The sequence below is a fragment of the Clostridium sp. HBUAS56017 genome, from assembly GCF_007115085.1.
GTDB classification, from domain to species: Bacteria; Bacillota; Clostridia; order Clostridiales; family Clostridiaceae; genus Clostridium; species Clostridium cibarium.
Genome location: NZ_SULK01000028.1, coordinates 1 through 43,585, shown reverse-complemented (window position 1 = coordinate 43,585; position 43,585 = coordinate 1). Strand labels below are relative to the sequence as shown.

Sequence of the window (43,585 nt, the reverse complement as noted above, 5' to 3'; positions counted from 1 at the left end):
CTTCTTGATAATCAGCATCATCAATAGAATAGCAAGTTTTAGCTACACCGCTAAGTGTATCAGTTGCAGTTAAGCTTACTGTTACATCATCTTTAGACCAGTTAGTAGGTGCATTAGAAGTAGTAACAGGAGCAGATTTATCAATCTTTACATAAGCAGTATTAGCAGTTTCGGTATTTCCAGTAGCATCAACAGAATAGAAGGAAATCTTGTGAGTACCTTCATTAGCTACTGTAAAAGTAGTACCTTCTTGATAACCAGCATCATCAACAGAATAGAAGGTTTTAGCTACACCACTGATATCATCAGTTGCAGTTAAGTTAACTGTTACGTCATCTTTAGACCAGTTAGTAGGTGCATTAGAAGTTGTAACTGGTGCTTTTTCATCAATAATAATTCTTGCCAAAAGCGTGCTTGATGGACTAGATTCACCAAAAGAGTTACTACAAGAAGTAACATAATATAAGTGATCCCCAGCAGGAAGATTATTGAAAGTATAAGATAAATTATTTAAGTTTTTAACTAGTAAAACTGGCTTATTATCTATAAGCTCATAAATATTGTAGCCATTAGCGAAAGTAACAAAATCCCAACAAATAAAAGCTGTTGTCTTGTCTTTAACTTTTATGGTTGCTAAAGGTGCCTGCATAATAGGATATATAATACTATCTGCTAATGTATTAGATGGATCAGATTCACCAAAGCGAGTATTGTATGCAGTAACCTGAAAATTATGAGTACCTTCTGATAAATTGAAAGCTTTGTAGCTTAGAGCATTTCCCTTAAATAGTAGTTGTTTTGTATCATTTACTATTTCATAAACACGATACTCATTAGCCCAAGCAACTGAATTCCAAGTTAAAGTAATGTTATTAATGTTGGAAATTGTTCTGCTTAGTGTTGGGGCTTGTACTACTGGCCAAGTTAATGAGAAATCTAGTGTACTTCCAATTGGTGATTCACCAAAACGGCTACTATATGAGTAAACTTCATAGCTATAATCTCCAGCAGGCATATTGACGAAAGTTGTTCCAGTACCAGGTAGTGTTTGTTTTAAAACTTTTTCTCCGTTTACAATTTGATAAACCTTGTAGCTGGTTGCATATGGTACAGGTAGCCAATTTAATCTAATATCATTTCCGTTTGCGATATTGTAGTTTAATTTGGCTGGTGCTTGCATTGTTGGCCAAGTTAATGTAAATGAAGTTTGGCTTCCATCTTCTGATTCACCATAGGAGCTGTTAAATGAGTGAACTTCATAGTTGTAATCTCCAGCGGCCATATTAGTGAAAGTTACGCTAGTACCAGGTAGTGTTTGTTTTAAAACTTTTTTGCCATCTATAATTTGATAAACCTTGTAGTCAGTTACATATGGCACACCTGTCCATCTTAATGTAATGTCATTTCCATTTGTTATAGTGGAAGTTAAATTTCCAGGTGCTTTCATTAGCGAATTGTCTAAAGTAAATGAAATTTGGCCTCCGTCTTGTGATTCACCAAAACGGGTGCTATAAGAGTGAACTTCATAGCTATAATCTCCAGCAGGCAGATTAAAGCTTGCATTATTAGTATTTGCTGTTTGCTTTAAAACCTTTTCTCCATTTACAATTTGATAAATCTTGTAGTTGGTTGCATATAATGTAGGAGCCCATTTTAGCGTAATAGTAGATGTATTTGTTAAAGTATAAGTAACGCTTTCTGGTGTTTGCATTGTTGGCCAAGTTAAAGAAAGTGTAGTTTTTGGTCCAACTTCTGATTCACCAAGGCGGGTACTAAATGCGCAAACTTCATAAGTATAATCTCCAGCAGGCATATTAGTGAAAGTTACACTAGTACCAGCTACTGTTTGTTTTAAAACTTTTTCACCATCTATAATTTGATAAACTTTATAGTTATTTGCATATTGTACAGATGCCCATCTTAATGTAATGTCATTTCCGTTTATTACATTGTAAGTAAGGGTATCTGGTGCTCCCATTTTAGGAAGTGATAGAGAAAAAGTAGATTCAGCTCCTATTGGAGATTCGCCTAATAATGTTGAAACCGAATTAACAATATAGTCATAATCACCACTAGGCATATTTGTAAATGTTGCTGAAGTAGTGTTAACAGTTTGCTTTAAAACTAGTTGTCCATCAACTTTTTGATAAATCTTATAGCTTGTAGCAAATGGAACAGCTGTCCATCTTAATGTTATATCATTAAGGTTTGTTATGTTATAAACTAAATTGGTTGGTGCTTGCATTGTTTGTCCATCCATGGTAACAGTGATTGTACTTCCATCTGGAGATTCACCAAAACGTGCGGAATAAGAGTGAATTTCAAATTTGTATTCACCAGGTGCCATGTTTGTATAAGAAACTGTTGTACTATTTACTGTACTTTTTAAAACTTTTTGTCCATTAGTTATCTGATAAATTTTGTAACCTGTAGCATTTTCAGAAGGACTCCAAGTTAGACTAAGGCTAGTAGCATTATTAATTTTGTGTGCCAAGTCTGTTGGTGGTTGCATAATTGGTGGAGTTAATGAGAAAGTAATACTAATTCCCTTCTGCGATTCTCCAAGACGAGTGCTAAATGAGTGAACCTCATATACATAATCACCACCAGGCATGTTAGTATAGGTAATAGTAGTTCCTGCAGTTGCACTTCTTAATATTTTTTGTCCATTAACAATCTGATAGACTTTGTAGCTTGTTGCATTGTCTACAGCATCCCATTTTAAAGTGATATCATTTCCGTTTTTTATGTCATAAGATAAATTTGTTGGGTCTTCCATAGCTGGAAGAACTAAGCTTAAGGAAACTTTACTTCCATCTTGTGATTCTCCAAGACGATTGCTAAATGAATGAACCTCATATACATAATCGCCACCAGGCATATTACTAAATGTAGCATTAGTACCTGCAGTTGTACTTTTTAATATTTTTTGCCCATCAATGATCTGATAAATTTTATAGTTTGTTGCATTACTTACTGCATCCCATTTTAAAGTAATATCATTTTCGTTTTTAATTTCATAAGATAAATTTGTTGGTGTTTGCATAGCTGGAAGAACTAAGTTTAAGGAAACTTGGCTTCCATCTTGTGATTCTCCAAAGCGGGAGCTAAATGAGTGAACCTCATATACATAATCACCACCAGGCATATTAGCAAATGCAACATTAGTACCTGTAGTTGTACTTTTTAATAATTTTTGTCCATCAACAACCTGATAAACTTTATAGTTTGTTGCATTAGTTACAGCACTCCAGCTTAAGTTTATATCATTAATATTTGCTAAAGAGTATGTTAATTTTGAAGGTGCTGTCATAGTTGGATGAATTATTTGTACCTGTGTAGAAGTCGAAAGTGAAGATTCGCCATAAAGAGAATTCACTGAAGAAACCGCATAGGTATAAGATCCAGCAGGTGCATTAACAATTGTGTAAGTGGTAGATGCCTTTACTGAAGAAACTAATGTTTTAGTATTATCAGCAGCAATTTGATAAATGTTATAACTATTGGCATACTGTGAGGCAGTCCAATTTAGCACCACGTCATTGACATTTTGTATTTTGTTAGTTAATGTTGCTGGTGCAGCCATAGTTGGATAAGTCACGGTAAAAGAAGTAGGCGCGCAAGGACCAGATTCACCTTGTGCACTCAAGGTGGATACAACATACTTATAGGAACCTTCTTTAAGGTCATTAAACGTGTAAGATGTCGATGTTGTAGTACCTAGAACTGTGAGTTGGCCATCAGTAATTCCATACACCTTATATCCAGTAGCTCCATGTACAGGATCCCATGTAAGTTTAGCATTACTTGGGGTAATTAGCTGAGAAGCTAAGTTACTTGGCGGCAACACATCATTACTAGTTGCTGCAAATGAGCGTACTGGCGGATATGCTAGTACAAATGCTAGTATAAATGCCATCAATAGCGATACAAATCGCTTGCAATTTGGAAAAGAACATTTTTTCATTAAAATCCCACCTTTTTTTGTGAAAATGAAAAAAGAAAACCCTATAATGATTTGCATCTTAAAGTTTTGACTAGTTAAAAGCACAAAATTTCCCCATTTCCACATATAATTTTTGGGATACTGTATGCAAAAAAAAATGTCAATAAAACTATATAATATATATCCTCTTGCAGTATAAGATGTAAGTTTATTAATATTATTGATTAATTTTCATGCAAATGTATCCTATAATAATTTTACCATATATAGTCAAAACTCGCAATATTAATCAAAAAATGTTATAAATTATACTTTTTTGAAGAAAAAATTGGTAGATGTTGAATTAATTCTCTTGAAAGTTTTCATTTCTAAATTCTAATGGAGTTTTTTTAGTTATTTTTTTAAAAGCCATATTGTAATAATTTTGACTACTAAATCCCACAGACATAGCAACTTCAATTATAGGTAAATCTTTAGTTAATAATAATTCTTTACTTCTTTCAATTCTTACTTGATTAAGATACTGAGAGAAGGTTTTCCCAGTTTCTTTTTTGAATAAATTACAAAAATAGCATCTGTTTATATTGAGATATTCAGCAATCACATCTAAGGAAATAGGGTCATAAAATTTTGAATCAACGTATTCTATGGCCTTTTTTATATGTAGGCTATAGTTAACTGTAGTTGAGAACTTTTTTTGCAGTTTTATATATTCGCTATCATTCATTATGTTATAAAACAAAGTAATAAGATGAGCTATACAACTTTTAGGCTTATATAAAATATCTTTAGTGTTCATATTTTTAGATGTGGTATAAGGACCAATAATTATTATGCCTCTATTAAGATTATTAGGGCATATAGAGAAACCTGTAACTATAACGTGAGTATCATAGAAAATATTTACTGAGGAATCAGGTGATTTTTTATATAATTTTTTTGAAAGATTTTCACATATATTAAATTGATCAGCTAAAGACTCAAAATGAATGGTATATCCTTTAGAATATATACTGTTACCATCATTTCTATAAGCTTTAACAGGGACATTAGTACAAAAATAGAATTTATCTAAAGATTCTTTAATACACTTCTCTTCGGAAAAATTGTTAAACATTGTAATATAAATCCTCCCTTATTAAAAAGCCTAAATATATTTAAAAAAAGTAAATATATTTAAGTCAAATATTGAGTTTAATGATAACATAACACAAGAGTGATAATCAATATCAATTACTAAGAATTTAATAGTAAGGGGGAATTTAGTGGAAAATGAAAAAATTTTAAAGAAAAGAGATATAAAGATAAGATATCTAGTAATAAGTTTAATTATTTTATCAATTATATCTATATTTATCGGCTCAAAAGATATAAAGATTATTGACTTATTAAGTTTTGAAAAAGATAAATTAGAAATACTTATTTTAAGTAGAATACCAAGATTAATAAGTATTCTAGCGGCTGGTACAAGTATAGCTGTAAGTGGACTTATAATGCAGCAAATAAGTCGCAATAGTTTTGTATCACCAACTACAGGTGCTACTGAAGATAGTGCGAAATTTGGAATATTAGTATCTATTATATTATTCCCTTCAGCAGGCTATTTTAGCAAAATGATAATATGTTTTATATTTTCGCTAGCTGGTACTTTTTTATTTATGTACATTTTAAGAAAAATTAAATTTAAGAATGATATATTTGTTCCTCTTATTGGAATTATGTTAGGAGCAATAATAGAATCTATAAATACTTTCTTTGCATATAAATTTGATGTGATTCAAAATATAGAATCTTGGGCACAAGGAAATTTTTCTATGATTATAAAGGATCGATATGAACTAGTTTACTTAAGTATTCCCCTTATGATAATAGCTTATTTATTTGCAAATAAGTTTACTATTTCAGGGATGGGAAAAGAATTCTCAAAGAATTTAGGATTAGATTACAATAAAGTGGTAAATACCGGAGTTGTAATAGTTGCGCTTATATCTTCCATAATGATTATTATTGTTGGGAAAATACCATTCTTAGGACTTATAATTCCTAATATTATTAGGATTTATAATGGAGATAATTTAAAAGAGAATTTTGTTTCAACATCTTTATTTGGAGCAGTATTTCTTCTTTTCTGTGATATATTAGGTAGGTTGATTATTTATCCATATGAAATTCCAATAGGCCTTATGGTTGGGGTCATAGGAAGTGGAGTATTCTTATATCTACTTTTCAGGAGGAAGTTAACATGAAAATAAAACGAAATTTAATACTTATGTTCATTTTATCAGTTATACTTATTCTTCTTTTTACATGTGTTGGTATGAACAATAATAATTGGCAATATATTCTTCAAAGAAGAGGAATAATGATTGTGGCAGTTGTAATAACAAGTGCAGCTATAGCTTTTTCAGCTATGATATTTCAAAGCATAACCAATAATAGAATATTGACTCCAAGTGTAATGGGATTAGATTCTTTATATATGCTTGTACAAACTTTTATAGTTTTCATATTATCAAGCAATAAAAATGAGATTTTTGCAAGTAATATAAATTTTATTCTTTCAGTAGGGGTTATGGTTATATTTTCTATATTACTATTTCAGGTAATGCTTAAAAAAGAAAAAGGGAATATTTATTTTCTTTTATTAGTCGGTTTAATATTAGGAACATTATTTCGTAGTGGAGCTTCTTTTATGCAACTGATAATAGATCCAAACGAGTTTTCAGTTCTTCAAGGTAAGATGTTTGCAAGCTTTAATAATGTAAATAGAGATGTATTGTTAATTTCTATAGTAATAATATTACTAGTAATGATTTATATGTATGATTACATTGATATATTAGATGTTTTGTCGCTTGGTAGGGATCATGCTATTAACCTTGGATTATCATATGAAAAGACAGTTAAATCCTTGCTTATAGTAACATCAATTTTAGTATCTGTATCAACAGCTTTAGTTGGGCCAATAACTTTTTTAGGATTATTAGTAGTAAATATAACACATGAGTTTTTAAAAACTTATAGACATAGATATCTAATACCAGCTTCTGTTTTAATTAGCATAATCACTTTGGTTGGTGGTCAATTTGTAATAGAAAGATTATTAAATTTTTCAACACCAGTTTCTGTAGTGATCAATTTAGTTGGAGGTATATATTTTATATCTCTATTATTAAAGGGGAATAAGGCATGATTGAATTAAAGAATATAGTGAAAAAATATAATGGAAAGAATGTTGTTGATAATGTTTCTGTAACTATAAAAGAAGGAAAAGTAACGTCTCTTATAGGTCCTAATGGAGCAGGCAAGAGCACATTGCTTTCAATAATGAGCAGGATAATAAGTAGAGATAGTGGTGAAGTTATAATAGATAAGGCTAAATTAGAGTCGTGGAATAATAAAGATTTAGCAAAAAAAATATCAGTATTAAAGCAATCTAATTCTATCAACATGAGATTAACAATAAAAGAAATAGTTAGCTTTGGAAGGTTCCCTTATTGTCAGGGAAATTTAACAGAGGAAGATTTAGAACATGTTTATAATGCAATAGAATATATGAAACTTACAGATATAAAAGATAAGTACATGGATGAACTTAGTGGAGGACAAAGACAGAGGGCATTTATTGCAATGATAATAGCTCAAAATACAGATTACATATTGTTGGACGAGCCACTAAACAATTTAGATATGAAGCATTCAGTGGAAATAATGAAAATTTTAAGAACTTTAGCAGAAGAGCTTAATAAAACAGTTGTTATTGTAATACATGATATAAATTTTGCATCTTGTTATTCAGATTATATATTAGCTCTTAAAGATGGAAAACTTGTTAAGGCTGGGAGAACGGATGAAATAATAAGAAATGATGTGCTAGAAGAAATATATGATATGAAATTTAATATTCAAGAAATAGAAAACAATAAAATCTGTATTTATTTTAAATAGTAAGGAGAGAAAAATAATGAAAACAAATAAAAAGATAATATCATCCCTATTGGTTATATTAATAGTTATGGTAGGAGGTTTTGCATATACTAAATTTAGTTCAACAAAGGATGAAACTAAGAGTAATGGAGGAGAAAATATAACTATAAATCATAAATTAGGAGAAGTGAGTATAAAGAAAAATCCACAAAAAATCGTTGTGTTTGATTATGGTGTATTAGATTCATTAGATACTATGGGGATTGAGGTACAAGCTGTTCCAAAGAGTAGTTTGCCTAGTTACCTAAGTAAATTTAAAGATGAAAAATATGTAGATGCAGGAACTTTATTTGAACCTAATTTTGAAAAGTTACAAGAATTGAAGCCAGATTTAATAATAATTTCAGGAAGACAAGAAAGTGTGTATGATAAGCTTAAAGAAATAGCACCAACTTTATATGTAAGTATCTCAGATACAGGCTATTTTGAGTCTTTTAAAGCGAATATGGACAATTTAGGTAAAATATTCAGTAAAGAAGATGTTGTAAAAGACCAATTAGATAAAATAGATACTAAAATTAAAGAACTTAATGAAAAAGTTAAAGAAAAGAACTCAAAAGCTCTTATGATAATGGCTAATGAAGGGAATTTAAGTGCATTTGGTGAAAAATCAAGATTTGGGATTATACATAGAGATTTTGGACTTAAACAAGCAGATGAAAATATAGAAGAATCTAATCATGGAATGAATGTATCATTTGAATATTTAGCAGAAAAAAATCCTGACTATTTATTTGTTGTAGATAGATCAGCTGTAACAGGGAAAGGAGTTAGTGCTCAGAAGACTCTAGATAATGACATTATTAAAGGGACTTCTGCTTATAAAAACAATAGGATTATATACCTTGATTCACAAGTATGGTATGTATCTTCTGGAGGATTTACAGGAACTAATACTATGATTGATGAAATCACAAAGGCAATAGAAAAATAAATTCATAATATGTAACGCACAACAATAAAATTCCGATTGTTGTGCGTTTTTTATATACATTTAGTCCTCTATGTAGGGTAAGTAATAAAAAACTTGACTATAAAAGAACGTTCGTTTATTATAGAAATATAACAATAGAGGTGTGTAAATGAGAAGGAAAGATGATGAAAAGAAACAAAGCATAAAAGAAGCTGTTATTAAGTTAATACTTAAAGAAGGGTTTCATGGTACATCTATTTCAAAGATAGCTAAAGAAGCTGGGGTTTCGCCAGCTACGGTATATATATATTATGAAAATAAAGAAGTTATGTTGCAAGATATATATCGTGAATACTCTGAAGATGTTTTTTATTACCTGCTTGATAAACTTAATAATTGTAACAAAGGTGAAAAAATTATTGAGGTACTTGTAAGAGAATATTATTTGTATATCAATGATAATAATGAAATTTTTCACTTTGTTGATCAGTTTGCTAGTTGTCCAGCATTAGCCAATCAATGTTCAGCAAGAAATGGAATAAGTATTCTTAACAACTTGTTTGATGAAATGAAGAAAAGAGGAGTTTTCAAAGATTTTGAAAATGATAACTTGAGAGCAATACTTTTTTATCCTACTAAATCAATTGTGATGAATTCCTGTATCGATAATGATAAAAAGATTGAATTATTAAATGAATTGATTGAAATTATACAAGATGCAATATTAATAAAATAGAGATTAATATAAGAGTAAGCGAGAAATTTTGTAAATAGCAGAAATGTTTCGCTATTTTTTAAAAAACATATAAACGAATGCTCATTTATTTAAATAGCAAAAGAAAGGATGATTAAGACGATGAATATAGAGAAAAAATATAACCAAGGAGTTGTAATTCCTGTATCAGAAGCAGTTCTGCTTCCAGGAATGACTCATATTTTAAGGTTAAATAGATTTAGTGAAAAGGAAATTGAAAATTTATCTAATGATGAAACAGTTAATGTTGCAGTACCTTTAAAACAAAACTTCAATCAGAATAATTTAAAAGAAGAAGATTTTTATCGTATAGGGGTTTCATTTGAAATAAATAAAATTCAAAAAATGGGAAGAGGATATCAAATTGAAATTTTAGCATTAGATAGAGTAGAGATAAAATCTATGAACTTTGAAGAAGCTTTAATTAGTGCAGAATTTGAATTTGCATCTGATATAGTTGATATTACAGAAAAAAATCAGGAAGAAATGGTAAGTTACATTAAAAGGATCACTAGAGAAATTAGTGAGAATTTTAAAGGTTCAGAAGATTTTATAGAAAGTGTGGAAGAACAGCAGGATTTAAATAAAATTATTGGACTTTTAGCACCTTTTATGCCACTTTCAAATGAAGAAAAATATGATTTAATAGAGACTCAATCTTTAAAGGCTAGAGGCTTAAAGTTTATGGATTATCTATTAAAGCAGAAAGAACATATAAAATTACAATTAGAAATGGCACAAAAATTTACTGAAAAAGCTAATAAAAATTATAGAGAATCAGTTTTGAGGGAACAACTAAAAACTATTCAAAATGAGTTAAATGAAGGAAAAGAAGCTAAAAAAGATAAAGATTATTATAAAAAAATTGAAGAAGCTCAAATGCCAGATGAAGCTCGTGAAACAGCTTTAGAGGAACTAGAAAAATTACAAAACCAAAGTCCAAATAGTTCTGAATATAATGTAATACGTAACTATTTAGAGTTATTGATACAGTTGCCTTGGAAAAGGAATGAAGGAAAAACAGTTGATTTAGAAGGCGCAAGAAGTATATTAAACCAGCAACATTATGGTCTTCAAAAAGTAAAGGATAGAATAATTCAACATTTAGCAGTTATGCAACTTAAAAAGGATAAAAAAGGATCTATATTATTGTTAGTAGGACCTCCTGGTGTGGGAAAAACAAGTTTAGGTAAGAGTATTGCAGAAGCTCTTAATAGAAAGTACATAAGATTAAGTCTTGGTGGTGTAAGAGATGAAGCAGAAATAAGAGGACATAGAAGAACCTATGTAGGAGCAATGCCTGGTAGAATTATTCAAAGTATAAAAAAGGCAGGAGTAACAAACCCTGTTATGGTTTTAGATGAAGTAGATAAGCTATCTTCTAGCTATAATGGTGATCCAGCTAGTGCTTTATTAGAAGTATTAGATCCAGAGCAAAATGATACTTTCACTGATCATTATTTAGATTTACCATATGACTTATCGGATGTATTCTTTATAGCAACAGCTAATTCTTTAGATACCATTCCTAGACCGCTATTGGATAGAATGGAAGTAATTCAAATATCTAGTTACACTATGAATGAAAAATTCCATATTGGTAAAAAGTATTTGATTCCAGAGGTTCTTGAAGAACATGGATTGGCCGACACACAACTTGTTATAGAAGATGAAGGACTACGAAGAATTATTAGTGAATATACTTTAGAAGCTGGGGTAAGAGGACTTAAAAAGCAGTTAGCAACACTTGCCAGAGTAGCAGCAGAGAAGATTGTAGCTAATAAGGTTGACCTACCATTTAAAATTACAGCAGAAGAGTTAGATGATATACTTGGAAGAAAGATTTCAAGTCATGATAAAGCTCAAAAGGATAATGCACCAGGAGTTGTAACTGGACTTGCATGGACAGCAGTAGGGGGAGAAATATTATTTATTGAAGCTACTGATATGCCAGGAAATGGACAAGTTATTTTAACTGGACAATTAGGAGATGTTATGAAGGAGTCAGCAAGAATTTCATTGAGTTTATTAAAATCAAGGTTACCAGTAAATGCAATGAATTTTAAGGAAAGAGACTTACATATTCATGTCCCTTCAGGATCAGTTCCTAAGGATGGTCCATCAGCTGGAATAACATTATTTACAGCACTTGCATCTCTTGTTACAGGAATAAAGATAGATTCAAAACTTGCAATGACAGGAGAAATTACATTAAGAGGAGCAGTACTTCCGATAGGAGGACTTAAAGAAAAGTTGATAGCAGCTCAAAGGGCTGGAATAAGAAAAGCTCTAATTCCAAAAGATAATGTAATTGATCTAAAAGATGTTCCTGAGGAGGTAAAAGAACAAATAACTATAATACCTGTAGAAACTGTAGAGGATGTTCTTAAGGAGACTTTGGGTATAACATTACCTAAAATAGAACGTGTATTTAATCCTAAGAATTTTATAGAAGGAACATTTAGTACAAATGAAGCTTAATTTAATAAACATTTAGGAAAGATAGGTTTTTTACAAACCTATTTTTTCTTTTGGGAAAATACGTAAATTTAGATTACATAACTAAAGTTGTATCAAGCCATATTGTAAATGAATATATTATAAGTAAGAAGAAGGACGAGTTTTTCTTAAAATAATATTAATCATAGGGGGAACTCCAGATGAAAGCAAAATCAGTAGTTGACAAGTATAATTTCAATAAATGTGGTATTAGAGATTGTAAAGGGGATTGTAAAAATATAATACCTTTCAACAACCTTCTTAATGTACCAAAGGATTTCTTACCCAAATCTATTGGTGGGGATTGGGATAGCTTGAAAATTTCTATAATGCCATCTTTAAATTGTATAGTAGAACCTTGTATAGAGAAAACCGATATAACATTTAATGATCCATGCAATAAAAAGCATGTTGTAAAAGATTATGAATTAAAATTAAAGAAATTGAGAGTAGTTGGATCTATAAATTATATAATAAGTGCACAATATACGGCATCTCAATTGGGAATATCAGATAGCAATGCTAGTATAAGTGGAATTTATACTATGCGCATAGATAGAATACTTGGATTTGTGTTAGAGCATTTTAATAGTAATTATCATGTTTCAGTTGGCTATAAGGATTTACAATTTGATAGTCCAGAAGAATTTGTATATGGAGAAGATCATGCGCTAAAAATTAAAGGAAACTTTATCATTAATGTAGGGAACATTGTAGAAACTCTACGGAATGGAAGTTTTGAGAATGCTTTTGCAGATTGGAATGTAGTTGTTCCCACAGGAGCATCTGCTGAAACAGTATCTATTTTTGAGCCATCTTCCACACTTATTTATAGACCAATTGATGAATGTTATTTTGCTTTGTTGAAGACAGATGGTCCAGGATCATATACAACAATATCACAAACATTTGCTGCTAAGGCTGGAGATAAAATTGAAGGATGGGCATTTTTTAAGGCAAATGATTATTTACCTTTTAATGATAACAGTAAAGTAAGGATAAAAGCAGGAAATAATGTAATAGCAACACCATTTAATTATAGTGTAAGTGATGTTGGTGATTATGGGCATACACCTTGGACTTATTGGAGTCACACTTTTACAGCAGATGGAACATTTACAATAGAGGCTCAAATTGCAAATGCTTTAGATTCTTCTCTTGATAGCTATATGGGGTTAGATGCAATTAGGCTAATAAGACCAATAATTTAAATTAAAAAATATTTGATGGAAACTAGCACATCATAATAAATTATAAAAGGGAGCTGTCGCAAATCCAAAGTAGTTAAAATTTATTTGCGATAGTTCTTTATATCTTTCATAACAATATAATTCCTTGAATAGGTAGAAAAAATAATATATACTAATAGTAATTGATAATTATTATCAACAATATGAAAATTATAATGTATTAAAAGAATAAATTAAAATAGCAGAAGGTGGATTATTTTTAATAGATTAAAGAGAGGATAAACAAGAGTGAGAGGATTAATTTTAGAAAAAGTAGTATTGGATAGAGAAGTGTTCATTTATTTGCCAGAAGGATATAAAACTAATGATAAAAAGTATCCTGTAATTTATGTTCTTGATGGAGATAAATTTAAAAAGATTTTTAATGAATTAATTGATTATATAGAAGATGAATTTTTAAAGAGATCTTTAGAAGAGCATATAATAGTAGGGATTACGCCTAAGAATAGAGTAAACGAATATACTCCATGGTTCTCAAAAGCATTAGATAAGAGATTTCAGGATTTCAAAGGAAATGGTGGCGAATATCTTGACTTTTTATCAGGTTATTTACAGGTTTATATTGAAAGTGAATTTAGAGTAAACAAAGATAAAAAAGATAGAAAAATTATGGGGTATTCTCTTGGGGCATTAGTCTCATTATATTCAATCTATAAAAATGATGATTATGGTGAAATTGCAAGTATATGTGCTTCTCAATGGTATGAAAATTGGATTAAATTTATTAATGAAGAAAATATGCTAAATAATGATTTCAAACTTATTATGATTGCAGGTAGAAATGAGGGGAAAAATAAAATTACTATACATAAATACTTACCTAAGCTTTCTGAGGAATCTTATGAAATATTTAAAAGAAGAATTGGGATAAAGAATGTAAAAATGGTTTGGGATGAATATGATCATCATGAAAATGTATTAAATAGATATAAAATTGCATTAGAGTTTTTGCTAAGTAAAAAAGTTTTAAATAAATAGTATAGCAAGAAAGTAAATTGTATCAGTACAATTTACTTTTTTTATTTTATATGATATTTTATCAATATTAAGCGGAGAAAGAAGATGGAGGTGTTGTTAATGAATAATAAATTTGTCTATGCGCCAGGGCCTACAAGTGTAAGAGAAAATGTCAGATTAGAAAGAGCTAAGATAACTACTAATCCAGATGTTGATGAAGAATTTGTAGAGTTCTATAAAAATACTTGTGATAAGATAGGTAAAATTATAAAAACGGAAAATCCAGTTTACATACTAAGTGGAGAAGGTATTTTAGGACTAGAAGCAGCATGTGCATCTCTTACAGAAGCAGGTGATAGAGTTCTTGTGATAGATAATGGGATTTATGGAAGAGGGTTTGAAGGCTTTGTAAAAATGTATGGAGGAGAAGGAGTATATTTTTCAGACTTCTACGATAATTCTATAAATGAAAAGAAATTAAGTGAGTTTCTAGAAAAGGATCACAACTTTAAGTATGCCACAATAGTCCATTGCGATACTCCAACAGGCGTATTAAATAATTTATCAAAGATATGCCCTCTATTAAATAAATATGGTATTTTAACTGTTGTTGATTCTGTTTCAGCAATGGCTGGTGAAGAAATAAAAGTTGATGAGTGGAAAATTGATATAGCTTTAGGAGGATCACAGAAAGCATTTTCAGCTCCAACTGGATTAACTATGGTCAGTATTAGTGAAAAGGCTAAAGAAGCAATGAAGAATAGAAAAACTCCTATAGTAGGGTTTTATTGTAATTTAACAATTTGGGAAAATTATTATAAAGATAAATGGTTTCCATATACAATGCCAATAAGCGATATTATGGGACTAAGTAAGGCATTGGATAATATTTTAGATGAGGGTATTGAAAATGTACTTATTAGACATGAAAAAATAGCAAATGCAACAAGAAAAGCTATAAAGGAATATGGTCTTCAGTTATTTTTAAATGGCGGCTATTCTAATACAGTTACTGCTGTTAAAGTGCCAGAAAATATAGGGGCTTTAAAGCTTAAAGATTATATGTTAAAAAAATATAATACTTTAATAATAACATCATTGAAACCATACGATAATGAAATTTTAAGAATAGGACATATGGGAGAAAATGCTCGTCAAGATAAAATAGTTTATGCATTAAATGTCATTGATAATGGATTAAAGGATTTAGGTTTTAATAGTGATAAGGAATTAGTGGGTCTGTTTTATAAATACTTGGATAGATAAGCAAAATTGATTTTATAAAAATAAATAAAGGTGGGGCAGAAAAAATGGAAGAAAGTAAAGGAAAAGTTAGGTTAAGAACGAAGGACATGGTGGAGACAGCACTATTAATAGCATTAGTTTTTGTATCAACTGCATTTATTAATATTAGATTACCCTTTTTATCTAATGGTGGATTAGTTCATTTGGGAACTGTGATGTTATTTATTGCAGCAATAGTCTTTGGAAAAGAAAAAGGTGCTATAGCTGGAGCTGTAGGTATGGCAATTTTTGATTTATCTTCAGGATGGGCACTTTGGGCACCATTTACCTTTGTTGTAAGAGGAGTTATGGGGTATATGCTTGGGTCTATTGCATGGAGTAAAAAAAGAGATGGAAATAGTCTTTGTTTAGATATAGTTGGAATAATTTTATCTGGTGCTTGGATGATTTTTGGATATTATATTACAGAAGGAATTCTTTATGGGAATTGGATAACACCAGTGGCTTCAATGCCTGGAAATTTAACACAAATTATCGTTGGATTGATATTAGCTTTACCTATTTCTAAGATTCTTAAAAGATATGCAAAATATATATAAAAATTCTTAATAAGTTTGAATCACTTGGCAGCAATATTTAAATTGCTTTTATGATATGAGAAAACTGGCAATATGTTATAAACATACTGCCAGTTTTAATTTTTATTAATAATTATAATAAATCATAAAGGGCATATAAATCACTAATGTCTATTTCTCCATCTTCATTAATATCTGCATTCTTTTCTTTTATATTTAATGAAGGATTTAATAAATATTTCTTCAATGCAATACAATCTGACATTGATACTTCACCATCACCATCTACGTCACCTTTAAGTACGGTAGGTGCACCTTCAACGCTCATTATAGCATCAATAATCCCTTGTTGTGTTACAGTAGCATTAGATCTATTAAATAAGCCAAAGCCATATTGTCCATTATATCCGTTATCCCATACAACAGGTACAGCTCCATAATTTTTTGCAGTTGAACATACTTTTTGTGTAAATATAGCACGATAAGTATTGTTAGTGGAATCATCATTTGTTTTATCTACTGAACCAAATTCTCCAATTACAACAGGATATCCCTGTGCTGTGAATTTATCGTGCATAGCTTTAAATTGTGAATTTAAATAATCTTCTTGTCCCCAAGTTGATTTTTTTGTACTGTCTTTAGAAGTTTGTCCCCATTGGGTTGTTTTCCCAGATTGGTCTCCACAGAAATCCCAAGGAGAGTAATAATGGGCTGATATCATTATTCTTTTTTCAGAACTTGGAATTGTATTTGATCTGTAGTTGTCTGTAGGAATAACAAAACCGTAATCGCCAACTGTGTAATCAATATTTGTATTCCAACCTGGAATTAGAAGCCATCTTGCACTGTTATTGCCACCAGTTTGCCTTACTGTATCAACGAATATTTGATTATAAGCGTTTATATTTGAGTAGTATGTTCTGTTTGGTGGAGTGTAAGTACCATCAAATTCTTCATTCATTGATTCAAATATTAAACGTTCATTGTAATTTGAAAATGTATTTGCAATTTGTTCCCATGCTTTTTGGTATTTAGCTTTTATAGTTGCTTGGTCATTTGAATTACATAAAAGCCATGATCCAGAAACTGTAGGATAACCATCACCATGCATATTTATAATTACAAATAAACCTTCGCTATATGCATAATCTACTACTTCTTTGATTCTAGTTAACCAAGAAGAAGCAATAGTGTAATTTGGGGCACTACCTATTTTATTTAAGTATGAAACAGGAATACGAATTGTTCTAAATCCAGCTTCTTTTACTTTTTTGATTAGAGTTTTTGTAATTGTAGGATTTCCCCAAGCTGTTTCGCTAGGGTTACCATTCCCATCTGTGGCTTCAAGTTGATTTCCTAAATTCCAACCTGCACCCATTTCATACACAATTTTTGTAGAGTTTAATTGATTAAAGTCAGATGATAGCGTAGTAGCTGCAGATGCGTTATTTAAACCAGAAATAGCAGTTGTAAATAGAAAAGTTACAGCTAGTATAGATACTTTGAAAAATTTAGATAACTTTGATTTTAACATTATAAAATCATCCTTTCATATTTTTTTATTTAATATATCCATCATTTTCTAAATAGAAAATCTAAGATAGTTTGTCTCACGTTACAACGATTTATTATGTAAAGTATAATAAATCATCTATTTATGTATTAATAAGCTTACTTCGTAAATTTATATTCTAAGCTAAGATGAAGAATATAAATGTAAAGTAGCTACCTTTGCTAACATTTTATGTTAAAAAATAAAAAAATACAATAATATTATCGTAATCTACATTATATTAGATTTTATGCATAAATATTGGGTATTTACAGAAAAATCAGTAGCTAAAAATGTTCTTTTATTCAGAGTATAATTAATTATTTATATATTATTATTAAATGTAAAATTATAAATTGTCTAATAAATCTAGAAGTAACTGTGCATACTAAGTTCGTTGAATTTAATTTAGAAAGGGAGATTTATTATGAAAAAGAAAATTAAAAAGCTAATACCTATATTAATAATGGTATTATTATTTAACACTGTGGGGTTAAGTTCTTACGCAAGTGAACAAGTCACAAATTCGCAACAAAAGGAGCAACAAGATAATTCAAAAAATATTATTGATATTGCTGTTGGAGATGGTAGATTTAAAACTTTAGTAGCTGCTTTAAAGGCTGCTGAGTTAGAGGATTCACTTAAGGGGCAAGGGCCATTTACAGTATTTGCACCTACAGATGATGCATTTGCAAAGCTTCCTGAAAATATTATGAAAGATCTTTTAAAACCAGGCAACAAGGAGAATCTTGAAAATATTTTAACTTATCATGTTACACCTCAAAGACTCGTGTCAGAAGAAATATTAAAGTTAAATGGTAAGGAAATAAAAATGTTAAATGGGAAGAATGCAAAAATAGAAGTTAGGAATAATGAGGTGTATATTGACGGGGCTAAGATTGTAGGTAAAGATATTATTGGGAAAAATGGAGTTATACATGTAATAGAAACAGTAATGATGCCATAATAAGCATGTATATATCTTTTAAGAATCAATAAACATAGAGGGGTTTTTAAAGTTAAATAATGGTGATTAAATAGTGCAATAAAATTATTGCACTATTTAATTTTCTTTTCATTAGCATTTTAAACTAGATTCTTTATAAGAATACGTAAAATATAGAAGTTATTTGTTAACAGATAGCTTCTATTATTTTTTGTTTTAAATATTTGATATAAATTTACAAAGTAGAATTTTAGATTAAAAATCAATATAATGAATGTTATGAGAATGGAGGAATTTATATGAAGAAATTTTTTCGTGGAATTATGTATATTATTGGACTTGTATTACTTGCATTAGGAATTACCTTGAACACAAAGACTGGACTTGGAGTTTCTCCTATTAATGCAATTCCTTATAGTATTTCGCAAATATTCGAAATTAACTTAGGTAATGCTACTTTGTGTGTTTATATATTTTGTGTAATTGGACAGATAGCACTTAGAGGAATGAGAGTTAGAACGCTCGACTTGTTACAGATTCCTATGAGTATTATTTTTAGTAGAGTGATTAATATTTTTGATGGGATGATAAAAATAAATATTGATAGTTTTATAATAAACCTAATTTTACTTATGATAGCAATAGTGCTTACAGGAATAGGGGTGGCTATTTCAGTTGAAATGAAGTTAGTTCCTAATGCTGCAGATGGTTTTACACAAGCTTTAGGGGAGAGAATTGGGAAAAATCTTGGATTTGCAAAGAACATTGTAGATATATCATCTGTTATTATTGCCATTACTATAGGTATGGTGTTTTCAGGGAAAGTAATCGGTATTGGTTTAGGAACTTTAGTAGCTGTGCCTGGTATAGGTCGTTCTATTGCCTTGTTTAATATGTTTTTTAAAGAAAGAATGTTTATACTTACAAGTGAGCAAAATCAAGCTTAGATTAACATGTAATATTTTTGAAAATATGTTATAATAAGTTCTGTGCAAAATTATAATCCAATGAATAATACAGGCAAAAATTATGGATGATTTAATTTTTAGGAGATTAGCATGGAATATATATTAAGAACTAAAAATTTAACTAAAAGATATAAAGAGCAGATAAGTGTAAACAATCTATGTATGAATGTTGAAAAGGGAGATATATATGGATTTATAGGAAAAAACGGAGCTGGGAAAACTACTACGTTAAAAATGATATTAGGATTAATTCCTCCTACAAGTGGAGGTGTTAATATTTTTGGAAGTGAAGTAAGAAGAAATGATATTTCTTATTTAAGGGATATTGGTTCAATTATAGAATTTCCTTCATCGTATGAAGAGTTAACTGCTTATGAAAATTTAAAGCTTCACATAAATTATATGGGAATAAGAGATGAAAAGACAATAGATAAATCTTTAGAAAAGCTTGGGTTATTAAAAGATAGGAATAAAAAGGTGAAAAATTTTTCATTGGGAATGAAACAAAGACTTGGCATAGCTCGTGCAATTTTACATGAGCCTAAACTTTTAATATTAGACGAGCCTACAAATGGGCTTGATCCATTAGGAATAGTAGAGCTTAGGCAATTTATATTAAGGCTTGCATCAGAAAATCAATTAACATTAATAATATCCAGCCATATCTTAAGTGAACTTGAACTTATGATAAATAAATTAGGAATCATAGATAAAGGCGTTTTATTAAAAGAAGTAGCTATGGAAGAAGTTAAAAATAACTGCTTAGAATATGCTGATATAAGGGTTGATAATATAGAAAAAGCACAAAAGATTTTAGAAAGTCACTTTGGTTTGAATAGTGAATTAATTGAAGATAAATATATAAGAATTGATTTAAAAGAAAAAAATATAAAAACAAATCTTATAAGTAAGCTATTAATAGATAATAATTTGGAGTTATTTGAACTAATTAATCGCAGAGAAAATCTTGAAGAGTATTTTGTAAGTCTTTCAGGAGGAGTAAAGTTATGATTAGATTTGTAAGGAAAGAAATCTTTAAGTTTAGAAAAGAAAAAATAAAGTATTGTTTATTAGTATTGTGTATTCCTACTATTATTTCATTTTTAATGTATGCTTTTAATGAAAAATATGATTTAGTTGAATGGGATGGATATTTAAATAACATAATAACATTTTTAAATTATATTGTCTGTTCAATAGTTTATGGAATAATAACTGCTTATACTTTTGGACATGAGTATGAAACAAAAACAATAAATATACTTTTTACTTATCCTATTAACAGAATGAAAATTCTAATGTCAAAGCTATTATTTATTTTCATTATTATAGTTAGCACCTTGGTTGGCATATTCTTACTTTCAATAGGATTAGGTCTATTAATAAAACATGAAAGTTTAACAGCAGCAATTTTTCTATATTATTTAGGTGCTTTTATAAAAATGATGGTATTTCACTTTATGCTTATTTGTATAGTTAGTGCTGTAGCTATTTCGTCAAAGAGTGTATTGCCTGCTATAATATTTATAATTTCTGTTTCGTTTGCAAATTTAGTAGTAGTGAATACAAAAATTGCATCATTTTATCCATGGAGCGCACCAATTTTACTTAGTCCTCATGAAAATGTAGGAAGAAATTATGTACCATCTCTTTTCTGTATGGTATCTCTAATAATAATTTTCATAATTGGTGTTGGTATATCAATAAAAAAGTACAAGTATATTTAATAGTAAAAGGAAGCAACTGAAAATAGTGATGTATAAGAAAATAGGGCTGTAGATAGATTTTGTGTGAATACAAATCATCTACAGTTTTTTTATGTCATGATTTAATTTTTAAATAAAAAAACTTTTGAATTTAACTGAACTTTTATTAATTTTAGTATATATCTTAAATAGAAGAAGCATAAAAAAATAAAAGTTAAGGGGAAGATAATTCATGAGAGAGAGAAAATATGTGAAATTTAGAGTTGATATGTACGATGATACTAAATTTAAGATAATAGATATGAAACCAGAAAGGGACCTTATTCATTATGTTTGGACTAGAATTGTAACTTTAGCTGGAAAGGTAAATTTGGAAGGTAATTTATATCTTTCTAAAAATATTCCATATACAGTAGAAACTTTGGCTATAGAATTTAACAGGGATGTAGATCAGATTAAATTAGCTTTAGATGTTTTAATAGATTTAGAGATGATTGAATTTGATGAAGGTAAGATTTATAGGGTGAAAAATTTTGTGAAACATCAAAATATTAAAGTTAAAGAGAAAAATAAACTTAATGATAATAAAGAGAAAATAGAAGAGCAAGAAATTAATATGAAAGATGATATACATAATAAGGACGAGGAATATAAAAATAAAATAGAAGATACTAATGATGAGTTTAATAAAGAAATAAATGTAATTAATAATGGAAGTGAAGATATAGTTTGTAACGATCAGGGGCATATTCCTTTATTTTTAGATACCAAAAATAATAAGAAGACACATAAAAGGAAAAAGAAAAGTAAAAACTCTGACATTACAGGTGAAGAAATTGAAGATAGTGAACTAGTTTGCTTTCATGATGGATATGAAGAAAGTCCTTTAGGTAAAAATGAATCTATTGCTCATAGGTGGGCTTTTTGCTGACCAATGATTAAAATAAAAAAACTTGACTTGGAGTTAGCTCTAAGTAGTAGGATGGAAATATAATATTTCTTTGTTGCGTAATTAAATTAGTATAAGATTCACAACATAAAATATAGGAAAGTAAAAAATTTGGAGGTGATATTAATGAATAGTTTAGAAGAATTAAAAAGAGCTACAGTATTCCCTATGGGAGAAGAAAATAGAATGTTTGAAAAGTATTTTATAGGAAAGAGCTACTTAAACATGTTGACGATGGAAGGAATAGGGATAGGTAATGTAACCTTTGAACCAGTATGCCGAAATAACTGGCATATACACCATAAGGGGGGCCAGGTGTTATTATGTACTGCTGGCAGAGGATACTATCAGGAATGGGGAAAAGAACCACAAGAGTTACATCCAGGAGATGTAGTGAATATTTCGCCAGAAGTAAAACATTGGCATGGAGCTGCACCAGATAGCTGGTTTGCACATCTTGCAGTAGAAGTTCCAGCAGAAGGAGCATCTAATGAGTGGTTAGAGCCTGTATCTGAAGAGGAATATGGAAAACTAAAATAAAAAATGTTGATGCGCAAAAGAGGCGCAGGAATGGAGAAAAGAATGAATATAGATTTTACTTATCAAAACCCAACAACAATACATTTTGGAAAATCAGCTTTAGATAATTTAAGTAGTGAGCTTGCAAATTATGGTGATACTATTATGCTTGCTTATGGAAAAGGTGCCATTAAGAAAAACGGACTTTATGACCAGGTTATATCTATCTTAAAGGAAAATGGTAAAGGTATAGTTGAATTATGTGGAATTATGGCAAACCCAACTTATGAAAAAGTCATGGAAGGAGCTAAACTTGTACGTGAGAATAATGTAGATCTTATTTTAGCTGTAGGCGGTGGTTCTGTAATTGACTGTGCAAAGGCAATTTCCGCATCTGCATATTGCGAAGGAGATGCTTGGACACGTTACTGGGTAAACTTTGAACCTGTAGATAATAAAATAGTATCAGTTGCATCTATTCTTACATTGGCAGGAACTGGATCTGAAATGAATGGGGGATCAGTTATTACCAATAATGATGTGAAACTTAAAATGGGACGTGTTTTTTCATCAGAAATGAATCCTAAATTTTCAATATTAAACCCTGAATATACATTTACACTACCTAAATATCAGATGGTTAGCGGAATCTTTGATATGATGTCACATTTGATGGAAGCTTATTTCTCAGGTGAAGATGATGTTACTAGTGATTATTTAATTGAAGGACTTCTTCGTTCTGTTATCAACAGTGCAAGAATTGCAGTACAAAATCCTAATGACTATGAAGCAAGAAGTAATTTAATGTGGAGTTCTACCCTTGCAATGAATCCTATTATGGGATTGAGCAAGACACAAGACTGGGAAGTGCATATGATAAAACATCAACTTGGTGCTTATACTGATTGTGCACATGGTATGGGCCTTGCGGCAATATCACTTCCATATTACAGATATATCTATAAGTTTGGTTTAGATAAGTTTGTTCGTTTTGCTAAGCAAGTATGGGCTGTAGATGAAACTGGAAAGACAAAGGAAGAAGTTGCTTTAGCTGGTATTGATGCTATGGAAAGTTTTATGAAAGAATGCAGTATAGTAACTAATATAAAAGAACTTGGTGCAACAGAAGAGATACTTCCACTAATTGCAAATTCAACTGTGCTTTTAGGAGGATATAAAGTATTGACAGCAGATGAAATATTAGAAATTTTAAAGACTGCATATGCTGCGGGATAGTACAGAAAGAAGGAATATAATTATGAAAAAACAAACAGCAGGTAGAGATGCTCTTGGATCATTTGCACCTAAATTTGCAGAATTAAATGATGATGTTCTTTTTGGAGAGGTATGGGCAAGAGAAGATAAATTATCATTAAGAGATCGTAGTATCATTACTGTAACTGCACTAATAACAAAGGGAATATTTGATAATTCCTTAAAATATCATATTGCTAATGCAAAGAATAATGGTGTTACTGCTGAGGAAATATCAGAAATTATCACTCATCTTGCGTTCTACGTAGGATGGCCTAATGCATGGGCAGCATTTGCATTAGCTAAAGAGGTATATGGCGAGTGATGAATTAAATTTCCATAAAACTTAAAAGAATAGAATGAGATGTTCCAAGTGGTTATGTTTTTTAAGGTGATTTAGAAAGAATAATATATTGACATAAAGTCAACTGTACCATTTATCATAGGGATATAGATAGAGTTAACTACTTATGAATGACCATTATTAGCAGGGGATATATGGAATTGCATCATTAAGAATTTTTACTTTAATTCCATGCACAGTTTTTATAATTATTGGAGGAGTTTTATTTAATCTATTAGAATCATTTATGCTAACTGCTATTGCAAATCTAATTAGTGAGATTTTATTATTTTACTTTGTAAAACTAACATTTGGTATGAGTTATCAAAATAAAATAATAAAAAAATACCCTAAAATATATAACATGATAAAAAAGAATAATGGAATAATGAAGTTACCGAGTAAAAAATAAGCATATAGATTATATAAATTTTAAGATGTGTTAGAAGTAAATAATTTATTCCTTTAATAAGGAACTATTTGAAACTCTATTATCTGAATAGAATTATTAATAGAATATGTTCCAATCCTTGAATATAGTTTTTCACGTGCTGTTATAGTAAGAATACAATCTGCAAAGGTTGTTAAAAATGCCCCTCAATCAAGGGCACAACCAGTGTATCATCAGTTTTTATCAAGCGCAAAAGTTGTACAAAAAAGCTGATTCTGTTTAATACAGAAATCAGCTTTTCTAATAAGTAAAAGTATTATAATTATTTATTATTTCGTTCAAATACAACTTTACCAGCACAAACTTTAGATTGGCCAAACCACATACATTTAGCACATTTTAAACACTTACCAGTATCTTTGCTTTCCTTAGCATCATTTGCCCAATTAGGATTTATAAGGAACCCTCTACCAATATCCACTAAATCTACATTTGTTTCAGTTAATATATCTTCTGCATTCTCGGCTGAATAGATACCATCAACTGCAAATATTGGAACAGAAACTTCTTTCTTAATTTCTTCAGCTGCATAAACTGCATTAGAGAATTTATATCCTTCAGGCGCATTCATTTCTAGTTCATTAAAGAATCCATAAGAAATGTCAAGGAAGTCTATGCCATTGGCTTTTAATACTTTAGCATGATGCAATCCATCTTCAACTGTTGGTTCAAATCCACCTAAACGTATTCCTACAACAAATTCTTCAGGAGTTACTTTTCTAATTCCTTCTAATATTTCTGTTACAAAGTTTTCAGGATTCTTTCCATATGCATCAGTTCTTTTATTTACTCTCTTATTTAAGAATTGGCTAATTAAATATCCATGGCAACCATGAAGTTCAATTCCATCATAGCCGGCTTCATAAGCTCTTCTGGCAGCTTTAATATAGTCATTTTGTATAGATTTTATATCTTCTATAGTCATTTCACGACCAACAACAGTTTTTAAAGGATTTTTATATTCATAGGCACTTGGGCATAATGGAGCTTCAGATATTCCAACAACTCCTGCATGATGAATTTGAATAAATATAGCACAGTTTTCTTTATGAACTGTATCAACTATAGTCTTTAATCCTTCAATTTGTCCATCTTCCCATATTCCAAGTTGTTTTGAAGATAATCTTCCATCAGCATTAATACATGTAGCTTCTTGAATTATTAATCCAGCACCACCTTGAGCTAATTTTTTATAACGTTCAACATTTTCTGGTGCTACATATCCATCAGGAGAAAATCCAACTACCATTGGAGGTACACAAATACGGTTTTTAATTTTTACATTTTTAATACTAAATTCTGAAAATAGCTTTTTCAAAAATTCCACACTCCCATTTTATTAATGATTTACACTAAACCTATAATTTGATATGGTATTAGTATATTTTATATAGGAACAAAATATCAAGTACGCACATTTTTGTGCCTTAAATTGGGGGGATTATTTTATGAAAGAAAAGTTAGAAAAAACAATACACATATGTCATGGCAAATGTCCAGTTGTTGATGCTCTTGAAGTTATTGGGGGAAAGTGGAGAATTCCAATCATTTGGAATTTATATACAGACAAGATACTAAGATACAATGAACTTAAAAGAAGTATACCTGGAATAACTAACATTATGCTAACCAGGTCTTTACAGTCTTTAGAGCAGCATGGACTCGTAAAAAGGATAGAATATAACAAGGTTCCTCCTCATGTTGAGTATTCATTAACAGAGAAATGCAAGGGGCTTATGCCTGCATTAGAAATTATAAATGAATGGGGAAAAAGCATTTCCTAAGTTGATATGCTGAATTTTGTAGCATTTTAATAGAAAAAATTATTACAGTTCTTATAAATACAAATGTGAAATTCAAAAGGATTTATCAGATTATATGAGTAATTTTGAAAGGGACATTATAATTATCATAAACAAATAAGAATAAGTATATTCTTTATTCTCTTTTATGACTAAAGCATCATGTTAAATGACTAATTTTGAAGAAAAATTATTTCATGGCAACAATGGTGAAGTAATAGTATTTTGTTGTATAGCTTATATATATTAACAAAATAGTTGAGAAGAGGCAAAGATGAAGAAATACATGCTAATTAAACTAAGAAGAATACTTTTATCTTCTATAATTAATCCCTTATTTATGATGGTATATTGGATTTTATTTTATGAATTATATACCTTATGTAAGTATGGAAAAATGAACAGTAATATTTATATACTGCTTGCTTGTATGCTGTTTTATGATACATTTCTTTACGGGAAAAGTAGCATGGGACAACTAAAAAGCTACTTAATTTCTTATGATAGTAAAAAGTCAGATGAGATAATAGTAAATTTAGATGGGTATGTTAATGAAGATTATAACGAAGAAAAACTTTTAGATCCATTTATTGAGACGATGAAGGTTCTTCCAATTAAGGATTCCATAGAATACTGGAATGAAGAACATTTTGGAATTCTTTATTATGGAAAGAAGAGCTTTGGATATAATACTGATGGAAATGTGAAGGCAGCAACAAAAGCACCTACAGAATTAATTGGATACTTTGCGTCCTTATACGTACCAGGAAAAGAAAAAACATATATGCCTTACAGATATGCTTTGGAAGAGGACTTAGCTAATATTAAGCAAGAAGAACAGTTAAAGAAAAATAAGGAAGAAGAAGAGGCGGATAAAAAGGCAAGTAGTGATACAGAGCAATTTTATTTATCAGATAAAGTTGGATTCGTATGTTTATCTCATAGTGGTGGTATTACGGTTGAGTTATATGGAACGCAAGATGGAGGTCATCCTTCCAAAAGATAACTTTCCTACCAATTAAGGTAACAGTAAGTGGGTTAGAACCATATAATCCTTTTGATTTTCCTGAAATGCCTTATGAAAAAGATGGAAGTCTTAATGTCTTGGTTGGACAAGGTTCAGATGGAGATTATAATGGGGGACTAAGGCTCTATATGAATCTAAAGATAATGGGAAGACATGGAGCTATATAAAAGAAACTAATGATAAGTAATGTGGATAGATATTAAGCAACATTTTTGTGGCAGATATTACGTTTTTAATTATTTATTGCAAGTTGTGCTATGTAATTATATCTATTGCGGAATTACAAAAAGAATTAAGTGCTAATTTTTTAGAGCTGTTCTAGTTGTGCCCATTGGAAAAGGCAAAGATGTTTTAACGAAAATTACGTAGATTTATAAACAATATGATGTGTGTTTATAGTACACAAGATCTTTAAAAAATACAAATGTGTCAAATGTTTTCACATTTATGGTGATTTAATTAAAATGATAAAAGTTAAGTGCAGGGAGGTGGCAGTACCCATGATTAATGAATTTAAAGAATTAGTAAAGCCAACAGTGGAAAATCCTATAAGGTATACTGAAAGGGCAACAAGGGATGTTAGAAGGGCCCATTTTACAGAGGAGATGTTAAAACAAGTTATTTTAAATCCTAAAAAGATAGATAAGTGTGGGAAAAATATTTTTATTGTTTATGGGGAAAAGACTGCAAAAATGAAAATCGAAATCGTTGAAAATGCAAATTTGCTAATCCATTGGTTTGAATATAACAAAGTACCTTTTTTTGGTTAAAAGGGTAAAAGAATTTTATTATTAGATATGTTTAAAACATATCATGTTAATTGTAGTTATTTCCTAAGAGTGATACAATATTCACATTACAATTTTAATTTGAAGAAATAAATTTTGGGAGTATATACTATGAAAGAAGAAAAACAAGTAGAAAATGAAGAATTGCATAGAGGTTTAGAAGAAAGGCATATTCAATTAATGGCCATAGGAGGGGCCATTGGAGTAGGATTGTTTTTAGGATCTGCAGGTGCTATAAATAAAGCGGGACCAGCTTTGTTGTTAACATACATAGTTGCTGGAGCTATATTGTTTTTCATAATGCGTGCCCTTGGAGAAGTTGCAGTAGAAAAACCAGTAGCTGGTTCTTTTAGTTCATATGCAAATGACTACATATCTCCTCTTGCTGGATATTTAACAGGATGGACTTATTGGTTTATGTGGATTGTAACTTGTATGGCAGAAGTTACTGCAGTAGGTGTTTACATTAACTTTTGGTTTCCATCTATTCCACAATGGCTATCAGCCCTTGGAGCTGTTATTTGTATGACACTTGTAAATTTAGTTGCAGTAAAAGCTTTTGGAGAATTTGAATTTTGGTTTGCACTTATAAAAGTTGTAACCATTATTGCAATGATAGTTGTAGGAGTAGTAATGATTACAACTGGATTAGGTAATGGTGGTGTTGCTACAGGAATTTCAAACCTTTGGTCTAATGGAGGTTTCTTTCCAAATGGATTTAGTGGACCTATTAGCGCATTAGCTATGGTAGCTTTTGCTTTTGTTGGGATTGAACTTATTGGTGTTACAGCAGGTGAAGCAAAAAATCCAGATAAAACTATACCATCTGCTATAAACAAGGTTTTCTGGAGAATTATGATATTCTATGTAGGAGCATTAGCTGTTATGATGTCTATTTATCCATGGGACAAGATAGGAACAATTGGAAGTCCATTTGTTTTAATATTTAGTAATCTTGGAATTAGCGCTGCAGCTGGAATTATTAACTTTGTTGTATTAACTGCTGCATTGTCAGCTTGTAATAGTGGAATATTCACAACAGGTCGTATGCTTTATAACTTATCTCGTGAAGGTTTAGCGCCTAAGATGTTTGGAGAACTTAGCAAAGCTCAAGTTCCTAAGAACGGAATTTTGGTTTCATCATTTTGTATGCTTATAGGAGTTTTCCTTAACTATGTTGTTCCAGGTAAAGTATTTTCATATGTTACAAGTGTTGCAACTTTTGCAGGAATCTTTGTATGGTTTATAATTCTATTAGCACAGATGAAATTTAGAAAGAAGCTTAATAAAGAGCAAGTATCTAAATTAAAATTTCCAATGCCATTATATCCACTAACTAATTATATAAGTATGGCTTTCTTATTTTTTGTATTAGTGGTTATGTGTTTTAGTCCAGATACTTTAATAGCAGTTATTGTTGGACCAGTATGGTTATTAATTTTAGTTTGTTGTTACTATGGATTTGGACTGGCTAAAAATGAAAATAAAGAAATTGCGGATGATGAAGAAGTAAGCGAAGCTAGCTAAAAATAAAATTAGAAGAGATATTTAAAGAATAAGTATTTTGAAAAGGGACTTGGATTCAAGTTCCTTTTTTTCACTAGATTATAAAGATTTTGAGTTGTTAAAAGTAGAAAAGTATGCATTATATTGATATAAATCTAATGATTTCGCTAATAATTGCAATTTTCATTATAATTAAATTGCAATTTTCAGCAAAATATATTGAAAAATACTGTATTCAATATTATATCTAATGGTATAATAATATGAGTAAAAAACACCGAATGAAGAAGGGGGCACAATCTTGAAAAAATTTAAAAGAGTTTTAGTTGCTAATAGAGGAGAAATTGCTATTAGAATATTTAGAGCTTGTAAAGAGCTTGGAATAAGGACAGTTGCAATTTACTCAAAGGAGGATAAGTATGCTTTATTTAGAACAAAAGCAGATGAGGCATATGAAATTGGCAAAAACAAAGGACCTATTGAAGCATATTTGAATATTGATGAGATTATTGCAGTTGCATTAAAAAAGGGTGTAGATGCAATTCATCCAGGGTATGGATTCTTATCTGAAAATCCTGAATTTGCACGAAAGTGTGAAGAAGCAGGTATTGAGTTTATTGGACCTACTGGCGAAATGATAGAAATGATTGGGGATAAAATAAAATCAAAGCTAGTTTCCAAAGAAGTTGGAGTTCCAACTATACCAGGAGTTGAAAAGCCTATAAATACTGAAGAAGAAGCATTAAAATATGCAAACTTCTGTGGATATCCAGTAATGTTAAAGGCTGCTGCTGGTGGTGGCGGCAGAGGTATGAGAATCGTAAGAAAAGAAGAAGATTTATTAGAATCTTTCAATAGTGCAAAAAATGAAGCTAAAAAAGCTTTTGGAATAGATGATATATTTATAGAAAAATATATTGAAAAACCAAAGCATATAGAAGTTCAAGTTTTAGGAGATAAAAATGGTGATATAGTTCACCTATATGAAAGAGATTGTTCTATTCAAAGAAGACATCAAAAGGTAATAGAATTTACACCAGCTTTTGCTATTTCTGATGAAAAAAGAAAAGAAATATGTGAAGATGCATTAAAAATTGCAAAACACGTTAAATATAGAAGTGCAGGTACATTAGAGTTCTTAGTAGATATGCATGGTAATCACTACTTTATAGAGATGAATCCAAGAATACAAGTTGAACATACCATAACAGAATTAGTCACTGGGGTTGACCTTGTACAAAGTCAAATATTAATAGCAGAAGGTTATGGCTTAAAATCTGATGAAATAGGATTATTTAGCCAAGATGATATAAAAACAAGAGGATATGCAATACAGTGTAGAGTAACAACAGAAGATCCAGCTAACAATTTTGCACCAGATACAGGAAAAATTGAAGAATACATAACAGGTTCAGGATTTGGAGTCAGGTTAGATGGTGGAAATGGCTTTACAGGTGCAATTATTAGTCCATATTATGATAGCTTATTAGTTAAAACATCAGCTTATTCAAGAACATTTAATGATGCTGCAAGAAAAGCTATTCGTGCAATTCAGGAATTTGTTATAAATGGAGTAAAAACAAATGTAGACTTTGTAATTAATGTATTAAATCATCCTACATTTTTAAGTGGCCAATGTGATACAAACTTTATAGCAGATAATCCAGAATTATTTTTAACAACACCAAAGATAGATAGTGAATTAACAGTACTTAAATATATTGGAAACAAGGTTGTAAATGAAACTTTAGGTGTTAAGAAGGATTTTGACGTTCCTAAAGTGCCAAAAATACAATTAACCGAACCTTTAATTGGAACTAAGCAAATATTAGATTCAGAAGGTCCTGATGGAGTTGTAAAGTGGATAAAGGAACAAAATAAGTTACTTCTTACAGATACAACAATGAGAGATGCTCATCAATCGTTAATGGCTACAAGGGTTAGAAGTACAGATATGATTAAAATTGCAGAGGCTTCAGCATTACATGGAAAGGATTTATTTTCATATGAAATGTGGGGAGGAGCTACCTTTGATGTAGCTTATAGATTCTTAAAGGAAAATCCTTGGGAAAGGCTTACAGAGCTTAGAAAAAGAATTCCTAATGTATTATTCCAAATGTTAATTAGAGGAGCAAATGGAGTTGGATATAAGAATTATCCAGATAACGTTATTAGAGAGTTTATTAAGGAGTCAGCTAATTCAGGTATAGATGTATTTAGAATATTTGATTCTTTAAACTGGATAAAGGGAATGGAAGTTGCAATTGATGAAGTCATCAAAAATGGTAAGATAGCAGAAGCTTGTATATGTTATACTGGAGATATTTTAGATAATAAAAAAGATAAGTATAATTTAGATTACTATGTTAAGATGGCAAAGGAAATTGAGAAAACTGGAGCTCATATACTTGCAATAAAGGATATGTCGGCTTTATTAAAGCCTTATGCAGCATTTAAGTTAATTAAAGCTTTAAAAGAAGAAGTTTCAATGCCTATTCATCTTCATACTCATGATACAACAGGAAATGGCGTGGCTACAGTATTAATGGCTGCTGAAGCAGGTGTTGATATAGTGGATACAGCCTTTAACAGTATGTCAGGATTAACAAGTCAGCCTGCATTAAATTCTGTAGTTGCAGCTTTGAAGAATACAAATAGAGATACAGAAATTAATTTAGAAGGTATTCAAAAGATATCAGATTATTGGAGTGCGGTTAGACCTGTATATGAACAGTTTGAATCTGATTTGAAGTCAGGTAGTGCTGAAATATACAAGTATGAAATACCAGGGGGACAGTATTCAAACTTAAAGCCACAAGTTGAAAGTTTTGGACTTGGGCATAGATTTAATGAAATAAAAGAGATGTACAGAAAAGTAAATGGTATGGTTGGAGATATTGTTAAAGTTACTCCTTCTTCAAAGATGGTAGGAGATATGGCAATATTTATGGTAAAAAATGATTTAACACCTGAAAATATCGTTGAAAAAGGAAAGGGCATGGCTTTCCCAGATTCTGTTACAGCTTATTTTAAAGGTATGATGGGGCAACCTATGGGTGGTTTTCCAAAAGATCTACAAAAGTTGGTGCTTAAAAATGAAGAGCCAATAACTTGTAGACCAGGAGAACTTCTTCCATCAGAAGATTTTGAAAGAATAAAAAAATATTTAGATGAAAAATATGAAATAAATTCTTCTATGAAGGAAATCTTAAGTTATGCACTTTATCCAGATGTTTTTGAAGAATATTTGAAAAATGTTAATGAATATGAAAACCTAAAAAGGATGGGTAGTGATATTTTCTTCCACGGGTTAAAAGAAGGAGAAACATGTGAAGTTGAGGTAGCTGAAGGAAAAGTACTTATTATTAAGCTACTTGAAATAGGAAAACTTGATAGTGAAGGAAAGAGAAATGTTGAATTTGAAATCAATGGTAATAGAAAAGAAATTAAGATTCAAGATAAGTTAAGTGCAGTTAAGTCAGAAACTATTGAGGTTCCAATGGCAGATCCAAATAATAAGTATGAAATAGGATCAAGTATTCCAGGTACTGTTGTAAAGGTGCTGGTTAAAGAAGGGGATAAGGTAGAGGAAAATCAAAATGTTATAGTTGTTGAGGCTATGAAAATGGAAACAATAATAAATAGTTCTGTCCCAGGAACTGTTAAAAAGTTACTTATAAAAGAAGGTCAACAAGTAAAAACAGGGCAGGCTTTGATGATTTTAGAGTAAAAATAAATAATCTTATAGATAAAGAGAGAATTTTTTCCTATAGAATAGGAAAAAATCTCTCTTTTATTATGATTAAATAAAGCATATCATTTACATTGTATTATTATGATAATTTATAAGGGATGTATAAAATATATAAATAAGTACGTGTTTACAAAAAAATAGACTTATTATTATATGTTGATAAAGTAGTTACTGGTCAAAATCTCTGCAATGAATTAGGTATATCATCTCGAACAATAAGAAGCGATATAAAGGAATTTAATTATATATTAAAGAATAAATGAGCAATAATTATTTCACAAAAATCCAGAGGATATAGAATTGAAGTCTGTGATAAGAAAAGGTTTAACTCATTTTTAGGCATTAACAAAAAAGAACGCATCTAGAAACTTAACAGCTTTGGTAAGAGGAGAAAATATAATAGGTAGATTACTAATAAATGATTTAGAAGTTCTTGAATTTCCAGACGGGGAGGGTTGGTCTTTAGCGACTTCGTTCAAGTAATTGATTGCGATATTGAGAATGCATCTAATTAAGATAATAATACCAAAACTATAGATATATTTTAAATACAGGCTGTTTTTTTACTCTTAACATCGCAATCAATTCAACTCATTTGAAAAAAATCTTTTGATTTAGCATTCTATAATTTGGTCAAATTTAATATATTTATAGGATTACGTATGATCTTAATAAACATATATTCTTTATTCCAATGGTAATAACCTGAAATTTTCTTATACAAAATTCCATTTATTCCAATAGAATTTTTATCTGTTAAATATGACATTAATGAATTTATACTTCTAATTTAATTAATATAAATTTTTCATCTATTTAGTTTAGCTCAATTATTCTCTAATAATATAGTTAATGTTGCTTACCATAATCATATCATCTAATGCATAATTCAATTGTAAACGTATCTCTCAATTATGCTAAATTATATTTGAAATATAAACTAAAATATAAGTATTTCAGACATATAATAACAAATTTATATTTATATAGTTATTTTTAATAAAAAAATAAATTTTAATTAATAAAATAAGTGGGAAATTTTATAAAAAAACGCTTTTATTTCAAAAAATATGATATAATAAAAAAGTAATACATAAAAAGTGTGATTTGGTTTGAATAATAAAGAATATGAAAAATATTTATTAAAATTTTGTGATAGCAAACTGTTTTATAGGACAAGCTGTGGGTTTATTCATATAGAACTACAAATAGTATCTATAGTTCTTGGTATAAGATTAAATTTATTAGTGCTATAAATAAACTTTTAATAATTATCTAATCAAACTACAAAAAGTTTATTTTAGAAAAAAATTTATTTATATAAATTTTTTAAAAATTGTGGAGAGATTCAAGGAGGAAAATAATATGAACAAATTAGTAAGTGTATCAAAATTAAAAGTTAGTAAAAATAGTTTAATTTTAGTAGCTTGCACATGTGCAGTTTTTGCATTAAGTCATTCAATTCTTTTAGCTTCAGTAGCAGGAGTATCTGCTGCTAAACTTGCTCAAATACTTGGTGCAGCATATGAAGCATATAAAAAAGGTGAAGCAGTTGAGGATGCTATTGCATTAATAACTGGTCCAGGAGCTGTTGTTACAATAATAGCTAATTTCCTATTAACATGGGGAATCGGATATGTATTGAACTCAGATTGGTTGAAAAGTATGTAATTAAAAAACAAATAATTAACTTTTCATAATACAGAACTTAAAGTTCTAATTGTGTTGGAATTAAATGGGGAGGATTAATATGAACAAATTAGTAAGTGTATCAAAATTAAAAGTTAGTAAAAATAGTTTAATTTTAGTAGCTTGCACATGTGCAGTTTTTGCATTAAGTCATTCAATTCTTTTAGCTTCAGTAGCAGGAGTATCTGCTGCTAAACTTGCTGAGATACTTGGCACAGCATATGAAGCGTATAAAAAAGGTGAAGCAATTGAGGATGCTATTGCATTAATAACTGGTCCAGGAGCTGTTGTTGCAATAATAGCTAATTTCCTATTAACATGGGGAATTGGGTATGTAATGAATTCAGATTGGTTAAAAAGTATGTAATTTGATAAAAATCAAATAAATAACTCTCCACAATTTGAAACTTTAAATTCGATGTATATATTTTTTTATTAAATAAGTATACATCGAATTTAATAATTTTAATACTCTCTTTTAACCATAAATAGGTATGTGTAAAAATTTAGAATTTCGAAATGGAGTGACAAATCAATGATTAATTATAAATCCAAATTGATATCCTTATTTTTTTTGATAATGATAATAATTATGGCATTATTACCTTCATTGGATTCAGTTAAATCTAGTGATAATAGATCTACAACAATTTATATATTACTAATGTTTACAATTTTTTCGACGCTCATATCAATAGGATTAGCTTATTTGGTGTATTTTTTATTATTCAATTTTATAGTACAGAGAAAAATAAGTAGTAAAACAATAATTTTAAATTTTGTATTAGCAATAACTTTTTCAAATGTTTTGTTTAAAATTATATGTATATATTTTTTTAAGATCAATAGTGAATTGACTAATTTTGTAAATCCGTTTATGTTAATTTTTGGATATGCATTTTATAGATATATGTCCTATAGAGAAAGTTTAGATAAAAGGAAAGTATTATATTTCTTATTAAGTTCATATTCATTTATAACAATAGGAAGTTACTTACTAAACTATGTAAAGAATATTTAAAAGGGAAGTATTTTTATGAACTATTTAAAAAAGATATATCATATTTTAGATTTAAATTTATTATTAAATTTAAATCTATTTAAGTATAAATATAGTCAATATATAGGCAGATATACAAAAAGCATATATTACTTAATTTTTTCATTAAAAATTTTAGTTTATTTTTTAGCTATTAAAGTATTATCAGTAGTTATTAAAATAGGATTTGTAAAAATAGAGTATTTATATTTTCTCTTAATAGCACTATCGATAAGTAGTATTAGTACTATGTCATTTTATTTAAGAGCATTAGAGAAGAAATTGAAAATAAAATCATACCTTACAAGCAATATTTTTTCTCCAAGAGAGAAAATAGGTAATTTGAAAGCATTAAATTCTTACATATGGATTAAAAACTTTTTTGTGTTTATGCTTATAGTTATATATATTTCATTTGCAGAAAATACATTTTTGGTAAATGATTACATATTGGTACAAGTTCTTTTTAATATAAATGTACTTCTATTTATAGGATTTTTATTATTAATTAAAATTTATTTAATTAATAATAAAAATCTACATGGAAAATCAAAGAATAACAAAATTGTAAAATTTAGTATAATAATTATAATTTTCATAGCAGTTAAAAGTAATCTAATAAATACATACAATGTAACAAATTTTAATTTTTTACTTAAGTTAAATAGAATTATGGATCAAATAAGATATTTTACTATGGAAGGACATGATACAATTTTAAACTTGTTAGTATTTTTATTACTTATAATAATTTATGGTGTTTTATTATTCTGTAAAAAGAAACCAATTGGCGTGGAAAATGTAAATATACAAGTTGATTCAAGCTTAATTAATCATATTATAGAAAAAAAGTTTAGTTTTCTACAAAGAGATTTTATTATAAAGGAAGTTATTAATAAAATAATATATATTCCTTTATTTTTATCAGTTTTTATGTTACTAAATATATCAGTAATGAAAAAGAATTTAATAATGATAATAGTATTTAGTTTCTTATTTACTCAATATAATCAGAGATATTTGCTTAAATTATCATTATTTTCATACTTTAAACTAATAAACAATGGTAGAAGGTGTATTTTATCAATTGTTTATAAAATATTACCAATAGAGATAGTTATAATTTCAATATCAACTTTTTTAATGAATGATACTAAAAATATTATTAACTGCATTGAAGTTGGTTGCATAAATATATTATACTTACTTTTAATATTAAGTATTAATACTTTTATTATGATTGTAGGAAGTTTAAGAAAAGAAAATCCACGAGAAAATATTAACATAATTGAGTTTATTACTGGAATAAATTATGGGGTGCAATTTTTTGTGATAATCAAAGGAGGATTTTAAGTGGCTCTATCTAAGAAGTTTAAAAAAATAATATTTCTATTTTTATCATTTTGGATACTTCCCACAATAGTTTTAATAATAAATGTAATATTTAATAATGAAATATCAAAAGAAGATCTATATTGTAATAATATTTCTTTTAATAAAATATTTTTAACAAATATCTGTATATATTTTGCTGTAATAGTAACAGGATATTTACACAGAATTATTCCAACTATTATTTATTATTATAATTCCTTCAGTTTTTCACTTGTTTTTAGTATATCATTATCTGAAAATGGAATTTTGAAAGCAATATTTTTAACAGTTCCACATGGAATTACAGAAATATTAGCTTTTTCTATAGCTCTATATATAGGTGAAAATTTTAAATATATAAAAGAAAATAAAAAATTAGCTATTAGTGGTATGATATTAATATTTATATCTGCTTTATTAGAATCTTATATTACTGTATTATTTAGATAGAATAAGGAGAGAGCAAATGTGATTAGGATTGAGAATATATCTAAAAGTTTTAAAAAGGAAGTGTTTTCTAATATAAGTTATACATTTAAGAAAGAATGTATATACAGTATATTTGGGAAAAATGGTGTAGGAAAAACTACACTACTAAATATAATAGCAATGAATATACTACCAGATACAGGAAGCATAAATTGTGATAATGAATTTGATAAAATGATGTTTATAGATGAAAATCCATTTCCATTTGAATTTATCACTGGTAAGGAGTTTTTGATGCAAACACTCAATTTGAAAAATATTAAAACTAATGCTGAACAAATTGAAAAAATTGCAATAAAGTTTGAAATGTTAGATTCTTTGAATTATATGATATCAACATATTCTGCAGGAATGAAGTACAAGCTATTATTAATTCTTATAGTTATAATTAAACCTAAATTTTTAATATTAGATGAACCTTTAGTAGAAGTTGATATTTTAACATTAGAACAAATTTCAGATATTTTTAAAGAATTAAAAAAAGAGTGTATAATACTATTTTCAACTCATATACCCAATATAGCTTTCAAAATAAGTGATAAAGTACTTTATCTTAATAAGGATAGTCTAATAGAAATTGATAAGAAATTTGAATCAGCTAACGAAATAGAAGAGTATATTCTAAATTTAATGAAAAATAGTAGAAAATGTTAGTTGTTTGTGTAAGATATTAGGAGGAAATATGAAAAATTTAAGTTCTATTAATATTACTATAAGCTCAATAGTTTTTGTTATTTGTTATTTTGCATTAAGCCTAGGTTTAATTAAATCAGTAATTGTTGATATGTTAGTATATATAATTTTATCAGTAATTATTAAAAAAATTATAAAACAATAACAATATTCTTAGTGAGGCGTATTTATATGAAAAAAAAGTATTTATATATAATATTATTTATTATAGTAATAATATTAACTATAACAAGTTTGTATTTTATAAAATTAAGTAAACATAGTAAAAGTAATATGAATAAAATGGATACATATACAATTCCAACAACAGAAAAAGTATATATAGACGGAATAATAACACCAGAATTATCTAAAGATTATTACATAGATTCATCTAAAGGGACACTTAATGAAATATTTGTAACAGATGGACAAATAGTGAAAAAGGGAGATGTGTTATATAAATATAAAAATGAGCAAATATCTGACCAAATAGAACAATTACAAAACAAATTGAAAGAAATTGAAAGTGGAAATGAACAATATACTGAAAATAATATTAATTCAATAAATAATAAAACAGAAAATAACTCTAATTTATTAGAAAATAATTTAATAACAAATTCAAATAAAAATATTAACCAAATGAAGAAACAAATAAATTTACTTAAAAGCAAAGAATATAGTGAAGTTGTTAGTGATTTTGAGGGAAAGATATATATATATGAGAATAGTTACAATAAAAGTGAAAACAATCCAATATTGAATCTTATGACAAATACATTTTGTATAAAAGGTAAAATTAGTGAAAAAGATAAACCTAAGATTAATATAGATATTAATAAAACTGTTGATGTATTTATTATATCTTTAAATAAATCAGTATCTGGTAAGATTAAAGATATAAGTAATAAGCCTTCGTCTAAAGATTTTAATACAACTTCAAATTCAACAACTCAAACTAATATATCATATTATGATATTACTATATTGCCTGAAAGCCAAGAATTTCTTGATGATGGGTTTCATATACAAGCAACTTACAAAATGTCAAATAATTCTATAAAAGTTCCTAATACTTCAATTTTAAAAGATGGAGATATTTCATATGTTTATAAAGTTGTAGATAAAAAAATAGAAAAACAAATTATAACTTTAAAAGAATATGATAGTGATTATGCAATTTTAGAAGATGGTTTAAATGAAAATGATACTATAATAAAAAATGCTGATACTACATTGAAGGAAGGGCAATTAATTGAATAATATAATAGAAATTAGAAATATGCAAAAATATTATAGTCTAGGTGTTGATAAAATTCATGTATTAAAAAGTATAAATTTTTCAATAGTTGATGGTGATTTTGTGATGATTCTAGGAAAATCAGGAAGTGGAAAAACTACATTAATGAACATATTAGGGTTCTTAGATGATTTCGATGAAGGTACATATATGTTTAAACAAAATGATGTAACTAATTTAAGTGAAAATCAACGTTCGGGATTCAGAAATAACTATATTGGATTTATATTTCAACAGTTTCAGCTTATTGAGTCTTTAACAGTATTACAAAATGTTGAGTTACCATTAATATATAATGGTGAAATGTGTAAAAGGAGGAGGCATCAATATATAAAAGAACAACTTGAAATTTTAGGCTTAGTAGATAAGTTAAATCAGCTACCTATGGAACTTTCAGGAGGTCAACAACAACGTGTTGCTATAGCAAGAGCATTAATTAATAATCCATGTATTATATTTGCTGATGAACCTACAGGTGCATTAGATAGCGAAACAGGAAAAGAAATTATGGATATATTAAAAAATCTTAATAACAATGGAAAAACAATTGTTATGGTTACACATGATAAAGACTTAAAATTATATGCAAACAAGATAGTTTCTATACAAGATGGTTTTCTTGTACAGGAGGAATAAATATGTTGATATTAAATTTGATTAAAAGTTCATTACTAAGTCTTAAAGCTCATAGATTACGTGTATTTCTGACAATGATAGGTATAATTATAGGTATTAGTTCTGTGGTAATTATTTTATCACTAGGAGAAGGGCTTAAATTTCAATTGATTCAATCAACAACAGATATAAATTTAAATAAATTATCAATATATTTTGAAGCTGAAGACAAAAATATGCCTACTGAACTTTTAAATTTTTTTAATAAACAAGATTGTTTAGAACTTCAGAAAATTAATGGAGTAAAGACTGCTCAACCAGATAATAGTGTATTAGGTAAAGAGTTAATACCTATTAATGCAAGTTATTTTGATGATACTGTATCATTAAATATAAGTAAATATAATGGAGAAAAACTTGATATAGAATATGGTAGATCATTTAATGATAATGATTGTTTAAGAAATTGTATAGTATTAAACAGTGATACAGCTAATAAACTATTTAATTCACCTAATGAGGCAATTGGACATGGAATAAATTTAAATGGGATAATGTGTGAGGTAATAGGGGTATTAAAATCAAATGATGATCAAATTTTAAATTTTAATTCTAATATTGTACAAGAATATTCTATAAAAGAAATTAGTTCTGACACTCCATTTAATACTATAAGTGTATATATTAATGGCGATCAAGATAAAAATAGAATATTTAATGAAATAAGAAAGCAATTAAATATACTTCATCCAGGGATTAAAGGTGAATATAAAATTCAAGATTCACAAGCAGTCACTAAAAATTTTGAAAAAACAATTGATTATTTAACAATATTTGTTGCATTTGTGACTGGAATTTCATTACTTGTTGGTGGAATTGGAGTAATGAATATTACATATGTTTCAGTTAGTGAGCGGAGAAGAGAAATAGGAATTAGACGAGCTATAGGGGCAAAACCTTGTAATATACTGTTTCAATTTCTTTTTGAGGCTATTGTTATAACAGGCATTGGAGGAATTTTAGGTATATTAAATGGATATTTATTTGCTAAAGTTATAGGAATATTTTTACCATTTAAGTCTATTTTAACGGTTAAAATTTTCATAGAAGCAACATGTATATCTGTAATTACTGGAATTTTATTTGGAAGTATACCTGCATATAGAGCTTCAAAATTAAATCCAATAAAAGCCATCTATAAATAGGATTTAAATTTTAATACTATTATTTACTAATCTTATTATATAGAAAAGGAGCTGTCTCCAAATGATTTAAAAATCATTTGTCTGAGACGGCTCCCTTTTTGAATTTGAAGAAATTATTCAACTTATTTTATGTACATTATGGTAATTAAAATGCCACTTCTATTTTGTTTTCTTTTATTCCATAACTTATTTATATTATATCCAAAGCTTAACAATAAGAATTCAATTTTTATATTTTTAGTTCCTCTCGTCAAGAACCTTCTAAATCTGTGATCTTCTTTTAATACTCCAAAAGCACCTTCGACCTGAATAGATCGATTCATTCTTAGTAACTTCCCTTCGGGAGTCGTAATATTGATAAGTGACTGTTTTCTTTTAGATATAAAGTTTTTAGATACATGTAATCTTTTATTGCCTTTTGATTTCTTGTTTCGAGTCCAGATAGGTATTAATCTCTTTCCATTAGCACAAATTGAGTCTTACCCACTTTGATAGACATGAAGAACTCGTGTTATATTAGAAGTGAAGGAAGGATTGATTGTTAGTATGAAAAAACAATATAGTGCAGAATTTAAAATTAAAACAGTAAAGAGATTAGAGAAAACAGGAGAACCTTTAAATAAGATTGCAAAGGAATTAGGAATAAGCCCACCAACAATGCATGGATGGGTAAAAAATATAAAGAATCACCTAAAACTCCTTTTCCAGGTAGCCGACATCTCAAACTAGAAGATGAGAGATTAAGGAAATTAGAAAAAGAAATCAGAAATCTTAAAGAAGAGAATGAAATATTAAAAAAAGCGGCAGCCTACTTCGTTAGGAACCAAAAATAAAAAGGTTTGAGTTTATCAAGGATAATTGCAATACATGCCGAGTAGCGAAGCTATGCAGTGTTCTAGATGTGTCTAGGAGCAGTTACTATGCATGGGATAAAAGACCTGAGAGTAATAGAGCTAAAGAAAATGAAATAATATTGAAAAAAATCAAAAACATTCATAATAAGAGCAAAAAAGTCTATGGTTCTATAAAAGTTGGAAAGGAATTAAATGATGGCAAAAATCCTCCAATAAATCATAAACGTATAGAGCGTATAATGAGTGAAAATGGTATAAGAGCAAAGGTTGCTAAAAAATTCAAGGCTACTACTAACTCAAATTATAAACTTCCAGTAGCTGAAAACATTCTTAATAGAGATTTTTCAGTGGAAAAACCTAATGAAAAAATGGTTAGAGATATTACATATGTATGGACTAATGAGTGATGGCTTTATGTTGCTGAAATAATGGATTTATGTGGACAAAAGATTGTTGGTTTATCAATGAGCGAAAGAATGACAAAAGACTTAGTTATAAATGCATTAAACGATGCATATAATCGTGCTGAAGGACCAAGTGGTGTTATTTTGCATTCAGATAGAGGATTTCAAGTGTGACAAGAAGTTGCGTGATACATTGTCGTTAGACTACCCCATCCATTCGGGGTAACTCTATCGTGACTAGCGTGAA

Annotated in this window: 39 protein-coding genes and 2 pseudogenes; 36 read left to right on the top strand and 5 right to left on the bottom strand. The window is 28.7% G+C overall.

Going from position 1 to position 43,585, the window contains the following annotated elements:
- Positions 1-3,967: hypothetical protein (locus FAY47_RS17965; RefSeq protein WP_143318301.1), on the bottom strand; the 3,967-nt coding region annotated here is incomplete at its 3' end.
- A gap of 322 nt (positions 3,968-4,289) precedes the next feature.
- Positions 4,290-5,063 carry an AraC family transcriptional regulator gene (locus tag FAY47_RS17960; RefSeq protein WP_143318300.1) on the bottom strand — a complete coding sequence of 258 codons (774 nt, stop codon included), beginning with the start codon at positions 5,061-5,063 and terminating at the stop codon, positions 4,290-4,292.
- A 181-nt stretch (positions 5,064-5,244) separates the two neighbouring features.
- Between FAY47_RS17960 and FAY47_RS17955 the strand changes: the two genes are divergently transcribed.
- The 10 genes from FAY47_RS17955 (at position 5,245) to FAY47_RS17910 (ending at position 16,150) form a co-directional block, all read left to right on the top strand.
- On the top strand, positions 5,245-6,192 hold the full coding sequence (locus FAY47_RS17955; RefSeq protein ID WP_143318306.1) for an iron chelate uptake ABC transporter family permease subunit: 948 nt from the start codon (positions 5,245-5,247) through the stop codon (positions 6,190-6,192).
- The gene (locus FAY47_RS17950; RefSeq protein ID WP_143318299.1) at positions 6,189-7,139 is read left to right on the top strand and encodes an iron chelate uptake ABC transporter family permease subunit; all 951 of its coding nucleotides are present in this window, start codon (positions 6,189-6,191) and stop codon (positions 7,137-7,139) included. Before FAY47_RS17955 ends, FAY47_RS17950 begins: the two co-directional genes overlap by 4 nt.
- Positions 7,136-7,894 (top strand): ATP-binding cassette domain-containing protein, encoded by a 759-nt coding sequence (locus FAY47_RS17945; protein ID WP_143318298.1) that lies wholly within the window; start codon positions 7,136-7,138, stop codon positions 7,892-7,894. Before FAY47_RS17950 ends, FAY47_RS17945 begins: the two co-directional genes overlap by 4 nt.
- 16 nt (positions 7,895-7,910) lie before the next feature.
- Positions 7,911-8,867, top strand: coding sequence for a siderophore ABC transporter substrate-binding protein (locus FAY47_RS17940; protein ID WP_143318297.1), 957 nt, complete (start codon positions 7,911-7,913; stop codon positions 8,865-8,867).
- A gap of 148 nt (positions 8,868-9,015) precedes the next feature.
- Complete coding sequence (locus FAY47_RS17935) at positions 9,016-9,582, top strand: TetR/AcrR family transcriptional regulator (protein WP_143318296.1); 567 nt, start codon at positions 9,016-9,018, stop codon at positions 9,580-9,582.
- A 120-nt stretch (positions 9,583-9,702) separates the two neighbouring features.
- A complete protein-coding gene (gene lon / locus FAY47_RS17930; protein ID WP_143318295.1) occupies positions 9,703-12,081 on the top strand; it encodes an endopeptidase La in 2,379 nt (792 codons plus the stop codon).
- Positions 12,082-12,260: 179 nt separating this feature from the next.
- Complete coding sequence (locus FAY47_RS17925; protein WP_143318294.1) at positions 12,261-13,310, top strand: hypothetical protein; 1,050 nt, start codon at positions 12,261-12,263, stop codon at positions 13,308-13,310.
- Positions 13,311-13,577: 267 nt separating this feature from the next.
- Positions 13,578-14,327: an alpha/beta hydrolase-fold protein gene (locus tag FAY47_RS17920; protein ID WP_143318293.1), complete on the top strand. Its 750-nt coding sequence runs from the start codon at positions 13,578-13,580 to the stop codon at positions 14,325-14,327.
- 99 nt (positions 14,328-14,426) lie between these two features.
- Positions 14,427-15,572 carry an alanine--glyoxylate aminotransferase family protein gene (locus FAY47_RS17915; protein WP_143318292.1) on the top strand — a complete coding sequence of 382 codons (1,146 nt, stop codon included), beginning with the start codon at positions 14,427-14,429 and terminating at the stop codon, positions 15,570-15,572.
- Positions 15,573-15,616: 44 nt separating this feature from the next.
- On the top strand, positions 15,617-16,150 hold the full coding sequence (locus FAY47_RS17910; protein WP_143318291.1) for an ECF transporter S component: 534 nt from the start codon (positions 15,617-15,619) through the stop codon (positions 16,148-16,150).
- Positions 16,151-16,262: 112 nt separating this feature from the next.
- Here FAY47_RS17910 and FAY47_RS17905 read toward each other — a convergent pair whose 3' ends face one another.
- Positions 16,263-17,663 carry a cellulase family glycosylhydrolase gene (locus tag FAY47_RS17905; RefSeq protein ID WP_143318290.1) on the bottom strand — a complete coding sequence of 467 codons (1,401 nt, stop codon included), beginning with the start codon at positions 17,661-17,663 and terminating at the stop codon, positions 16,263-16,265.
- 445 nt (positions 17,664-18,108) lie between these two features.
- Between FAY47_RS17905 and FAY47_RS17900 the strand changes: the two genes are divergently transcribed.
- From FAY47_RS17900 to FAY47_RS17865, 8 genes are all read left to right on the top strand, one after another.
- Positions 18,109-18,648: a fasciclin domain-containing protein gene (locus FAY47_RS17900; RefSeq protein ID WP_143318289.1), complete on the top strand. Its 540-nt coding sequence runs from the start codon at positions 18,109-18,111 to the stop codon at positions 18,646-18,648.
- Positions 18,649-18,926: 278 nt separating this feature from the next.
- A complete protein-coding gene (locus tag FAY47_RS17895; protein ID WP_143318288.1) occupies positions 18,927-19,574 on the top strand; it encodes a DUF6198 family protein in 648 nt (215 codons plus the stop codon).
- A 111-nt stretch (positions 19,575-19,685) separates the two neighbouring features.
- Complete coding sequence (locus FAY47_RS17890) at positions 19,686-20,606, top strand: ATP-binding cassette domain-containing protein (RefSeq protein WP_143318287.1); 921 nt, start codon at positions 19,686-19,688, stop codon at positions 20,604-20,606.
- Entirely contained in the window at positions 20,603-21,322 is a 720-nt protein-coding gene (locus FAY47_RS17885; protein WP_143318286.1) for an ABC transporter permease, read from the top strand. The genes FAY47_RS17890 and FAY47_RS17885 overlap by 4 nt, the downstream gene beginning before the upstream one ends.
- A gap of 211 nt (positions 21,323-21,533) precedes the next feature.
- A complete protein-coding gene (locus FAY47_RS17880) occupies positions 21,534-22,232 on the top strand; it encodes a phage replisome organizer N-terminal domain-containing protein (RefSeq protein WP_143318285.1) in 699 nt (232 codons plus the stop codon).
- 144 nt (positions 22,233-22,376) lie between these two features.
- Positions 22,377-22,790, top strand: coding sequence for a cupin domain-containing protein (locus FAY47_RS17875; RefSeq protein WP_185966892.1), 414 nt, complete (start codon positions 22,377-22,379; stop codon positions 22,788-22,790).
- Positions 22,791-22,832: 42 nt separating this feature from the next.
- Complete coding sequence (locus tag FAY47_RS17870) at positions 22,833-24,005, top strand: iron-containing alcohol dehydrogenase (protein ID WP_143318304.1); 1,173 nt, start codon at positions 22,833-22,835, stop codon at positions 24,003-24,005.
- A 22-nt stretch (positions 24,006-24,027) separates the two neighbouring features.
- The gene (locus FAY47_RS17865) at positions 24,028-24,348 is read left to right on the top strand and encodes a carboxymuconolactone decarboxylase family protein (RefSeq protein ID WP_143318284.1); all 321 of its coding nucleotides are present in this window, start codon (positions 24,028-24,030) and stop codon (positions 24,346-24,348) included.
- Positions 24,349-25,079: 731 nt separating this feature from the next.
- On the opposite strand, the gene FAY47_RS17850 is transcribed toward FAY47_RS17865, so the two are convergent.
- On the bottom strand, positions 25,080-26,144 hold the full coding sequence (locus FAY47_RS17850; RefSeq protein ID WP_347562807.1) for an NADH:flavin oxidoreductase: 1,065 nt from the start codon (positions 26,142-26,144) through the stop codon (positions 25,080-25,082).
- A gap of 121 nt (positions 26,145-26,265) precedes the next feature.
- Between FAY47_RS17850 and FAY47_RS17845 the strand changes: the two genes are divergently transcribed.
- The 15 genes from FAY47_RS17845 to FAY47_RS17780 all read left to right on the top strand — a co-directional run bounded on the left by FAY47_RS17845 (position 26,266) and on the right by FAY47_RS17780 (position 42,080).
- A complete protein-coding gene (locus FAY47_RS17845) occupies positions 26,266-26,601 on the top strand; it encodes a helix-turn-helix domain-containing protein (RefSeq protein WP_143318282.1) in 336 nt (111 codons plus the stop codon).
- 292 nt (positions 26,602-26,893) lie between these two features.
- On the top strand, positions 26,894-27,625 hold the full coding sequence (locus tag FAY47_RS17840) for a hypothetical protein (RefSeq protein WP_243129659.1): 732 nt from the start codon (positions 26,894-26,896) through the stop codon (positions 27,623-27,625).
- A gap of 65 nt (positions 27,626-27,690) precedes the next feature.
- Complete coding sequence (locus FAY47_RS21250) at positions 27,691-27,813, top strand: hypothetical protein (RefSeq protein WP_279232174.1); 123 nt, start codon at positions 27,691-27,693, stop codon at positions 27,811-27,813.
- Positions 27,814-28,146: 333 nt separating this feature from the next.
- Positions 28,147-28,416 (top strand): hypothetical protein, encoded by a 270-nt coding sequence (locus FAY47_RS17835; protein ID WP_143318281.1) that lies wholly within the window; start codon positions 28,147-28,149, stop codon positions 28,414-28,416.
- A gap of 129 nt (positions 28,417-28,545) precedes the next feature.
- Positions 28,546-29,961, top strand: a complete 1,416-nt coding sequence (locus FAY47_RS17830; RefSeq protein WP_143318280.1) for an amino acid permease — start codon at positions 28,546-28,548, stop codon at positions 29,959-29,961.
- Between the two features lie 280 nt (positions 29,962-30,241).
- Positions 30,242-33,670 (top strand): pyruvate carboxylase, encoded by a 3,429-nt coding sequence (locus FAY47_RS17825; RefSeq protein ID WP_143318279.1) that lies wholly within the window; start codon positions 30,242-30,244, stop codon positions 33,668-33,670.
- A 1,389-nt stretch (positions 33,671-35,059) separates the two neighbouring features.
- Positions 35,060-35,365 (top strand): hypothetical protein, encoded by a 306-nt coding sequence (locus FAY47_RS17815; protein WP_143318278.1) that lies wholly within the window; start codon positions 35,060-35,062, stop codon positions 35,363-35,365.
- Between the two features lie 79 nt (positions 35,366-35,444).
- Positions 35,445-35,750, top strand: a complete 306-nt coding sequence (locus FAY47_RS17810) for a hypothetical protein (protein WP_143318277.1) — start codon at positions 35,445-35,447, stop codon at positions 35,748-35,750.
- A 669-nt stretch (positions 35,751-36,419) separates the two neighbouring features.
- Positions 36,420-37,775 carry a hypothetical protein gene (locus tag FAY47_RS17805; RefSeq protein ID WP_143318276.1) on the top strand — a complete coding sequence of 452 codons (1,356 nt, stop codon included), beginning with the start codon at positions 36,420-36,422 and terminating at the stop codon, positions 37,773-37,775.
- A complete protein-coding gene (locus FAY47_RS17800) occupies positions 37,776-38,246 on the top strand; it encodes a stage II sporulation protein M (protein WP_143318275.1) in 471 nt (156 codons plus the stop codon).
- Positions 38,247-38,264: 18 nt separating this feature from the next.
- Positions 38,265-38,939 (top strand): ATP-binding cassette domain-containing protein, encoded by a 675-nt coding sequence (locus FAY47_RS17795; protein WP_143318274.1) that lies wholly within the window; start codon positions 38,265-38,267, stop codon positions 38,937-38,939.
- Positions 38,940-38,967: 28 nt separating this feature from the next.
- On the top strand, positions 38,968-39,123 hold the full coding sequence (locus FAY47_RS20470) for a hypothetical protein (RefSeq protein ID WP_185966891.1): 156 nt from the start codon (positions 38,968-38,970) through the stop codon (positions 39,121-39,123).
- A gap of 26 nt (positions 39,124-39,149) precedes the next feature.
- A complete protein-coding gene (locus FAY47_RS17790) occupies positions 39,150-40,223 on the top strand; it encodes an efflux RND transporter periplasmic adaptor subunit (protein WP_143318273.1) in 1,074 nt (357 codons plus the stop codon).
- Positions 40,216-40,896, top strand: a complete 681-nt coding sequence (locus FAY47_RS17785) for an ABC transporter ATP-binding protein (protein WP_347562806.1) — start codon at positions 40,216-40,218, stop codon at positions 40,894-40,896. The genes FAY47_RS17790 and FAY47_RS17785 overlap by 8 nt, the downstream gene beginning before the upstream one ends.
- A 2-nt stretch (positions 40,897-40,898) precedes the next feature.
- Positions 40,899-42,080, top strand: coding sequence for an ABC transporter permease (locus FAY47_RS17780; RefSeq protein ID WP_143318272.1), 1,182 nt, complete (start codon positions 40,899-40,901; stop codon positions 42,078-42,080).
- Between the two features lie 122 nt (positions 42,081-42,202).
- Here FAY47_RS17780 and FAY47_RS17775 read toward each other — a convergent pair.
- Positions 42,203-42,505 (bottom strand): annotated as a pseudogene (locus FAY47_RS17775) (transposase); the annotation flags it as partial.
- Between the two features lie 121 nt (positions 42,506-42,626).
- On the opposite strand from FAY47_RS17775, the gene FAY47_RS17770 reads away from it, so the two are divergent.
- The 3 genes and pseudogenes from FAY47_RS17770 to FAY47_RS20465 all read left to right on the top strand — a co-directional run.
- The gene (locus FAY47_RS17770) at positions 42,627-42,809 is read left to right on the top strand and encodes a transposase (protein WP_143318271.1); all 183 of its coding nucleotides are present in this window, start codon (positions 42,627-42,629) and stop codon (positions 42,807-42,809) included.
- 172 nt (positions 42,810-42,981) lie between these two features.
- Positions 42,982-43,341 carry an IS3 family transposase gene (locus FAY47_RS17765; RefSeq protein WP_185966890.1) on the top strand — a complete coding sequence of 120 codons (360 nt, stop codon included), beginning with the start codon at positions 42,982-42,984 and terminating at the stop codon, positions 43,339-43,341.
- 12 nt (positions 43,342-43,353) lie between these two features.
- Positions 43,354-43,512: pseudogene (locus FAY47_RS20465) on the top strand (IS3 family transposase); the annotation flags it as partial.
- Positions 43,513-43,585 lie beyond the last annotated feature (73 nt).

Excerpts from the sequence above, each read along its gene's own strand:
- FAY47_RS17960 (WP_143318300.1), bottom strand. The coding sequence starts at position 5,063 with ATGTTTAACAATTTTTCCGAAGAGAAGTGTATTAAAGAATCTTTAGAT.
- FAY47_RS17950 (WP_143318299.1), top strand. The coding sequence starts at position 6,189 with ATGAAAATAAAACGAAATTTAATACTTATGTTCATTTTATCAGTTATA.
- FAY47_RS17945 (WP_143318298.1), top strand. The coding sequence starts at position 7,136 with ATGATTGAATTAAAGAATATAGTGAAAAAATATAATGGAAAGAATGTT.
- FAY47_RS17940 (WP_143318297.1), top strand. The coding sequence starts at position 7,911 with ATGAAAACAAATAAAAAGATAATATCATCCCTATTGGTTATATTAATA.
- FAY47_RS17935 (WP_143318296.1), top strand. The coding sequence starts at position 9,016 with ATGAGAAGGAAAGATGATGAAAAGAAACAAAGCATAAAAGAAGCTGTT.
- lon (WP_143318295.1), top strand. The coding sequence starts at position 9,703 with ATGAATATAGAGAAAAAATATAACCAAGGAGTTGTAATTCCTGTATCA.
- FAY47_RS17925 (WP_143318294.1), top strand. The coding sequence starts at position 12,261 with ATGAAAGCAAAATCAGTAGTTGACAAGTATAATTTCAATAAATGTGGT.
- FAY47_RS17915 (WP_143318292.1), top strand. The coding sequence starts at position 14,427 with ATGAATAATAAATTTGTCTATGCGCCAGGGCCTACAAGTGTAAGAGAA.
- FAY47_RS17910 (WP_143318291.1), top strand. The coding sequence starts at position 15,617 with ATGGAAGAAAGTAAAGGAAAAGTTAGGTTAAGAACGAAGGACATGGTG.
- FAY47_RS17905 (WP_143318290.1), bottom strand. The coding sequence starts at position 17,663 with ATGTTAAAATCAAAGTTATCTAAATTTTTCAAAGTATCTATACTAGCT.
- FAY47_RS17900 (WP_143318289.1), top strand. The coding sequence starts at position 18,109 with ATGAAAAAGAAAATTAAAAAGCTAATACCTATATTAATAATGGTATTA.
- FAY47_RS17895 (WP_143318288.1), top strand. The coding sequence starts at position 18,927 with ATGAAGAAATTTTTTCGTGGAATTATGTATATTATTGGACTTGTATTA.
- FAY47_RS17890 (WP_143318287.1), top strand. The coding sequence starts at position 19,686 with ATGGAATATATATTAAGAACTAAAAATTTAACTAAAAGATATAAAGAG.
- FAY47_RS17885 (WP_143318286.1), top strand. The coding sequence starts at position 20,603 with ATGATTAGATTTGTAAGGAAAGAAATCTTTAAGTTTAGAAAAGAAAAA.
- FAY47_RS17880 (WP_143318285.1), top strand. The coding sequence starts at position 21,534 with ATGAGAGAGAGAAAATATGTGAAATTTAGAGTTGATATGTACGATGAT.
- FAY47_RS17875 (WP_185966892.1), top strand. The coding sequence starts at position 22,377 with ATGAATAGTTTAGAAGAATTAAAAAGAGCTACAGTATTCCCTATGGGA.
- FAY47_RS17870 (WP_143318304.1), top strand. The coding sequence starts at position 22,833 with ATGAATATAGATTTTACTTATCAAAACCCAACAACAATACATTTTGGA.
- FAY47_RS17865 (WP_143318284.1), top strand. The coding sequence starts at position 24,028 with ATGAAAAAACAAACAGCAGGTAGAGATGCTCTTGGATCATTTGCACCT.
- FAY47_RS17845 (WP_143318282.1), top strand. The coding sequence starts at position 26,266 with ATGAAAGAAAAGTTAGAAAAAACAATACACATATGTCATGGCAAATGT.
- FAY47_RS17840 (WP_243129659.1), top strand. The coding sequence starts at position 26,894 with ATGAAGAAATACATGCTAATTAAACTAAGAAGAATACTTTTATCTTCT.
- FAY47_RS21250 (WP_279232174.1), top strand. The coding sequence starts at position 27,691 with ATGCCTTATGAAAAAGATGGAAGTCTTAATGTCTTGGTTGGACAAGGT.
- FAY47_RS17835 (WP_143318281.1), top strand. The coding sequence starts at position 28,147 with ATGATTAATGAATTTAAAGAATTAGTAAAGCCAACAGTGGAAAATCCT.
- FAY47_RS17830 (WP_143318280.1), top strand. The coding sequence starts at position 28,546 with ATGAAAGAAGAAAAACAAGTAGAAAATGAAGAATTGCATAGAGGTTTA.
- FAY47_RS17815 (WP_143318278.1), top strand. The coding sequence starts at position 35,060 with ATGAACAAATTAGTAAGTGTATCAAAATTAAAAGTTAGTAAAAATAGT.
- FAY47_RS17810 (WP_143318277.1), top strand. The coding sequence starts at position 35,445 with ATGAACAAATTAGTAAGTGTATCAAAATTAAAAGTTAGTAAAAATAGT.
- FAY47_RS17805 (WP_143318276.1), top strand. The coding sequence starts at position 36,420 with ATGAACTATTTAAAAAAGATATATCATATTTTAGATTTAAATTTATTA.
- FAY47_RS20470 (WP_185966891.1), top strand. The coding sequence starts at position 38,968 with ATGAAAAATTTAAGTTCTATTAATATTACTATAAGCTCAATAGTTTTT.
- FAY47_RS17790 (WP_143318273.1), top strand. The coding sequence starts at position 39,150 with ATGAAAAAAAAGTATTTATATATAATATTATTTATTATAGTAATAATA.
- FAY47_RS17780 (WP_143318272.1), top strand. The coding sequence starts at position 40,899 with ATGTTGATATTAAATTTGATTAAAAGTTCATTACTAAGTCTTAAAGCT.
- FAY47_RS17770 (WP_143318271.1), top strand. The coding sequence starts at position 42,627 with ATGAAAAAACAATATAGTGCAGAATTTAAAATTAAAACAGTAAAGAGA.